This is a genomic window from Ruegeria sp. AG7 (assembly GCF_056541545.1).
Genome location: NZ_JBQFYP010000009.1, coordinates 1 through 55,603, shown reverse-complemented (window position 1 = coordinate 55,603; position 55,603 = coordinate 1). Strand labels below are relative to the sequence as shown.

Here is a 55,603-nt window from a genome sequence, read left to right as displayed (position 1 = left end):
TCAAAAATGCGCCGCCCGACGGGCGGCGTTCAAACCGTCAACGGCCAAATCCGCTTGAGGCCGGGGGCCTTGCCCGCTAATCACGATCCGCAAAGGAGCACGCCCCATGTCGATGAACAGCTTTGGCCATCTTTTCCGCGTCACCACCTGGGGTGAAAGCCATGGGCCCGCCTTGGGCGCCACTGTCGACGGTTGCCCGCCGGGCGTTGCGATTGACGAGGCGATGATCCAGCACTGGCTGGACAAGCGCAAACCGGGGCAAAACAAGTTCACAACGCAGCGGCGCGAACCGGATCAGGTCAAGATCCTTTCTGGCGTGTTCGAAGGCCAAACTACAGGCACGCCCGTGCAACTGATGATCGAAAACACCGATCAGCGCTCGAAAGACTACGGCGACATCATGGACAAGTTCCGTCCGGGCCATGCCGATATCACCTACTGGCAGAAATACGGCATCCGCGATTATCGCGGGGGTGGGCGCAGTTCAGCCCGGGAAACCGCGTCGCGCGTGGCCGCGGGTGGACTGGCGCGCGAGGCCATCCGGCAGATTGCGCCGAATGTGCAGATCACCGGCTACATGACCCAGATCGGTCCGCACAAGATCGACCGCGCCAAATTCGACTGGGCGCAGATTGAACAGAACCCGTTCTGGGCGCCTGATGAACAGGCGGCCGGGGATTGGGCGACCTATCTGGATGACCTGCGCAAATCCGGCAACTCGGTCGGGGCCGTGGTCGAGGTTGTGGCACGCGGTGTCCCCGCAGGGCTTGGGGCGCCGATATACGCCAAGTTAGACACTGATCTTGCGGCTGCGATGATGTCGATCAACGCTGTCAAAGGCGTCGAGATCGGCGAAGGCATGGCTGCCGCCGAACTGACTGGCGAAGCCAACGCCGACGAAATCTTCATGGGTCAGAATGGTCCGCAATACAGCTCAAACCACGCAGGTGGGATTCTGGGCGGCATCTCGACCGGGCAGGACATTGTCGTGCGCTTTGCGGTAAAACCGACCTCTTCGATCCTGACCACCCGCAAAACCATTACAAAATCCGGTGAAGAGACCGAGATCATCACCAAGGGCCGTCATGACCCCTGTGTTGGCATCCGCGCTGTCCCTGTCGGTGAGGCGATGATGGCTTGTGTCATCCTGGACCACCTACTGCTGCACCGTGGTCAGATCGGAGAAAACCGTGGACGGATCGGCTGATCTGCGCGCGCGTTTGCGTGCCATTGTCGCGCAACGCATGGAAACTGATCCGGCCCATGACCTGGCCCATCTGGATCGTGTTTGGACCAATGCTCAGGCCATTGCAGACGCTCAGGTGGACATCCCCGTCCTGTTGGCAGCCTGTTATCTTCATGATCTGGTCAACCTACCCAAGAATGACCCGAACCGACTGTTTGCCTCACGCCAGTCTGCTGCTGAATCAGGGCCTATTCTGGCAAAACTGGGCTTTTCCGACGATCAGGTTCAGGCCGCGCAACATGCGATAGCGGCCCATAGCTTCTCGGCCAACATCCCACCCGAAACGCTCGAGGCGCGGATTCTGAGGGATGCGGATCGCCTTGACGCCTTGGGGGCCATCGGGATTGCGCGCACATTTTCTGTATCAGGTGCTTTGGGGCGTGTTCTCTATGATCCGGCTGATCCATTCGCAGAGGCGCGCCCGCTGGACGATCTGCGGTATTCGATTGATCACTGGAAGGTCAAACTGCTGACCCTGCCGGACGACATGCTGACGGATGCAGGCAAGCAGATTGCGCAGGCAAGGGCGGGCCGGATGTTTCAGTTCCTTGAGGATTTTGCAGCGGAAATCGGCGCATCGGTACCGAACTCGTGGACCATCACCTGATCCACCCCGTTGATCTTTTTTCTGCAAAGGCGCAGGGTCGCGCCGATGACAAAACCCTTAACATCGCATCGACCTTTGCTGGCTGTGGCGCTGAAGCTTGGCGCGCTGTTCCTGTTCACGTCGATGTCGGCCCTGGTCAAAGCCTTATCTGACGAATTCCCGCCGGGCCAATTGGTGTTCTTCCGGTCCCTGTTTGCTATTCCGGTCATCATTCTGTGGCTGATCGCGCGCCGAGAGCTGGCGCAAGGCTTTGTCGTCAAGAAACCCATGGGTCATTTCTGGCGCGGTGTTCTGGGGACCAGCGCCATGGGGTTGACATTCACTGGCCTTAGCCTGTTGCCTCTGCCCGAAGTTACCGCAATCGGTTATGCCACCCCGATTTTCACCCTGATTTTGGCCGCAGTGATGCTGGGCGAGCGCATCCGCATGATTCGCATCGGTGCCGTGGCACTTGGGCTGCTGGGCGTGATGATCATGATCTGGCCCAGGCTTGGCAGCATTCAGATGGAAACGGCTGCAACTATCGGAGCTCTGTGCGTACTGGGCGCGACTTTTGCCCGGGCCTTTGTGCAGATCCACATCCGCCAACTGGTCAAGGTCGATCACCCTGCTGCAATCGTGTTCTATTTCTCGCTGACCGCGACGTTGCTTTCGGCCCTGACGGCGATCTGGGGATGGACAATGCCAACTCTGACTCAGGCTCTAATACTGATCACCATGGGGTTAATTGGCGGAGTTGCGCAGATTTTGGTCACGTCCTCGTATCGCTTTGGACAGGCATCGATGCTGGCACCTTATGACTATGCAACAATGCTCTTTGCGATTTTGATCGGTTATTTCGTGTTTGATGAATTGCCAACCGTTGCGATCCTGATCGGGGCCGCATTGGTGATCGCAGGCAATGTTGTTGTGATCTGGCGCGAACACCAGCTGGGGCTTGAGCGTGGCAAGGCGCGTTCTGTCACAGACCCCAAAGCGTGACTTTACCTTTTGCATTCTTTCCCTAGGTTGGGCCGGACAATCAATGAGGTTCCCCAATGAGCGACGCACAAGATCACAAGGAAAAGATGCAAAAGGTGCAGGCCCAGCACCGCAAGAAAGTGTCCGAGGCCGTTGATCCCGAACGCGGCCTTGTTCTGATCAATACCGGGAAGGGCAAAGGCAAGTCATCTGCGGCCTTTGGCGTTGTCATCCGCGCGCTTGGTTGGGGTCAGAAGGTTGCCGTGGTTCAGTTCATCAAGGGCAAGTGGAAAACCGGCGAGCGTCGTTTCTTCGAAGAACGTGATCTGGTCACCTGGCACACGATGGGCGAGGGGTTTACCTGGGATACACAGGACCGCGAGCGTGACATTGCAGCCGCCAATGCCGCCTTCGACAAGGCTTGCGCCCTTATGGCAAGTGGCGAATACGATCTGGTGGTTCTGGACGAGATCAACATCGCACTTCGCTATGGATATCTCTCGGTCGAGCAGGTGATAGACGGGCTGAACGCGCGTTCGGACAAGACGAGTGTGTTCCTGACAGGCCGCGACGCACCGCTGGCGCTGCGTGATTATGCAGATCTGGTCACCGAGATGACCGAAGAAAAGCATCCGTTCCAGGCGGGAATCAAGGCCCAGCGCGGGGTGGATTTCTGAACCTTGCAACAGCGCAGCCCGTATTGCTGCGCAGTTATCCTCTGCCGCTTAGCACAGTTTCAAAGATATATCGCAACGACTTGCGTTGACGGACGGTGTCTTGTGCCCGGGCTTCTTCTGCGGTTGCGGTGTCCCGGTTCTGGCGATCAGCATAGGCACAATAGTCGCCTTCGCAACAGTTGCACCCGCACGCAACTAGCGCATCATGTCGGGCCATGATTTCGTCAAGCGTGTCTGTCATCTGTGACCTCACCCCGCACTGGGATAAATCTGATGAATTCAGTCAGCTTTTTCAAGTAAATTCACCCGACCGGTCGATACACTTCTCTGCTCTGAGCCGCCGATTTCTAAAACAGGCAGCTCAGCTTTTTCGGCAGTATTTGGACAAAGTTGCCAGTGCAGAGGCATAGCGCTCAGGCAGCAACTTCCTGCTCGGGCGCGCTGAGCGAGATGACGAGAACCACAGCCGCACCGTTCAGCCAGTAGAACGCCGCATCCAATCCTGAAAACCCCAGTACACTAGGTGCAAACAGAAAGGTGATGCCGACAATAAGGTCCACGGCCAGGTGAAATTTGTAGGGTAGAACGCGCCAAATTCCCAAATGATGGTCGGTCAGAACCGTCAGGACAAAGGCGGCGACGCCAGTGACAACCGAAAGCCACAGCGCCAGCGGGTTGGACTGACCCAATCCCAGCAGGAATGGCAGTGTCATCAGGGCAATGGCAACCGGGTAGTCCAGATACGCGTGGACAGAGCGGGTAACGAAACGCAGGGACATAAGATTTTCCTCTTTTCAATCAGTGATGAAAGAAAGATAGAAAGCCTGACCCGAACGCTGAATTCTTGATCGTTTCAAAAATCTTGCAGATCGTACAGAATACTCGGCGTTTTAGTGCATGGACCTGTATGCGGCTGGTGACAAGCCGACCTGCTTCTTGAAAACGCGGGAAAACGCGGCCTCAGAGGCATATCCAACTTCGGCTGCTGCATCTGCGACGTTCCACCGTGCCTCTGTAAGGCCATGGCACGCAATCTGCATGCGCCAGTCGGTGAGGTATTGCATCGGCGTCGTGCCCATCTTCTGGGCAAACAACTGAGAAAAGGCCGTGCGCGACATGCCGGATTCACGCGCCAGTGTCGCAACACTCCAGTCTTGCGCTGGCGCTTGGTGGAACGCCGTCAATGCGCGTGAGATGCGTGTATCCGCAAAGCCCGCAAGGGCGGTGTCCTGAGGGCTTTGCCGTTCCAGGTAGGTTCGGATCGCCTGCGCAAACAGAACTTCGGACAGCTTCAGGGCAATCAGATCGCCGCCAATACGGGCCCCGGACACTTCGGATCCGATCATGCGCAGGGTCGATTCCATCCACGATCCGGCCTCTTCGCCATAATTCTCGATCAGGATGTAGGGCGGCAGGCGGTCGATCAGCATATGCCCGGTGCCTTTTCGTCCTGCTGGGCCGGTGAATGAAAAATGACCGCAGATCAGTTGTGTGTCCCGGTCCTCGTCTGCACCGCCATAGACAAGAACGCCATCGCCCTTGTAGCCGGCAATCTCAAGAACCTGTTCCAGAGGAAGCGCATCCAGTGGCCTGACCTCGGCACACAACAACGCATGTGGCGCCCCATGAGGGATCAGGATCAGGTCCCCCTGCCGCAACCGCAACGTTTCCCCGGTGGATGAGACATGGACCTTGAGCTCACCCCGTTGAACAAAATGAAACCGCGCGACGTTTTCGAATTCCGGCACCTGAATACCAAATGGTGGTGTGAACGACGTGCGGAAGTAGAACGTGCCACGCAGGGACAGGCGGGTGAGAATATCGCTGAGTAGATCCAACATGTGTTGAAAATACGGGAACTGATCCGATCGTCCAGATCACTGAACGCTTTGCACGACAATTTGCACGATCTGCAACAAAAACCCCGCCGAAGCGGGGTTTTGCAAGTTATTACGAGCGGACCAGCTTTTCGTAATCTTCTGCGATTTCGCGGGTCAGGTCGCCGACTTCGAAAGTGTAATCGCCGATTTGCCCGACCGGAGTGACCTCGGCCGCGGTTCCGGTCAGCCAGCACTGTTCGAAATCAGCCATTTCTTCGGGCTTGATGCGCCGCTCATGCACAGTGATGCCTTTATCCTTCAGCATCTGAATGACGGTTTGGCGGGTGATACCGTTCAAGAAGCAATCCGCCAGCGGGGTGTGAACTTCTCCATCCTTGACGAAGAACACGTTGGCACCTGTTGCTTCGGCCACGTAACCACGCCAGTCCATGAACAGCGCGTCCGAGCATCCCTTGGCTTCGGCCTTGTGCTTGGAAATGGTGCAGATCATGTAAAGGCCCGCAGCCTTGGCGTGAACCGGGATGGTTTCCGGGCTGGGGCGTTTCCATTCGGCGATGTCCAGTTTTGCGCCCTGCATCTTGGCGTCGCCATAGTAGGCACCCCAAGGCCAGACCGCGACGGCCATCCGTACCGGGTTGCGGGCCGACGCCACGCCCATGTCTTCGCCAGACCCGCGCCAGACCAATGCGCGGACATAGGCATCCTGAAGGCCACTGGCTTTCAGGGTCTCTTCCTTGGCTGCTTCAATCTGATCGACAGAATAAGGCATCGGCATGTCCAGTGCCTCGGCGCTGGCGATAAGACGTTCGGAATGTTCGCGGCTTTTGAAGATCTTGCCGCTATAAGCGCGTTCCCCCTCGAACACGGATGAGGCATAGTGCATCGCGTGGGTCAGAATATGCACATTGGCATCGCGCCAGGGCACCAGCTTGCCATCCATCCAGATGACACCGTCACGATCATCATACCCTGCCATGCGAAACCTCCTGAACCGGGTTAAATTTCCGATTGTTGCGCTACTTAGGTCCGATGCGGACACAATGTTGCGCAAAAACTGCGATTCGATACCTCTCTGCCCTTGGAATGTCAATAACGCTGACATAAAGTCGAACCCGAGTAACGAATGAGGCATGATATGTCCGAAATCCGCCCGGCCCCGCGATATGGGGGCGAAAGCCTGTTGTTTTTGACGGATGAACAATTGCGGCAGGGGATCGAGGCAATGTTCTTCGCCTATCGCGGCTTTACCGCGGATCCCGATCGTATCCTGTCCGAAATGGCCTATGGCCGCGCCCATCACCGCGCGATCCATTTTATCAATCGCGCCCCGGGCACCACGGTGAACAACTTGCTGGCGATCCTCGGGGTTACAAAACAGTCTCTGAACAGGGTCCTTCGGACGTTGATCGAGGATGGTCTGGTGGAAAGCCGGGTCGGAACCGTGGACAAACGCGAACGGCATCTATTTCTGACGGAAAAGGGCGAAACGTTGGAGGCCACGTTGTCAGATGCGCAACGAACAAGAATGCGCGCGGCCTTCAAGGATGCCGGTCCCGAGGCCGTGGCCGGGTTTCGCAAAGTGCTTGAAGCAATGATGGATGCTGATATGCGTCATGCCTATACGAAATTGCGGGATACGACATCATGAGCGAAATAGATGCACATTTGCTGATTGTTGATGATGACGAACGCATTCGCGATCTACTCAAGAAGTTCCTGATGCGAAACGGGTTTCTGGTGACGGCGGCACGGGATGCGGCCCATGCGCGGCGGGTTCTGTCGGGGTTGGATTTCGACATGATCGTCATGGATGTGATGATGCCGGGCGAAGATGGCGTCAGTCTGACCAGGTCGCTGCGTGACACTCATACGACGCCGATCCTGTTACTAACCGCCAAGGGCGAGACCGAGCATCGGATTGCAGGGCTTGAAGCCGGGGCGGATGATTATCTCGCCAAACCTTTCGAGCCGAAAGAGCTGCTACTGCGGATCAATGCGATTCTGCGCCGGATGCCGGAAACCCCGGCCGAGGAAACAGCGGCGAAGATCCTGCATCTCGGCCCCATCCGGTATGACATTGAACGCGGTGAAATGTGGCAGGGCGAAAGGCCAGTCCGCCTGACCGCGACCGAAAGCCAGCTGATGAAAATCTTTTCGGCCCAACCTGGTGAGCCAATCAGCCGCGCAAAACTGGTGGAAGATCTGGGCCGGGATAAAGGACAGGCACAGGAACGTGCGGTGGACGTGCAGATCACCCGCCTGCGCCGGAAGATCGAACAGGACCCGAAACAGCCCCGGTATCTGCAGACAGTCCGGGGCGCGGGCTATATGCTGGCGCCCGATTGAATGAGCCGCTGTGCGGCGATTTAAGCCTTCGGCGAGGATATTTTAGCCAGATGAAGATGGGATCCCGATGAAAACCGCCCTTTTGACACATGCCGATTGCCTTGGACATGTCACACCGCAAGGTCATCCGGAACAGGTGGCGCGGCTGGAGCATATCCTGCACGCGCTTGAAGGACTTGACCTGAAGCGCGTGACCGCTCCACTGGCGGCAGACGATGATTTGCTGCGTGTTCATCCCGAAAGCCATATCCGAGACATCAGATCGTCACGCCCTACTGACGGGTTTGCGCAAATCGACGGGGACACCTTCATGTCACCGGGTTCCGTGGATGCGGCCTATCGTGCGGCTGGTGCGGCGGTACGGGCCGTTGATCTGGTTTTGGGCGGTGAGGCGCCGAACGCCTTTTGTGCCATTCGCCCACCGGGGCACCACGCCGAAGCCGAGAAAGCTATGGGGTTCTGCCTGTTTGGCAATGCGGCGCTGGCTGCGAAACATGCGCTGGATTACCACGGGCTGAAGCGGGTCGCAGTGGTCGATTTCGACGTTCATCATGGCAACGGCACGCAGGACCTGCTGTGGGATGAAGATCGGGCCCTGGTAATCACGAGCCAGCAGATGCCGTTATGGCCAGGATCGGGCCGCCCGGACGAGACAGGCGCTTACGATAACGTTCTGAACATCCCGCTTGCCCCGGGCACCGGCGGGGCTGAGATGCGATCCGCCTATGAAACGCAGGCCTTTCCACGCTTGCGGGCGTTCCGGCCGGAACTGATCATCATCTCGGCCGGGTTCGATGCGCATCAGGACGACCCTCTGGCCAACCTGAACTGGTCGACCGGCGATTTTGCTTGGATCACGGCAGAGCTGTGCGGGATAGCCGATGAGGTGTGTCAGGGCCGTATCGTCTCGACTCTGGAGGGCGGGTATGATCTGAACGCACTGGCCGAGGCGGCACGCGCCCATGTGGAAGAACTGATGAAGGCAGCACGATGACCGATACCCCAGTTGAACAGATGACATTCGAGCAGGCCATGAAAGAGCTTGAGGCCGTGGTTGGCCAGCTTGAGCGCGGCGACGTGGCGCTGGATCAGTCGATTGCGCTGTATGAACGCGGGGCCGCTTTGAAAAAGCGTTGCGAGGACGAGTTGAAGCGGGCCGAGGAAAAAGTGGCCGCGATCACTCTGGACGCGAATGGCCAACCGACCGGGACAACACCTGTCGAAGGTCAGTAAATGTTTCAGGAAAGACTGGCGCAGGACGCGGCGTGTCTTCAGGATCATTTTGACCTGACAATGGGCGCGCTGGCCGATCTGGATGTGACACGGGCAATGGCCTATGCCACCCGTGGCGGTAAACGGCTGCGCGGCTTTCTGGTTCTGGAAAGTGCGCGCCTGCACCAAATCAACGAGTCCCGCGCGATCTGGCCCGCGACCGCAATCGAGGCCCTTCACGCCTATTCTCTAGTTCACGACGATCTGCCTTGTATGGATGACGACGATCTTCGGCGCGGACGCCCCACGGTTCATGTGAAATGGGACGAAGGCACGGCCGTACTTGCCGGGGACGCGCTGCAGACACTGGCCTTTGAGCTGTGCACCCGGCCCGAGGTTGGAGATGCAGACGTTCGCGCTGATCTGGCACTGACACTGGCCAGGGCAAGCGGTGCGCAAGGTATGGTTTTGGGGCAGGCGCTTGATATCGCAGCAGAAACCGCTTCTGAGCCTCTGACATTGAATGCGATAACACGGCTTCAGGGCGGCAAAACGGGCGCTTTGATCGAATGGTCCGCCTGTGCGGGTGCGCGTCTGGCAAAAGCGGATCCAGAGCCCTTGCGCCAATATGCCCGGGCCCTTGGTCTTGCTTTTCAGATTGCAGACGACATCCTTGATGTTGAAGGTGATGCGTCAAAGGCAGGCAAACGTCTTCAGAAAGATGCGGATGCGGGAAAGGCCACTTTCGTATCTCTTCTGGGTTTGGATGCTGCCAGAACCCGTGCCAGTGAACTTGTTGATCAGGCCTGTGCCGCACTGGACGGGTATGGCCCGACGGCAGAAACCTTGAAGGAAGCCGCTCGCTTCGTTATTGCCCGGGACAGCTAAGCCAGGAACGCGCCAAATGTCTGACCGCCCCAAAACGCCCCTGCTGGACCTTGTGAACCGCCCCGCTGATCTCAAGCGGTTCTCGGACGCGCAACTGCATCAGGTTGCGCAGGAATTGCGGGCCGAGACGATTTCGGCGGTTTCTGTCACCGGGGGGCATCTGGGCGCGGGTCTGGGCGTTGTGGAACTGACGACCGCGCTGCACGCAGTTTTTGACACGCCGCGCGACAAGATTATCTGGGATGTTGGCCATCAGTGCTATCCGCATAAAATCCTGACCGAACGGCGCGACCGCATTCGCACGTTGCGTATGAAAGACGGCCTGAGCGGTTTCACCAAGCGCAGCGAAAGCCCCTATGACCCGTTTGGCGCCGCGCATTCCAGTACGTCCATCAGCGCCGCTTTGGGTTTTGCCGTTGCGCGTGATCTGGGCGGTGTGACTCCGGAAGGGTTGGGCGACGCGATTGCCGTGATCGGTGATGGATCGATGTCCGCAGGCATGGCCTTTGAGGCGATGAATAACGCAGGTCACCTGAAGAAACGCCTGATCGTCATTCTGAATGACAATGAGATGAGCATCGCCCCCCCGGTAGGTGCCTTGTCCAGCTATCTGTCCCGAATCTACGCCGAGGCGCCATTCCACGATCTGAAGGCGGCCGCCAAGGGCGCTGTTTCACTGTTGCCCGAACCGTTCCGCGAAGGGGCCAAGCGCGCCAAGGAAATGCTCAAGGGTATGGCCGTGGGCGGAACCCTGTTCGAAGAGCTCGGGTTTTCCTATCTCGGGCCCATTGATGGGCATGACCTGGATCAGCTGCTGCCGGTTCTGCGCACCGTCAAGGCGCGGGCAACCGGGCCGATCCTGATCCACGTCTTGACCAAGAAGGGCAAAGGGTACGCACCAGCCGAACAGGCCCGCGACAAAGGCCACGCGACTGCCAAATTCGATGTGGTCACGGGTGAGCAGAAAAAGGCTCCGTCAAACGCGCCTTCTTACACGTCTGTCTTTGGCAAGGCTCTGGTGGATGCGGCCACGCACGATGACAAGATCGTCGCAGTGACTGCCGCGATGCCAGATGGCACCGGGTTGGGCCTGTTTGCCGAACGGTACCCGTCGCGCTGTTTCGATGTGGCGATTGCCGAGCAGCACGGCGTGACCTTCTCAGCGGCGTTGGCGGCAGGAGGGATGAAGCCATTCTGCGCCATGTATTCGACCTTTTTGCAGCGGGGTTACGACCAGGTTGTGCATGACGTCGCAATTCAGCGCTTGCCCGTTCGGTTTGCCATTGATCGCGCAGGTTTGGTGGGCGCTGACGGTGCCACCCATGCCGGGTCGTTCGATATTGCCTATTTGGCCAATCTACCGGGCATGGTCGTCATGGCCGCTGCGGATGAGGCGGAATTGATGCACATGGTGGCAACCGCTGTTGCGCATGATGAAGGGCCGATTGCCTTCCGCTATCCGCGCGGCGAAGGTGTCGGAGTGGACCTGCCCGAACGTGGTGAGGTACTGGAGATCGGCAAAGGCCGCATGATCCGAAAAGGCGCGCGCGTCGCACTTTTGTCTTTTGGCACGCGGCTGGCTGAAGTTCAGAAAGCAGCCGAGTCTCTGACCGCCAAAGGCATCAACCCAACCATCGCCGACGCCCGCTTTGCCAAGCCGCTGGATCGGGACCTTATCCTAGATCTGGCTGCGGATCATGAGGCGTTGATCACCATCGAAGAAGGCGCTGTTGGCGGATTTGGTAGCCATGTAGCACAGCTTCTGGCGGATGAGGGTGTTTTTGACCGGGGCTTGAAATACCGCTCGATGGTCTTGCCCGACATCTTCATTGATCAGGCCAGCCCTGCGGATATGTATGCCGTTGCGGGTATGAATGCAGAGCAGATCGAAGCCAGGGTGCTGGATGTTCTGGGCGTAACCTCGATCAGTGAAAAGCGCGCGTAATACCGGCGCTGCCTTACCCTTCTTTGGCTTTGCCGCTTACCAAAAGCAGGAGGGGATAGGCGACCCAGAACCAAGCGGGTGTACATAGCGCCACGAGGACCCTTTATTGCGGTTTATCTTGTCATGACAGAATCGCCGCTGTTTCAAAGATGATTTGAAGCGATAAGACACTGATTCAGACATCACCAGCTCATTAGGCGGCTGCTTCCATATTTTCTTTGGGAAGAAATGGTGCCCAGGAGAGGCATTGAACATGTACATCACAATGCACCAAGATTCCTCTAGTAGAATTTTTTTAGAAATATAAACAATGAAGTTAACCGGTTCAACGATCACTATGCCTCAAAGTGCGTCTTGAAACCGCAGGAGAAAAAGGGGATAAAACAGGGGATACAGATTGCTGTGAGGGGATATGGCCGGATCACTCTACAAGTTGAGCGCGGCGAAGGTCCGCAGTGCCGGATCAGGCAAGCACAGTGACGGTGGGGGGCTGTACCTTTATCGACTTACCACAGGGGACCAATGGGTGTTTCGCTTCACCTACTCGGGAAAGCGCAAAGAGATGGGTTTGGGCGGTTATCCCGGCGTGACTTTAGCACAGGCTCGTGAAATGGCTGACGCCTACCGGGGGATCGTCAAGCGTGGCGGCAACCCTATTGAAGTTCGCAATGCAGAAAAAGCGCAAGCCGTTGCTTACCAGATTGCAACCGACCTCACACTCCGCGAAGAGAGACTGTTGAAGAACATCGCGCCTTTAGCCTTCGAAGCCCGCAAAGCGCAGTTGAAAGACGATGGGAAAGCTGGGCGTTGGTACAGCCCAATCAAAACGCACATCCTGCCCGCCTTGGGTGGAAAGCCAGTTGAGGATGTCAACGGCACCGCTATCGCCGACGCCCTCCGCCCGATATGGCACACCAAGACGGATGTCGCCCGGAAAGCTCTGACGCGCCTGAAGGCCTGTCTGAGCTACGCCAGCGCCAAGAAATACGAGGTTGACCGCCACGCCATCGAAGACGCCCGTGAACTTCTAGGCAAACAAGTGCATAAGGCGACGAATATACCATCGATGAACTGGCGGGACGTTCCAGCGTTCTATCAGAGTCTCGACGGCGGTGGCACGGTTCAACTTGCCTTACAGCTTTTGATCCTGACGGGGTTGCGATCTCGACCGATAAGATTCGCAAAGACGAACCAGATTAAGGGTAATGTCTGGATTGTTCCCGCAGAATTGGTCAAAGGTCCGCGCGGCAAGACTGATGACTTTCGGGTGCCATTGTCCAATGAGGCACTTCGGATCGTTGATAAAGCACGTGAAGCCGCCCGTGATGGATATTTATTCCCCGGCGTCCGCAAAGGCGTAATCAGCGACGCCAGCATGTCCCGCCATATGGAGCGGTTAGAATTGGAGGCGCGCCCACACGGCTTCCGTGCCAGCTTCAGGACCTGGGCCGACGAAGCGACCAAAACAGACTATGAAATTAAGGAAACTGCGATCGGGCACAAGGTTGGGTCAGCCGTCTCACGCGCCTACCAAAGGTCCGATTATTTTGACCAAAGACTTTTATTGGCGGAACGCTGGGCAGCGCATGTGACTGGCAAAAGTGCCCGCGTCATTTCGATTTTAGAGGCGTGAAATGAGGGCAGATAGGTGCAGTGCAACTATCGGCTACTCTCAAAAATATACTTACATTATAAGAGTGTAGCTTCGCGCAAACAACATATTGAGCTGCACACAACAAAGCTATAACGTGCTTGCGTCAGTATCCCTCGGGAGAACGCAAAAACACAGCAAGGGCGCTCTGTCTTTGGCGAGAAAAGCGCCCTCGCTGCTGAAACCGAAACCAACTAGCAGAAGGCCCGGAATAGTATGTGCGTTGGAAGAAACAAGGTATCGCCGGTAAAAGCGGTCACCTGCTTTTTTCTCCCTCTCGCTATATCAACAGAATTGTTGCAAAATGCAACACCCATTGCATCGGTGCAAATGGATGTGATCCATCGCGTTTTGCGACATTGGTTGAAACTCTTTTCCGGTCGTCTGCCCAATTTGAGGTCATTACATGGCAGACCAAATCACCAACCCTAAGAACCTGATCCGACTCAAGGACGCTATTGAACGGTATTCGTTGAGCCGGTCCACCTTCGATCGTGCGGCCAATGCAGGCGCGATTACAAAGCACACCCTGGGTCGCGCTGCGTTTGTGGACACGCATCAAATTGATGCCTGGATCTTGGGCGAAAGCCAGAGCAACTAAAACGAAACCCGCGCCAATGGGGATGACATTGGACACGGGTGATTTCGTTGAGAGGTGTAGTAAAACTACACTCGAAATCTAATGTGTTCGGCCCCTCAGCGCAAGGTGAGGTCAGAGCGAATGACTATCGAAATACAATCCAATTCACGTATTTGTGGAGAAACCCTGACATTCCGCCTCGGGGGTGTCTGGCGCGCCGGCAGGGGTTCAGCACCCTGCCCCGTTTGCCAGCCTGAAGGCCGCCGCGATCAACAAGCTCTTTCGATCTCGGAATCGGGAGGCAAGTTACTGTTGTACTGCTTCAAGAACGGTTGCCGCTTCAAAGATGTTGCGACCGCAGCCGATGTACCGCCTAGCAACACTTGTGTCGATCACACAGCGCGGACTGAGGCTGAGGAAAAACGCAAAGCGTACGAGTTCAACAAACTTCAACAGGCCCGAGGAATTTGGGAAGCGGCTCGTCCGATAAAAGGCACTAAGGCTGAAGCGTACCTGCGTGATCGGGGTATTACATGTACCTTGCCGCCGTCGCTACGGTTTGCGCCAGATTTGTTTCATAGCCCGACGACGTCTTGGTGTATGGCTATGATCGCCAACGTCACTACAGGGGCCATTCACCGTACATTCTTCCACAAGAAAGGCGTGCGTGTTAGCAAGAACCCGAAACTGATGCTAGGGCCGTGCAGTGGCGGCGCTGTAGTCTTGTCAGAAGCCGCAAAGCAGCTTGTGGTGTGCGAAGGAATAGAAACAGGCCTGTCGCTCTTGTCTGGGCTTCTCAATGGTCCAGCAGCCGTCTGGGCCGCACTCAGCACGTCCGGAATGAAGGCACTGGCACTGCCACCACATCCAGGAAATATTACAATCGCGACTGATGGGGATCCAGCAGGCATAGAGGCCGGGCAGTCTCTTGCTTCTCGGGCATCGTCACTTGGTTGGCAGGTATCGCTGCTACCCGCACCGGAAGGTTGTGATTGGAACGACGTTCTGCGCGGAGAGAAAGGCGGCCAGGCATGAACGAGCTAAACCCCAATATCGTGCCGTTTGATGCAGCCGCCGATTGGCCTGATCCCGATCTAACCATTGCGAAACCAGTGCGACCACCAGCGCCCGTCATGTCCGAGGCCGACCTTGACGAGATATTCGGCATATGGGCGGCTTGGATCAGATCGGCCGCCGATGCCAAGAATGCACCGATCGACTATGTGTCACTCACGTTGCTGTCGAGCGCAAGCGCGGCCATCGGCAATTCGCGTTGGGCAAGCCCTTGGGATGGCTGGAAAGAGCCCCCTGTTCTTTGGGCTATGCTGGTTGGTGATCCGTCGGCAGGTAAAAGCCCTGCACTGGATAGCGTGCTTGATCCCGTAAAGGACATTGAACGTTCACTGTCTGAGGACTATCGCCGTGCACGAGGGGATTGGGAGGTCAAAAACGAGCTGGCCTCGCTCGCCCTGGCGCAATGGAAATCCGACGCTAAAACGGCCTTGATCGAAGGTGTGGAACCACCTGCGAAACCGCCAGAAGCTGATGCGGGGAATCCTCCTGTTCGGGAGCGCATCAGCATTACCGATATCACAACTGAGAAGGTCGCTGACCTCTTGTCGTCAACCGGGCGTGGCCTGCTGCTGGCACGTGATGAGTTGTCAGGTTGGCTGTCTAGCATGGACAGATACAACGGCGGTGGCGATCGACCATTTTGGTTGGAAGCATACGGCGGGCGTAGCTATGCAATCGACCGAAAAAATAACCCTGAACCTATTATTGTTGATCACCTAAGTGTTGCGATTGTCGGCGGTACCCAGCCGGATCGCCTGTCCGATCTTTTGATAAAAACAAGTGATGACGGACTGCTCGCGAGGTTCATGGTGGTTTTTCCTGACCCCGTACCGCTTTCTCGTCCTTCGCAGGGGCTGAATGACCAGCAAATGATTGATGCCATCAATCGTCTACGTGGGTTGCCACATGTAGTTTATGAGAAAGGCGGGAAACGTCCAAGCCTCGTTCACTTTAACGAAGCTGCCGCCAACATTCTGCATCAATTCAGGAAGCAGTGTCGAGAATGGGAAGTCGATGCAGCTGGCCTTTTTAAAAGCCATATTGGGAAGATGCCTGGGCTCGTGGTGCGTATTGCAAATGTCCTGGCCCATCTGGATTGGGCGGCAACAGACAACCCCCAATCCCCTGAACAGATTGAAGCGCACCACGTGGGCCGCGCCTGTGACTTTGTCGGGGACTATCTAAGAAAGCATGCTTTCAGGGCATACGGTACTTCCAAGTTGTCGCCTGAAGTCGAGGGGGCAAAGGTTATTGCCGATATCATTCAGACCGAAGGTATTCGTCTCTTTAAGGTCAGGGACATCCACCATCGTGGTCGTTTCGGACTAAGTTCCGCCAATCACGTCAGAGCGGCATTGAAAGTCCTGATCGACGCGGATTGGGTCCGCGAAGTCAAGACCGAAACTGGCGGGCGACCCTCGATCAGCTACGAAGTTAATCCAAAACTGGAGGTTTGAGGCATGGGCCGTTGGTCAGATCTGGCGCGTAAGTTTGAAGTCGGTCGTATGTCTCTTCCCGACAACCGGCAGAAACCGGCAGAAAGGAACGAAGACCACGTTTCAACGGCTATTACGTCATTCGAGCACAACCGGCAAGAACAGGCAAAAAGCCCCACAGACGACACTGTTGCGGACTTTTTGCCGGTTTCGACCAGCAAGAAGGGCACGCGTGAAAACCCAACAGATAATAGGGAAACTACCTTTTTACCGGTTTCTGCCGGTTGTCGGGAAAGGAAATCAATTGGTGACCGCCCGATAACCTGGACCGGTAAGGTGGTCGGCCTAGAAGACTGGCGACGCCTCTCGGAATGGGAACGCCACGGCCCAAACGGTAGGGTGTGGAACGGTCTGGCTCGGCAGTGGAAACCATAACACGAGCGCCAAAAAAACAAAGTGGCGGTCAAACTAGGTTAATTTCTCGGATTCGAAACTACACCTCTACGTCCATCGTAACAGCGTTTCCGCCTGACTTAGGACCGTGTTGATCGCAACAGGAGCAAGATCAGGTGGATATCCGTATTTTTTTTAAGATGCGTCGAACCAGCACCCGCAACTTGGCCCGGGCGCTTTCTTTGAGGTGCCAGTCAACGGTGACGTTCTTTTGAAGCTGTTCAACCAGCACATAAGCGATCTTTCGCAGCTCTTCGTTACCCAACCTTTACAAACCTTAGCAAACCTTAACATGTCAGATGTCTTTGAAGACACTTTAGTGTGACCGCAAGACAAACCGATTCAGTGGGTCATATGCGACCCATACTTGAATAGTGCACCCGGACATCGTGGGCCTTTACGAATGACATGGATGATGCCGTTAGGAGCGCGATGGTCATCGACACGCTCAACCCCGCGTAACTTCGGAAACATGTGTCTAATGCGGTTGAGATACTCTTGGTCGAGCCAAAGCAAATGCAACATGGCCAATCCTTCTGCCACATTGAATCACGATGTGGCATAGAATGGAATTGACAACGGCAAAGATCACTCAGCGCGGCAAAGCTGTCGTCCGACAGAAACACTCAGATGACCGCTCCGAGCCCAAAGCAGAAACGCCAAGCGATTACGCAGAAAAACCTGCTTGCACCAAAAATCAGTGGTCAACAATTCTACTCCGTTTCCGAGGATCGCGCCCAGAGATTGATTTCCTCTTCCGAACTGACCTCGTCAATCTTGGCGAGTTCCGCTTCGGTAAATTCCAAATTCCGGACCGCACCTACGCAATCCACGATCTGCTCAGGTCGCGAAGCGCCAATTAGGGCTGTCGTAATCCGGTCACCTCTCAGCACCCAAGCAAGCGCCATCTGAGCTAATGATTGACCGCGTGACGCCGCTATGTCGTTTAGAGCCCTGACACTCGTCAGTGAACGTTCGTTGATCATGCCGTCCAATAGAGACTTGCCTTGGGTTGCACGGCTGTCTTCGGGAATGCCGTTCAGATACTTCGATGTCAAAATACCCTGGGCAAGTGGCGTGAACGCAATCGATCCCACGTTCAATTCGTCAAGCGTATCCAACAGCCCGTCCCGCTCAACCCAACGGTTGAGTAGGTTATACGACGGCTGATGGATCAGGCACGGTGTGCCAAGGTCTTTCAAGATGGCCAGCGCTTCGCGCGTTCGTTGCGAGTTGTAGCTTGAAATTCCGACGTAAAGTGCGCGCCCAGAGCGCACTATATAGTCTAGGGCTCCCATCGTTTCTTCCAGAGGGGTATCTGGATCATAGCGGTGGGAATAAAAGATATCTGCGTATTCTAGCCCCATCCGCTTGAGCGACTGATCACAAGAGGCCACAAGGTACTTTCGTGATCCCCACTCCCCATAGGGGCCCGGCCACATATCATACCCTGCCTTGGTAGATATGATGAGTTCGTCCCGATAGCCTGCGAAATCAGTTTTCAAAATTTCACCGAATGCTTCTTCCGCCGATCCCGGCGGCGGGCCATAGTTATTTGCTAAATCAAAGTGCGTTATACCCAAGTCAAAAGCAGTGCGGCAGAGATCGCGCTTTGTCTGGTGCGGGGTATCCCCACCAAAGTTGTGCCATAGCCCAAGGCTTATCGCGGGTAGCTTTATGCCAGACTGCCCACAACGGCGATAGACCATTTGCTCGTAGCGGTCCGGATTGGGAAGAAATGGGCGCGGCCGAGGCTTCGGGGGGCGTTGTAATTTTCTCATCTGTCCATAATCCGAGATCATCACCCCGTGTCAATTCAACGAGATAGTAATCGGCAATCAGCGAAGCCTGCCGTATAGATGGAACATGCCTCAAGTATTGTCAGCGCAGATTGTCAAACTGCAAACTAGTCCTCGAATAATGCGCGAACCTTCGACATGTCATACGCATGTTCCGTCAGGTTTTCAGGATCCCATTCGCTTCGCTCAGCTTCAAAAAAGTCCCCGCCGTATACGTGGATTGCTCCGGTCAACTTGGGGATAGGGTTTGTAACCGAGTGAATGAGGTCCTTACCAAGCGGAGTAAATTCACCCGTCGACAATGCTCGAGCCCCTGCCGCTTCAATGCGTCCTTCAGGGTCATCTGCCACGCGCCGCCAAAAAATGTTGTCTTCTCTACCACCATAAATGCCGATTACGGCCCACATTTCGTGATTGTGGGGCATTATTGTCATTCCCGGCTTCCAGACGACGTTGACGATTGTCAGATCACTCGACTTGTAAATGGGAAAGATACCGCTTTCGGTCGGCTCTCCCAAGGCTTGCGTCACGCCCGCAGGATCGCGCATCGCCCGGTCCACCACCTCAGCCACCGATTTGTGAGACGTGTCCTGATCCACCGCGGTCCGGCAGTCTGCTACAAACTGTTCCATGTTCCACATATCTTCAGCCCCCAATTGTCTACAATAAATGCAACAGCGTACCACAGGCCGCAAAATAGTCGAAATTGGGCCTCGGAAGGCAGCTGCATGTATCGGGTATCAAAGACTTCCAATGACTGCTTGGCCTGCTTAGCGTTCGTTCGCCAAATCGGGGCGGATGTCTACTTTGCGGAACCATCCGTCGATTGCATCGCTTACATTAGGCTGTCTGTTTGCTTAATCGAAAATGCGTTCGCCCTGCTCGTCGATCACCTGTTTCGCCTTTGCGATGCTGAAGCTTTCGCCCTGATCCCGGGTCTCAAAAACATCCGCCCGGATCACTGTATGGGTCTTGCGATCACCGTCGATGGTCTTTTCGATACGGGCTAAAAGGCGGTATTTGCCACCTTGGGGCATCAGGTCCGGAAAGATTTCGAACCCTCTGTAAGAGACCGGCTCCAGCTCCGACTTTTCACCACCACCGAAGAGTTTAGAGAAGAGGGACATTGGGCGGCTCCTTTCAGCGTTGCTATGACGGGAGACTAGCGTCGCTTAGGACAGGCGTGAAGCATGTCGTGCTATCAGAACATTTGTCTTCGATCCGTTGGTACGCTCCTGCGTTGCCTAATGCGTCCAGATTCGCGGTAAAAGTCCATTCCCCCGCACCACTCTCCCTTGTACGGACTGTCCAAAACCACCATTCTGACACGCCGCCGCCAACTACCGAACTGAGCCCTGAGCGGACATTGATACGTTGAAGCAACTAGCTGTCGCCGATAGAGTTTCATAGAGAGGTTTGCTGTTATGTACACCCTGATTGACACTGTGGTTGTGGGCGGAGGTCAAGCTGGGCTTTCCGTTAGCTGGCACTTGAAGCAGGCTGGTCATGATCACGTTGTTTTGGACCGCGGGCAGATTGGCGATACATGGCGTAACCGCTGGGATTCGTTCTGCCTGGTCTCTCCTAACAAACTCTGCCGACTTCCAGGTTTCCATTACGATGGGGATGATCCCGATGGTTTCATGCTCCGCGATGAGATCGTCAAGTACATCGAAGACTATGCGAGAAGTTTTGGTCCGCCATATCGAGCGGGTGTCGAGGTGGCTAGAATTGAGGCAAGTGCAGGACTGGGTCGCTTCAAACTAACCACATCAGATGGCGAAATCAGAGCGCAGAACTTGATCGTCACCGTTGGCACGCATCAACACCCGAATATACCAAGTTGGCACTACGATCTGCCCGAAAGAGTTACTGGCATACATACGTGTGACTATCGCAACTCAGCGAGCCTACCGGATGGTGCGGTGTTCATCATTGGAAGTGGTCAGTCAGGGTGTCAGGTCGCTGAGGACCTGCATTTATCCGGGCGCGACGTGCATCTTGCAGTGGGCAGTGCTGGCCGCATCCCACGTCGCTATAGGGGGCGCGACATTTTTGAATGGGACTTGGCGACTGGGTACATGAACATTGCGGTAAAAGACCATCCCAAAGGGACAGCTATCCGGTTCAAAGCCCATCCACATCTATCTGGGCGAGACGGTGGTCGTATAATTGATCTGCGCCAGATGGCGCTCGACGGGGTCAAGCTACACAGCAAGGTAGAGGGTGTTCAAGACGGGTGCCTGATTTTGGCAGGCGGACTTGAAGAGACGCTCAAGGCAGTGGACGATGTGTGTCGCGCGGAAATGGAGAGCATCGACACGTTCGTTGCAGAGAATGGACTCGATGATCCCAAGGAAATTGTTGTCCCGATCAACTGGCAGCCCAAACCTGAACTACCGTTCTTCGACTTGGCTGCAGCAAATGTTTCAACCGTAATATACGCAACAGGGTTTCACCGCGATTTTGGATGGATCGACTTGCCGGTCTTCGATGAGAGTGGCTATCCGCAATATGAGCGAGGTATTACAGATGTAGATGGCCTGTACTTCTGCGGACTGCATTGGATGCATACACAAGGGTCAGGCCTGTTTTATGGCGTGGGCGAGGACGCGGAGTACGTTGTTGATCACTTGATTTCCACTTCGGGCAAATAAGCTACGCGACAGCCTCGAGCCTAGCCTGGATCGAAGGTTTCCAACTGTAACTAGATCAGTTTTCGGACGTGTGTCTCGATACGACCTGCGACTGAGATTTTAACCAGTTGACGAACACCTTAGCCTCGGGACGCTGAAATTCTGCTTGTGTCTGGATGTAATAGACGCCGAAGAGTGGCTCAGAGAACAACTCAATCATCCGATCAGATGACAGATCGTCCTCGAAAAAAGCTCTGGCAGAATACGTGATGCCGTCACCCCGGCGAACCGCAGTCATGATCAGGTTCCCAGGCATGTGATTTATGGTCAATGGCTCGGGAGGTACGACCCCATGATAGGTGAACCAGTCAGCCGCCTCGTTGGTGCCTAGTTCCTGCAACCAGGGCAGCTTCGTTAAAGAGGCCGGGTCACGCAGATCTTGGCCTTCCACCAGTGAAGGTGCTCCGATCACGACCATGTCGGAAACAAGGACAGTATCCTCTTCTTTTCTCGGCATGCGTCTGTCGTGATACCGAATGGCGACATCGATTCCGCCTGGTCTTATCTGAACCAGTTCCGAAGTTGGGTTCAGCATCAAAGTGATCTCTGGATGTTCACGTTGAAACTCCGCCATTCTCGGCAACAGCCACTCCACCGCGAATGCTGGTGCCATTGTCACTTGAACGGGACGCTGCGCTGTGTGTTCTGCCAGTCGTTCGACACCCCTTCCAATGATTTCAAAGCCGATACCCAGTTCACGTGCAAGAATGATACCTGGCTCTGTCAACTCAATGCCGCGCCCACGTCTGGTAACGAGAGCTACACCCAAATGCCTTTCCAACGATTTAACCTGCTGGCTGACAGCCGCTTGGGTCACGTTCAAGCGTTCAGCCGCCACGGTGTAACTCCCAGCTTCCGCAACCGCTGAGAAGGCGCGCAAAGCGTTCATCGGGGGAAGGTGCAACCAATCCATACTGTAGTTTTTCTAATGTTCGGTTAGACTATTTGAGTCGAATGATATCGGTTTTCCTGACAATATTCATATCGAAATTTGTTTATATGCTCCAAAAAAGTTGGGTATGGGCTTCATCGCGGATGTCAGCCTAGCCGCATGCCAGGAGATCTTGATACGATGGATAAATTTCAAGGTGGATGTTACTGTGGTGCTGTTCGATACCAGATCGCGACACCACCTGTCTGGTCGGGACATTGCCATTGTCGTTCATGCCAAATGGCCCTTGGTGGCGCCTTTGTAACTTGGGCTAAGGTAGCCGCCGAAGACTTCGCCGTTATCAAAGGCGAAATCCATCACATTGAGAAAACTTCGGGTATTCGCCGCGGGTTTTGTCGGGACTGTGGAACGACGTTGACCTATGCCGCCTTAAATGAAGGTGAGGGCCAAGACTGGAGCGCTGACGCTTGGTTTTCTGCTGTGACGTTGGACGACCCATCGATTGCGCAACCCAAGGCCCACGTCTTCGTCTCACATCAGCAGCCATGGATAAAACTCGACGACGGGCTGCCGACGTTTCCTGAGTTCTAACCAACTTTCCGAGCGAACGGAGGAGAAAGCGATGAACACTGTTTATTCATATGCCTGCAAGGACTGCGAGGGCATGGAGGCCTGCCCAGGCAAAGTGGTTGCAGCGACTAAGGACGAAGTATGGAAACTCATGGAACTGCACGCGGTAGTCGCCCATGGAGAAGATCCTAGTTCGTGGGACGCCGATACTCGAGAATATCTGGGAACATTGATTAAGCCAGCTTGATAAGATCAGGGGGGCTTCGACGCCCAACGAGAAATCGGCCTTGAACTTCGATTTGGAATGCTTGGTGACGAATGGCGACTTTGTTGAGAAGGACCGGCATGGGCTGCCAACCAGCTAATCATACAAGCTGTGAGGATAGGCAGCTCTGAGCCCAAGTGGACGATTGAAGTTGACGTAAACTGTTTTTCGACCTGCATTGATCAAAGTTTACTAATGGAAGGGAAAGCCTGGCTGTTATTCTCGAAGAGACGACCTCATACATTGGTCATATCTCGTTTTCTTGCATACTCTTTCTAATCCCGGTTACGTAATTCTTCATTAAAGACTCGATATACGACTCCGAGGTTTCATATCGGGATAACTTGTCTGAGGCGTCAAGGGCGGCGATTCCATAGAGGCAAGCCCAAAGAACACGAGCGTCATGAATGGCTTCATCAACATGGCTCTCTGGGTACAATGGGCGAATTGCCGCGACACCAATATCAATAAGATCGAAAATGGCACGATCGTATTTTTCGGGAGTTACCTTTCCCGGTGGCAACTTGTGTTCAAACACTGCGCTCCAAAGGTTGGAGTTTTTCTGAGTAAATTCCAAATAGGACTTCGCTAACTCCGTCAATGCCTTCTCGGGCGAGCCATCCAAGATCACGCCCGACAAATACGTGTGAAGGCTCCGCAATGTGTTGACGTGCAATTCCAGAATTAGATCATCGCGATTTTCAAAAATCAGATAAAGCGTCCCTGATGTGTACCCAATTTCCCTAGCGATACGCCTAATTGTCAGCTTTTCGAGACCTTCGCTCGCAACTAGTTTCGTTGCCGATTTTAAAATCATTTCCCTAAGCTCTGCACGGGTATGGTCTGATCTCCTTGCCACTTAAACCTCTGAAACTGTATAATTAATATCCTCTATATATTATATATTGATCATTGATTATTTTCAACATATGATAAATAATCAGTGATCAATAAATGTTAAGTGAGTTCAAAGATGTTTGGGGCACTTCGCGTTTTCAAAGTTTTCTTGCTTAGACAAATTGACGGAACGTCGCTCTGCGCAGGGGCGCTCTTCCTAACATTGAGCGCGTGCACCTTGTTCGTTGAAACATCACCAATGGTTTCACGCTCAATGCCCCAAATATCTCCCTACACCCCCGTCAAAAAATCTTTAAACGTTGAGGTGAAAACAAAAACATCCGATGCATTAGTCAAACCGCTCCGAGACGGATTGGAAGCGTTGGGTAACCGTTTGAACGCCATTGATCAGGCTCAAAAGACACTTGATGTTAGCCTGTTCATTCTGCGAGAAGACGATGCCGGTCATCTATTTGTAAGCAAAGTCCTGAATGCGGCTGATCGAGGAGTAAATGTCCGATTGCTCTTCGATGACTTGTTCAATCGACGAACCGCAAATCAGTTCTTTGCGCTAGACAATCACCCCAACATTGAAGTCCGCGTTTTCAATCCATACTCGCGCCTTAGCCCGACGCTATTTTCCTTTATAGTTGACTACGAAAAAAGCCGACGGCGAATGCATAGCCGATTTCAAATCTCTGATAACCTCTACGCAATTATTGGAGGTAGAAATATCGCTGATGAGTACTTCGCAGATAACGGCACTTCCAAGTTCCTTGATTTCGAAATTGGGGTTCGCGGCGAGAAAGTGAAGGCCATTTCTGAAGCATTCGAGCTCTACTGGACCGATAAATGGAGCGAAGACATCTCTAGCCTTCAGTTGCTGCCTCCAATGGTCGGCCTCGATGATCTTCGCGTTACCGCACGCCGAAGGGCAGAAGAAGCGTGGCAAGGAACATATCGGGACCTGCAAAAACCATCTGAAAGACGACCGCTGAAGAACGATGGAATTAGCGCCAAGGTTTCTTTTGTATCGGACGTTCCGGGAAAAATACGTAGGCATAAATTTGAGCGTCGATACCTCGTTTCGCAATCGCACTACGACGAGATCGCTCGAGCGACAGAAAAAGTATTGATTGTCACACCCTACTTCATTCCAACGGACAAGGGCGCCAGTCTTCTGGAGCGGTTGAGCGACAAGGGCATTCGGGTCGAAGTCGTGACCAATTCCTTAGCTTCGACCAACCATGTGTCCGTGCATGGTGGATACTCCCAGTATCGTGCGAGGTTGTTAAAGGCCGGGGTAAAAGTCTTCGAGTTAAAACCATTCAATAGCACAAACTTTGGCAAGGCTGGCCCGATACTTACTCTTCACGGAAAGTACACAGTCATTGACGGTAAAACCACTGTTGTAACGACCATGAACTTTGATCCAATTTCCATTACCGGAAACTTGGAATCCAGCGTTACGGTTCATAGCGCTAGCTTCGCGCGTTTAGTTTTAAGCGACACAAAAAACCTAATTTTAAATGGTTGCTACCGGCTAGCCCTGAACTCCAATGGCAACTTGGTTTGGTATGAAGAAACAGGTTTAGGAACAGTTGCGTTTGACGATGAGCCAGGAGCATCAATCGGTCGAAATTTCATCTCGGATTTCGTCGCCGCATTAAAAATCGAAGGCCTGCTCTGAATTCAACTTGATTATCTGCATCGATCGTCAATCAGCGGCGGACCAACAAGTAAACATAAAACACTATTCCATTATAGGAATGGATGACGTGAAACCTTCCAGTGTGGATTTTTACTTTAATATTAAATGTTTGCGGTTCGAGAGATGCTTCCTATCCGATCTTTTACTTTAGCAATTACCAGCAAAGGGAGATGAGAAATGCTGAGCAAGACTATTCAAATAACTCTTATCTGTATTGTTGTAACCGCATGCGAGACAAAGGCGCAAAAAGCTGAAACCGCATTCATGCGCGAACAGCTGATTGCATCAGGCCAAAGCACGAAACCGGCCGATGAGCTCCGAGAAAAGCACATAGGTAAAAATCTAGCTATAACTTCAGCAGCAGTACTGACCTCTCCAATCTGGGTCCCACTCGCAATTGTGTCGTGGCCGGCATTGGGGCTTTGAGCTGTTCACGCCGTTATGGTTCAGTTAACGCTGAGTCAGCTTTAGACCGTATGCTGAACAAGCGATACATGTTCAAATTGGCAGCAAAGTCCGCGACTCGGACATAGCTTCAATTTTCGCCACCGTCTGCTCTTGATGTAAGCAGCCGTTCGCGGCCGGAACTTCGAAAATTCTGCTGTAAACGTCGGCTACCCGCATCGAACCAGTCATCTGAAAGAAACGGTCGTATGACCGAGTCGAGCCCTTCTTGACCAACGCGGCGTCGGCCACGAATGGCAGAGACATTCAGAAAGGCCTCTGCAAAGCATGGAGCGTTTCGCGACAGCGGTCTTTCAAGCGGAGTGCGGCTAGCGGCAGGTCTCGGCCTATACTTGACCGGTGCGACCCGGCTAACTTCGACCTACCCGACCGCTCTGCAATAAGATGAATTGCTGTCCGAACATAAAGTGAACGAGTAGAGCTCTTGGCGTGACATAGATACTTGACAAGTAAGATGTCAGCGCAAAGGGGTAAATAGACATCGGAGCAAGCAACTTCGGACCAGATCGGTCATTCAGGAACACCTGCCTTGCGAAGGCCTCTAACCAAAAAATCCATTGCTGTCGGCACGAATGGCAACTGGTTTTCCACCGAGCTGCTGATGGAAAAATTTGGTGCAATCTCGAGCAGATCAGCTACTGCTTGTGTTGCGTCGGATAGTCTCCCGAGCTCCGCGTATGTTGGAGCCAGATATATGCGGCAGGATCGACGTTTTGGTGCCCGGACAGCACAGGCTTCAAGCTCGGGCAAGGCTTCAGCAAAGTTCCTGTCAAAGTAATATGCCCTGCCAAGGTACATGTTGTATCGGGATGGGTAGAGTGGATTCAGGCGCATGGCCTTTTTCATCAATTGGACAGCATCTTTCGGGCGATTGGCAAATGTCAGCGCATCCGCAAGACTTGCATAAAGCTGTGAATGGTTCGGGTTGAGTTCAATTGACCTCTGGATAGCGGCAATTGCATCGCTGTGCCGACCTCTGCGCAACAAGACGCGTCCAAGCAACTCGTGGCCTGTCGACAACAATGGATCCAATTCTATCGCCTTGGTGGCCGCAGCTTCGGCACGGTCGAGTGCCGCCGGCCCTTCGTTCTGCGTAATGTAGGCGTCATTGTAGGTGTTTCCGAGGATCGAATAAGCGGGCGCGTAGTTGGCATCGATGGCGATGGCCTTTTCGGCCAGTTCACGAGCTTTCAGCCACATCTCTCTGCCTCCGGCATCATACGCGGCGCGTGCGCGCAACACATAATCATACGCCGACAGGTCTGCGGGGCGTTTCTGCACCGCTTTCGCAAGATCCGAAATCTTTATGTTCACCAACAGGGTGCCGGCTATTTCCCGGCTCAGCTCGTCCTGAACATCGAACAGGTTGGCGGCTGCCCTGTCGTAACGTTTGGCCCAGGCGTGAGCGCCGGCTGAAGCGTCGATCAACTGTGCAGAGATCCGGATTTTCTCATTGATACGCCGCACGGATCCTTCGAGAACATAGCGAACGCCGAGTTCTTCTGCGACCTGCCCAATGGGGACCACGCGCTCCTTGTAACTGAACGAAGAATTTCCGTCGATGACAAAGAGGTCCTTGGACTGTGCGAGATTGGTAATCAGATCTTCGACGAAACCGTCCGCAAAATACTCCTGCTCAGGGTCGTTGGAAAGATTCTTGAACGGCAATATCGCGATTGATGGTTTGTCCGGAAGCGTGTACGCCATTCGGCTCGGATCGACAGGTTCGACGCCAGACCTCTGCGACCACCACAATCCCGCGCCGACCAGCAGCAAACAGATGAACCCGGCAGCAATGACACTTTGCTTTCTAAGGTTGGTCTTGCCAAACAGCTTTCTCTCGAGAACTTGGCCTGCACGTTCAGGATCGGTCAGAACTCGATATGTCCGTATTGAACGGTGGATGTTCTTGACCTGAACGTCGCCCAGCGATTCATATCCGACATCCAGGTTGGATTTAAGCTGGTCATAGGCGCTGCCCGAGATGCAGATGCCTCCCGGTTCAGCCATTTGTTCCAGACGCGCGGCGATGTTCACTCCGTCGCCGAAGATGTCGTCACCTTCTATGATGATGTCGCCAAGATTAATTCCTATCCGGTACTGGATGCGTCGGTCGTGGGAAATACCGGCTTCTCTGTCGGACATTTCCCTTTGGATATTGACTGCGCATTGCACGGCTTGCACAACACTTGGGAACTCGACAAGAACCCCGTCGCCCATCTCCTTGACGATGCGTCCGTGAAACTCGTCGAAGCCAGGATCAATGAGTTCGGCACGATGAATCTTCTGGCGTCGAAGTGTCCCGACTTCATCAGCCTCCATCAGCCGACTGTATCCAACCATGTCGGCGGCAAAAATAGCGCTCAAACGTCGCTCCATGCCGGTCCCTCCTGCGAAGATGATAACAGGTAGGAATTTTGAACTCCACACTCGCAAAAGTCGCCTATCAACATAAAGCTTTCGACAAGGAAACGTTGCGAGTTTGACGTAAGGCGCGGGTCGCAGACTTTGTCTTATTACGCTATTTGCCTGTTCGCAGACCGTGCGACGGAGGTCGCCTTATGCGGAAAAAAAGCCAGCAACCCCAATTCCGTAATGGGCTGCCAACCGCCATAGCCTGGGAACTAGCAAACGGCAGCAAAGTCCGCTACCCGGACATAAACGCATATTTGTTTACCGTCCGCTTCTGCGCAAAGCTGCCAGTCATGGCCTAGGTTTTGAAAATTTCGCAGTGAACGTCGGCTCTGGGGCTCTGAACTGTCATCCGACAAAATAGCTTGGATGACCAGGTTGAGCCCGAAGCAGACTCCAGTTCACGACACCAGACCAACTCACGTTCAATAATTTGTCCGCGAGCCGAGATGGTCTGCAAGCTGATCAAAAACCAACCTGATCCTTCGCGCTGTTTGTAACTCAGAGTGTGTGGCCAACCAGATAGGAAATTTGAATGGCTCGCGTTCGGGCAGAACACGCTCCACACCGGGTGTAAGGGCCGCCACATCGTCTGACATAACACTAATGCCGAAGCCTTGGCGCACAAGCTCCCATGACACTATCCCGCTCTGCGATCCAACGCGGAAATTCTTGCGGGTTACTTCGATGCCAGCCGGATTGAGAAATCCAATCATCGTGTCAATGTCGCCAAAACCGACGAAATCCAACTTGGCAAGTTCGTCTTCATTTCTTGGTCGTCCAACGCGTTCGAGGTACGAAGGGGCAGCGTAAAAGTGTGCCGTCGCTTCTGCCACCAGCTTTGCAATCAGGTCGGGCTGTGTTGGGCGTACATGCCGAATGGCGATATCTGCCTCGCGCCGCTGTATGTCCCGTATGTCATTTGCTGCGACCACGTCGATCTCAAGCCGCGGTGCCGCGAGCCTGATTTGCTTAAGAATGGGCGGGAGCTGATAAGCTGACATCACGTCGGAGGCAGTGATCCTGACTTGCCCTTCAATGGCTTGCGACTGGCTTGTCGCGGTCAGAGAAATCCTGTTCGCAACATTTGCCATTTCACTGACATGTACCAACAGCTCAGCACCAGCGGTTGTCAGATTAAGCGACTTGCCAACCCTTTCAAACAAGCTGACGCCGAGCGCCTGTTCCAGCGCGGCGACTTGCCGACCGACGGTTGGCTGGGTCTGCCCAAGCACGCGCGCCGCCGCGGAAAACGAGCCTTCTTCTGCCGTTGCAAGAAAGGACCGAGCCTGGTTCCAATCGAAATTGATAGCGTTCCAATTCATGCATTAATGCATAACAGTTCTGCAATATCTGGCAATTCCATAAAATCGTGTTTTAATTTACTGACTGCTGTGAAAAGTTCGAAAGAGAGATTAAAGATGGCTGCATTGTCCAAAGATGCCGAGTTCTGGAGCAAGATTTCGCGCAAATATGCGGCTGATCCTATCCGAAATATGGAAGGGTATCTGAACACGCTCGAACGTACAAAGTCCTACCTGAAAGCCGAAGACAGCGTGCTGGAAATCGGGTGCGGGACAGGGTCAACCGCGTTGCTACTGGCACCACATGTGGCTCAAGTCACTGCCTCCGATCTCGCACCGGGGATGATCGAAATCGCCAACGAGAAACTCGCTGAAGAAGAGTTGGAGAATGTAACGTTCAAAGTGGCCGAGGTTCTGCAGCACGATCCTAACGACGGTTCTTACGACGCTGTCCTCGCACATAATCTACTGCACCTTGTGCCCGATATGGGCCATGCACTCGAACACATTGCGACCCTTACAAAACCCGGTGGGGTATTCATTTCCAAGACCGTTTGCGCTCCAGAGAGTGGAGGGTTCAAATATGGCATAATCAGCCGAATAGCGATCCCGATTATGCAGGTCCTCGGGAAAGCTCCGTTCGTAAATTTTGTATCCGTAGCTGAACTCCAGCACGCCATTGAACTTGCGGGCTTCGATATCGTCGAGACAGCGGATCAAGCCGGGTTATTGCCGAGCCGGTACATTGTCGCGAGAAAGCTGTGAAACAGTATTCGCGCCATAATTACTTTGCATGCAAGGGACAGCTCGGGCCATCAAATGAGGATAATGATGAAAGATGGGATTTCATTTGCACGCCTTTCGGAAATCGATCCGAATGACATTGCGGTTCATATGTCCGACCCCCGGGTAGCAGAGCACATGCCGCTTTTGACGTTCAAATGGAATGTTGACGTCGCAAGAGAGTTTATCGCCAAGAAGGAAGGCTACTGGGCACGTGACGGTCTTGGACATTGGGCGTTTTTGTCAGGCGGTCGGTATGTTGGTTGGGGGGGCTTTCAAAAAGAAGATGATGAGTGGGATTTTGGGTTGGTCTTGCGGCCCGACGCCTTTGGCCTTGGGAAACGGATTTGCAAAATGGCAATCGACTTTGCGATTGCTGACAAACGTATCCCCTTTGTCACGTTTCTGCTGCCACCAAGTAGAAAAAATCTTGGTGCGTTCCGGAAACTCGGTGCCAAACACATCGGAGAGATCGAATACGAAGATGCTCAGTTTCTCAAGTTTCGCCTGGATACGGAGTGAACTCCGTTCTTCCTGATTTTTCCCGGTGGTGCGCCATACACCCGTTTGAAGGCTTTGTTGAACGCAGGCTCTGACAAGTATCCGATGTCAGCGGCAATCTGCGAGATAGGTTGATCGGTGGACACCAACCTTTCGCTGGCCAGGTGCATACGCCACGTTGCAAGATACTGGATTGCCGGAACGCCTACCAACTCAGTAAACCGTGCCGCGAAAGCGGATCTGGACATACCAGCAACCTCCGCGAGAGCCTCGACTGTCCAAGCCGAAGCAGGCGTACGGTGAATTGCGACTATCGTGCGCCCGATCTGCGGGTCTCGCGCAGCTTTTAACCAGCCTCGATCTGCATCGGGTGCGCTGTTCAGCCAACGACGAATGGCCTCAATGACAACCACATCGGCCAGTCGCGTGATCACGGTTTCGCCGCCCGGTCTCAATTCCCGCGCCTCTTTTGCGATGAATTGCAAAGTTGCCTGTAACCAGCTTCCGGCGTCCTCCTCCCACGGGTCGATTTTGAGTAAATCCGGAAGCAAGCGCATCAACATATCACTGGCGGCGTGATCTATTCGGACCAAGCCGTACATGATGCCCGTCTCCGCGCCGCCGCCGCCGTATTCCAGTGTTTCATAAAGCTCGGTTAACTTGCGAATGGGCAACTCCTCCAGCGTCAAGAGCGGCGTGTCTTCTGAGCTAAAGAAACCGACCGGTGCTCCGTTGGTCATCAAGACCAGATCGCCTTTTTCGACCTCGAACGGGTCATCGTCGCCGACCTTCATCAAGCACCGCCCGTGTGTGATGACCGCAAAGCTCAGTACGCCGGGAAATCCCGGTATCGATACGCCCCATGGTGCAGTCATGCGAGACTGGCAATAGAATGTACCTGTCAATTTCAGCAAATGGAGGATTTCCCCCAGCGGATCGCCGATCGGCTGTGCCAGTGCATCTGGGTCAGGGACATGCGGTTCAACCTTGTTCATGTGGGGACCTTGGCTGAAATTTAGCTTTTCGTCTATATAATTTGGACGATCGAATAAGAATATTGGATTTTGAAGAATAGAACATCTCTATTGATTGCCTAATTTCGGGCTATCAAGTGAACTCATGGAGATGACCTATGATACAGCAAACCATTCTTGTACTTGGCGCAACAGGCAAAACCGGATCGCGGATCGCGACACGTCTAGAAGAAAAAGGGCAGACAGTCTGGCGCGCATCGCGGAGCAGTGAAACGCCATTTGACTGGGAACAACCGCAGACCTGGCCGGCAATCCTGGAAGGCGTCTCGTCTGCCTATATTTCTTACTTTCCTGACATCGCTTTTCCAGGCGCGGTTGAGCAAGTCGAAGCCTTCACAGCATTGGCTCGTGAAAAGGGATTACGGCGTTTTGTGCTGCTAACCGGGCGTGGCGAGTTTCATGCGGAACGAGCGGAAGCAGTGGTACGCAATTCCGGAGTTCCGTTCACTATCGTTCGTGCAGCATGGTTTGCACAAAACTTCTCTGAAGGGGCATTGCTTGGTCCGGTCATGGCAGGTGTCTTGCCGATGCCCGCCGGCGATGTACGCGAACCAATCATCGACGTAGACGACATTGCCGATGTTGCCGTAGCTGCTTTGACAGAAGAAGGACACGCCGGCGAGCTGTACGAGGTCACGGGACCACGTCTCATGACGTTTGCCGACATGGCTGCTGAGCTTTCGCGCGCCATGGGCAGGACTGTGCAATACCTGCCAATTTCATTCGAAGACTTCCACGCGGAAATCGCGCACGCGAATGGCGAGATGATTGCTGATGTGATCACGGACATCGCGCGTGAAACGCTGGACGGACGCAATGCGAACCTCGCGGACGGTGTCCAGCGTGCGCTTGGACGCGCGCCACGCGACTTCGCCGACTTTGCAAACAAAGCTGCAATGTCTGGCGCGTGGACCAGAGCCGCTTGAACCGGGCCAAAGGACATCGGAGACAATCATGAAACTTGAACTTAGATGCAGACTTATCTTGGGCATGTCCGGATTAACGGCATTTGCAATAGGTCTGGCCATCACATTGGACCCACAGTCTTTCTACGCCAACTACGGCATCGTACTCTCACCGCAGCCAAACCTGATGAGCGAGTTGCGTGCACCTGCTGCCAATCTCGCGGTACTTGGCCTGATCATTTTGTGCGGAGCATTTTACCAAAAGTTGATCCAGGCCTCAGCCTTGCTTGGGGCTACGGTTTTCTCAGCTTTCGCCGTGGGCAGGACAATCAGTTTCGTCCTCGATGGTTGGCCATCCGAAAACATTCTTGCCGCATTTGCGATAGAGGTTTTGCTTGCGGTGTTGTGTTTGTGGGTTGTCGGTGGAAATGCGAAATCTGCAGCGCCTGCCTGAGACGGTTTTGTCCACGTAGAAGTCGTTCACACCTAGTGCAGCGAACGGCTGCCCTGAGCCCATTTTGACCGATGCTGCGCGATGTCCTAATGACAGCAATGCGCAGAAAGCAGACTTTGCAAAGTCCGGTTGACCACATTGTCCACCAAAGGCGACAGTTCTGCTTCGCGACTGGGCTATACATAGCCCTCAAAGCGTATTGTTTGCGGGACTTCAGTTGCACCGTTTTCCTGAGCGAGTAGGGCGCGTGCTGACGAAAAGGTAGCAAGCGCAAAAAGAACAAGAAGGGCCTTTATCATCGTAGCGCCTCGGATCCGGGTTTTGAACTTGGGCCGGGGTTCACAAATGATCGCCCCGGCCAGCGTCAGGGCAAACGAGGTAGTTCTTGCCCTGAAACATCGTACTTTCGCCTAATTTAGAAGATCACCGACGATGCCGACGGCATCGACCACGGTAGACAGGTCATTCGTAACTTCGAGGACTTCGTCATCGACCAGAATGTAGCGGTTTCCTTTGCCCGGCTCCCCAAGCTTCCATTTGGAAAGGTCCCCAATATCCTCGAACTCCAGGTCAGATGGGAGCTTGGCACCGCGCGTGTAGCGCTTGATCTGTCCAGGTGGTACAGCTTTTGGGCCTTTGCCGGGTTTGTCTTCTATCTGAATGCTGACATCACCGTTCTTGCCCCCCTTGTTCGGCTTTTTACCCTTGTTGTCTTTGGCATAGGCATCGCTGCCTCCAAGGATGAAAAACACAACTGCTAAGGCTGCAAGAATTCCGTATGCAATCTTCATAGATTGTTCCTTTGCTTCCCAACTTCATTCGACCGGCGTTGAAAATTCCGGCACGCGCTTGATCTCTCTTAGTTGCCCTTTGGCACACCCCTTAGTGACTGCCTTCACCCCGCATTAGAAAACGATCCGGGTTCTTAGACCGAACAGGGTAATCCGGTCCTGATCGGGATTTAGAAGCGGGTCGGAAATGAATTGTACCGATGGCGTGATCTGCAGTCCGGGTGAGATTGAAAAGCGGTAGAAAGCTTCAAGCGTGAACTGATCGCCATCTATGCCTCTTGCTTCGGCCCAGTTTAGGCCCAGACCGGCCAAATCGGTGTTGCGACCATAGTAACCGAGACCGGCAGAAATCGACCGTTCATAAAGCGCTGCGGTTCCCTTCGAGGCCCCTGCACGGAAGAACGGCATCCATTTATTGTCAACAAACCATGCGGCGGAAAACGCTGCGCCGTAATCTTCTGCTCGACTGCCATCGTCAGCCGCATCCGCATGCCAGAGGGTCAGATGGATATTGTCGAAGTAGATGCGATCAAAGCCGGACGTGTACCCAAGTTCGAGCGACTTGAAGAGATTGCCGTCGCTAAACACATCAAAGTTTGGATCGGACGGGTCGGCGTTTGCGTCTGATACGCTGGCAACGGCGTAGAGGTTCTTGCTCAGCTTTACCCCACCGGCAATACCAAGGCCTTGGTTGGGCGTGTTGATTGTCGGGTTGGTATTGAAAGACAGGTTTTGAAAACCACTGTAGGGGCTTACCAACCCGTAGATATCCACAAAGTCCGTTACATCAATCTGGCCGACTTGCAGCGCCCACGACCCATTCTCAGCCCTTTGGGTCCAGAACAAATTGGTCAGAAGCAAACCGTTGTCATTGAAGGCTGTTCCCGTGATTGAAAGGGCTCCGCCATCCAGCCCGAGAAATTGCGGAGCAACGTCAGTATAACTGTGCCTGTCTTCGATCTTGAATGTCAGAGACCCCCGTTCAGTTGCCTGCCAACTGCCGTAGAACCGCGCAATTCCGCTGGCTGCTTCGCCGGTTCCCAGATCAGCATCCGTGGTTTGGCCCAATGCCAGGTAGTCAATGTTGAACCGAAAACCACCCTCAGCCAGTCGGTCTTTCCACTGAAACCAACCCGGTGCGATGTTGCGTGGAAAATCGGAACGATATTGCGGATCGGTGAGCCCGTCTCCGGGCGCAAGATCGGCTTCGACTGAAGATGGCCCGGATAGTCCCTGAGCCGACGCTGCGCCAGCAAATGCAATGCTCAATGCGGCAACCAGAAGTCTTATCATTTTGACGCCTGTGCCCCACCGGTCTTGCGATTTCCTGCCGCGCGGATGCGATCAGCAGCACGCTGCTTCCATTCCAACCTGTCTGCCTCGGTTTCCAGAGTTTCGACACGTTCCGCCTCTAGCTGGAAAGTCGCATTCATAGGCATGAGGCCATCCACAACCATCATATTATGAACGGAAGGATCGATAGTCAGCGTGCCTGTCAGCCGAACGGGTTCGTGGAAATAGCTAGGCGCCCAGTCCCCGTTCAACCGCACACGGATCATCTGGTTAGGCGGAGGTGGAGGCATGTGGCTGCACATCCCTCTTTCTGGCACCAAATACGCCACAGGCCGGCCGTCCGGATCGCTTGGAGCAGGAATGGCAAAGCCCGCGAGTGTGATTGTTCTGCCGTCGAATTGCGGGTTTCCGCTCGTTCCAGCCTTTCTTCGACGTTCAGTCACAACCTCGCGCTGATCGAGTAACCAGTCGACGTCAATTCCGTCTGACACCAAGGCGTCTTCGGTCTCTGCTAAAAGCAATTGCCATTTCTGCCGTTCTTCGGCGCTGCCAACCTCCTGCTGCAACCTGCCGCGTATACGCACAACGAAAAGAACATCGTCGAACTGTTCGGGGCTGAGTTCACGATAGGGGTCATCAAAGACCTGCGCAGACGGATCTGGCAGATCTGCCCAGTCCAACGCGGTTCCAGGCGTCGCCGCAGCATCATAACCGCACAAAACCAACCCTGCGAATACTGCGGAGCAAAACCAATTTCGCATGAATGCTCTCCGGCTGCTTTATCTGGTCAATCCAGTGTGTTTTTGTAGATCACACCGTCCTTCATGATCAGGCGGATTGTTTCTGGGCTTTCAGGCCTCGGGTCGGCCCCAAACCATTGATCACCCGTACCAACCACCGAGAAATCTTCGAGCGGATTGCCGTCGATCAGCAGGATATCCGCATAGGCGCCTTCCTCGATCACACCGAGCTTGCCAGATGTGTACGGGTTCGAGAAATCGCCTGACAATGCTACGACCTCACCGCCGATTGACGTAAGTGTCACCATCGACTGGTACGGTCCGAAGAACTCGTTATTGAGATGTTTTTCATAAGCAATCTGGATGTTGCATGCTTCCACTGATCCCACGCAATCGGTCTGAAAGCCGCGTTTTACCGGGCATTCCTTCATATTCGGAATGTAGTTCGCGAAAGTCGCGGACGCCGATATCGCTTTCGCGAGGCTCTTGGGCTCGTTCTTGACCGATGGGATATCCAACAAACCCGGATCAAAAGCCGTGAGGTTAGTCGTTATGTAAGCCCCTTTCTCGTTCATAATCTCGGCAATCTCGCAATCGAAGGAGAAGCCGTGTTCAATGGACATTACACCGGCCTCAAGGGCGTTCATGATTGCTTCCTTGCGGTAAGAATGCGCCATGACATAGGTGCCGTATTCGTTGGCAACCTGAACGGCAGCTTCGATTTCTTCCTTGGAGCCGGCGAGCAACTGCCATGGGTCAAACGCCGAGATCACCCCACCCGACTGCATGAATTTCAGCTGTGTCGCCCCCATGCGCATGTTATTACGACCATACAGGTAGACATCATCGACACCGCTGACTTGTTGCGCCATGTTCAGATTACCGAAGTTGGTCTGTCCGCCCGGCGGCGAGGTGAAGGATGCGAAGTCAGCGTGGCCGCCGCGTGTCCCGAGGAACGCGCCTGACGCATAGTGACGTGGACCGACGATCTGTCCGGCGTCGATGGCCCTCCGCAGACCGCCGTTGGCGCCGCCAGCATCTCTTACAGTCGTAAATCCTTGCATCAGGTACATCTCGGCCATCCTGGTTCCATGGATGCCAAAATCCTCCCAGGTCGAGTTCGTTTCCATGGAAGCGATAGACGGTCCCATGAGCATGAGGTGTGCGTGAAGCTCGATGAAGCCCGGTGTGAGTGTCCTACCGCCGCCATCGATCACCTCCGCATTGGGGGCATCGATCGCATCAGTTGAGACGACCTTGATAAGGTTGCCCTCAACCAGAACACTGGCATTCTCAATGCGTTGCTCATTCACACCGTCGAAGATATGCACGTTGGTAAACAGCGTTTGTGGTTCTTCTTGATCCTGAGCCTGCGCGGTCGTCGAAAAAGAAAAAACTGCCGCGACAATTGCCGTCGAGCAAAGAGACATTCGTAAGCCGGACATAAGTACCCCCTTCATATTCATGTTTTGCCAACTATAGTCTGGAATTCACCGACGCGGTTGCCCCTTTTTAATTAGGATGTACGAATATGATGATTAAAATGGCCACTTCTTAAAACTAATCCAAACAAGGGTTATGAGCTTGCCTTTCAACTCCGCCTCCCGAGAGCATAGCGAGGGCTTTGTTCGCCTCTCTTTAGCTGCTCCGTTTCTGCAATATCTCACCGAACGTAAGATCAATCCGCAACCAGCATTGGATCAGGTCGGCTTGAAAGCCGAACTGTTGACTAACCCATCCGTGTTCGTTCACTCCGAGCTGGTTTACGGCTTGGTAAATGCTTTCTCAGAAGTGTCAGGGGATCGATACCTTGGACTAAATGTAGGGGAGTCGTTTGACCTGCAAGGATGGCCTCCGTTCGCTCAAGCCTTGCAATCGACAACGAGTCTGTTCGAGTTTTTTACCCGCTTTGTTGGGCTCGTACCTCAGGAGTCCAATTCTGTGCGGCACAGCCTTATCATTGAAGCGGACAAAGCGACTTATCGTATCGATAGACAACAGGAACCAACTGTCCCACCCGTTCAGGTAACAGGTTTTGGTGCTGCAATCTATGTACGCCTGTTGCAGACCGTCGTCGGCGAATCCTGGGACCCTTCGCGCGTGCGGTGGGAAAGCAGATACATCAATGGTTTGCCTCTCAACTACAAAGGGATCGAGGTTGGCCTTGGAACCGATCCCGGAATGCAAATCAGTTTTCCTGTGGAATGGTTGTTTTTGCATCAAGTCTCTGAGGGCTCTGCCAAACCCATAGCCTCGCCTCGCCAAGATCAAGAGGTATCCGTGGTGGCAGCTTTGCGCTCTGTCTTGCGCGGCAAACTGGATGAATCCGATTTGGGGCCGGAGATGGTGGCCGGGTTTCTGGGAATACAGCCGGAACGGTTCCTGAAAGCGCTTCAAAAACAAGGCACAACGTTACCGCGCGAAATCAAACGGCTGCGTATCGATGTCGCCAAGGAGCACCTCAAAGAAGACCAGATGACAATTGCGGAGATTGGTCTGATGCTAGGCTATTCTGACAAGTCCCATTTCACTCGCTTTTTCCGAAGTCAAACCGGAATGACACCGACCAAGTTCCGAAGCAAGTAAATGTGGTCGAGCCAAATGAACGCTTCGAAGATTAGGTCCTCGTGGGATCAGTTCGGAGAAGTTGTAGTGCGACGTTGAACAGGTTAGTCGACGACATGAATGGTTGGTTGCCACCGCCGATACAACCTCTGCAACTGGCCGTTTCGTTGTGTATTTCGGAGTTAGCAAAGCTTGGTTGCGAAGGTCCGCTTCGGGCTGCCACCGGTCATTAATGTGAAAAGTAACGAAAGGCGACAACAAGCCCAATGCGGGCTTTGCCAACCTTTCAAATCAGCATCATCCCCGACCATTTCAGTTCGAGTTTCAATCCCTAGCGGGCAAGGCAACCTCGCCTTCCCAGTCAGAAATACGGTGCGGTAGCGCCAGGAGTTTTGACGCCACACGTGTTTTGGTCGTTCCACTTCCAGTCATCCCCGAATATTTGCCGGTGGAGGAAACAATCCGCCAGTTGTTGACGCCGAAGGCAACAACCTCCCATCTCATGGTGAACGTGTCCTCTTCTTCACCATAAACACAGACGCCACCGCCGCTGACACCGCTGGGTCCGCCGAAACCCGAGCCCACGCACCGGACAAAACCAGGATCGATTGGTCCCTCGTCAACGGTATAAGTCCCATAGTTGTCCTCTTTCCAGAACACGTCCTCGCCCGCGGAAATTTGCTCTTGGTTGACGACATAGAAGTTCGTTGCCGACACTTTCTCTGCAGCAGTCAGACAATGAGGCGCAAAGAGAACTGCGGGGATAAGCATTGAACGCAACATGTTGTTTCCTTCGACAGTGGGGCAAAACCAGCATGATAGAGACTACGAAATTTATTGCTAGGAAAGGAACGCATAGCCGGACCTGAAAAGTCAGCTTCGTCCCGCATCTCAGAGATTGCAAAGCTTAGTGATGAAGGTCCGCTTTGGGCTGCGAGCGGTCAATCATGCTCATCGCAGAAAATGGCAGCGCTGAGCCGAAAGCCGAAAGATTCCTACTTTTGTCGAGCTAGTACCTCGGCGGCCCGACGAACTGCGAGTACCGCTGTGGCGTAATCTCCCAAAGAAATCCCTCTGAAAGCGAATGCAGCCGGTTTCTCGCTAAAAGTGGTATCGACTGCTCCCGAGACAATTTCCGTCAAATCTCCAGTTACTTGATGATATGGCAGCATTGGTTTGTCGCTTTCAGATTCCTGTTTTCGGTCGTCAACAATAACAGTTTTGAAGGCGGTCATACCCTCTGGAAGCCACGGAATACAGGCATCTGTAATGGCGGCGAAGGCAGTCGGCTTTAGCCATCGGGCATCCAGAAAAGGTTCGGTGGAATAGTCCAAAGTTATTGATGTCACTACCAGATCGGCATCACGCAAGGCGTCCTTGGCATTGGCGGCTGTTTGGGCCTCGAGGCCCATGTCCCGAGCCCGGCGACAAAGCTTGTCGACATTCGCTTTGCCACGTCCGAACACACGAATGCTCTTCAAGGGGAAAACCTCGGAAAACGCAACCAAATGGGAGTGAGCTTGCACGCCGGCCCCAACAAAAGCCATTGTCTCAGCAGTAGGATCAGCAAGTCGACGCGCCGCAACAACTGACATCGCCGCTGTTCTGACAGCCGTTACCCAATTTGCCCCTAAAACGGCTCGGAGAACTCCGGTTTGCCCGTCCATAACCATGATTGCACCGTTAATCGAAGGGAGCCCCTTGTCCGGATTATTTGGACACACCGTTACCTGTTTGGTCACGATGAACCCATCATTTCCCACCGCCAAGGTCGACATTGCGTACCGCCCGTCTCCGGGTAATATGGCTGTCTTAGGGGACGTATGAAGCTGCTTTCCCGCCTTGGCTATCAGCGCAGATTCAATCGCGTCGGCAACTTCCGAAGGTTTGATACCTAAACCTTCCAAGTCCTCGTCAGAAAGATAAGTTATTTTGCTTTCAGAAGTCATCTTAGCGCCGCTCCGCTTTACATTCAGGCTTCCCGATTAGGCTATCAAATGGCGTGTTAGCAAAATCTTTAGGTGTCCAGATTGGGACTTCACTCGAGTACATTATTCGTTGCATTGGGATTTCTGTTTTGACGCTTTCGGTCTCAAGTTGTCTCAAGCCAGTTGAGTTTGAAAATTGTATGCTCTCCTTCGAGACCTTTAAGCGGGACAGTCATTTGCTCAGCAAACTGAAAATCCTGTGATCCGCCCACCATGATCCGTGTGGCATCCGAGACGCGGATATCACTTGGCGCAGCGAGAGCGGCTATTCGTGCGGCCTTGTTGACAACGGTCCCGAAGTGATCAGCATCAGAAGTAATCACTTCGCCGGTATGCAAGCCGATGCGAACCCGCAACTTTGGCTCGTTTGTTTCCGCCGCGTTCGCCTGCTGGATATTCTGGGCTGCCAGCAATGCTGCCCTTGCGGAAGCAAAAGACGACATCACCCCGTCTCCCAGTGATTTCACCGTACGTCCACCACTCCCGACGATCTGCGTTTCGACAAGTCGCAGATGTCTTCCGAGGGCGTCGCTCCAAAGAGTATCTCCTATAGCCTCAGCGATTTTTGTGCTGTCTGCGATATCGGTGAACATGATGGTCGCTATACCACTTTGCCCGAGTTCGTGGGGTGCAGAGAGGGCGGCATCGAGCAGTTCCTCAAAGCCTCTGGCCTCGTACCCAAACCCCTCTACGTTATTGACCGGTATGGAATTGTGAACATGCACAATCTTCCAGGATCCTTTGTCGAGTTTCAGAATAACTGTGGAGCGCAGATGCGCGGACTGTCCTGTCTCAATACCCTCAATAGTTGCTTCCCATTCGACCCAACCGAGCGAACCGCATTCAAATCCTCTCAGTTCCTCTACGTGCCACTTGAACCGTGGAACCTCCCCGATGTATTGCTCCATACCGCGACGTAGCGCATCGCCTTTCCAAGCCTCGCCCTGTGCTGAGCCAAAGTATGACAGGGCAGCGTCATCAGAAAAAAGATGTGCCACCGTCTCACCATCGCCTCGACCGTAGGCGTTGATCCATCGTGCCACTATAGCGGCCAGTTCTGGTGAGGGGCTTATAGTATCTCTCATGTCAGAACGTCGCGTCGACGGCCAGATAACTGCTTCGAAAAATATGACCTTCGCACGTCCAGTTCCTTTTGAAGCGTGTCATGGCATAACCTTTCCCGAGATCTCCATTTCTGAGGTCCTGTCAGTGTAGGCCAAGCCGGGGCGGCCATAAAGACATAGTCAGCTTTGTCCGCATCTGAGACATCGGACGAAACCGCGGCGAACGGCCGTTGTTGGTAAGCGCAAACCCTGGCCGCGGTCGCTGGCCATGAATGACCGCTCATCGAGGTTACGGGTCATCCGGAAAAAATCCCAGATGGCCGAGACGACCCCAGAGCGGCTATCTTAATTTATTCAGCGAGCAACGTCCTAAGCAGTAAGCTCTCCGCCAGACTGAAGCCATCGCGCATCGTCTTCCGGAAGCAACTCTGCAAGACGTTTGTGAAAGGCACGAAGGTCTTCGTCTGAAAGCTTGCCCTCCCACTTGCGACTGCTTGCGCTATCGAAGAAGGCTGACGGGTCTTTGAAGGTTGTGGACCGTTGTGTTTTTTCTTTGGCACTCGCGCGCGCATTAGCTTGCATGTTCTCGAATTGCATACTTTCCGCAATTGCGGCCAACATTTCATCGTCAATTTTGAGGCCGAGTACGGAAGCTAGCTTTCTGGTATGAGAGAGTAAATCGCGCCGCATATCGGCGTAGTGGAAAATGTGTATGTTGGGATGTTGGATGTTTGACTTGAAGGACTTGAAGTGATGAACGATGGCCTCAAGGGTGATCCCATCGGCCATCTCCTCTCGAACGGTCTCACCAACAAAAAGTGCGAATGAAGCTGTCGGCTTATCCGGGAACCTGTCTTGGATCAGGTCTTCCTTCAGGTTTGCCACATGTCGGCGCATCGAAAAATGTGCGTCGATTGGGTGTCTGTACACCGCGATGTAGGTGCAATCTGGATCGAAAGGAATGCCGTCAAAAGGCGTATGGGTCTTGATGCATCTTCTGTGGTTTTGAGCTTCGAACATTCGAACTATAGGGAGTTGATCTCGAAACGCAGGGTCGAGCCAAACCGACAGATCATCCATGACCTTGTCCATACCAGGCTTTTCAAACAAGAGCGACAGCACAAGGGCCTGTGTCCATGTTGTTCCGCACTTAGGCGGTGTTGCAACAATCACATCTCCTTGGCGCAGCGCGAACATGTCCCAAATCCGATTGTCGGTAAGACGTGTTCTGTACTCGAATGCCTTTCTTGAAGACGCCCGTATTGTCATTCTGATTTCCGCCAATGGACCCTTACTGAAACGATAGCAAGCATACGGCACCGAACCTAGAATTTTGATGGCACCCGAGTATGAAGGCTTTTCAAAGTGCCAAGCCAAAACATTGCATTCGCGGCTAGAAGCTCGTTTTGCCCTCAAGGCAGTCATACGCGGCACCTTGCTCCAGTGTCTGTGCTGCGGTGCAAAGTCGAAATTACAAAGTTCGGTTTTCGAGGTCCGCTTCTGCCTAATTTACCCAAAAGCAAAAAGCTTGCGTGTCGTTATTCGGTCACTGATGTTCATTGAATAATGATCGCGATTTATGCGCGAAACCCCTAATATCCCTTTGACACTCCTTCACAATGGATACGCGGGAGGATTTTGTTTGGAGCGGTACTTGGCTGCCATACTCGTGGCTGATGTTGTTGGCTATAGCGCGCTTGTCAGTGCTAACGAGGAAGCCGCATTGCACACATATAGGGGCCACTTTAGGGCGCTGGAGCCGCATGTCGGCCTGAATGGCGGACGCCTATTCAAAAGAACTGGTGACGGTTTTCTTGCAGAGTTTTCCTCGGTTGTAGATGCGCTGGCATGTGCGGAAACGATGCAACGTCAGATGGCTGAGCGGAACGGGGCGCGCGGGCAAAGTCCGGAAATGCAATTCCGGATGGGAATTCATGCGGGCGATGTTTTTGATGACGACGGTGATGTTCTTGGTGACGGCGTCAACATCGCGGCCCGGCTGGAAGGTCTTGCTCCTCCCGGAGGGATCATCGTTTCAGGTCGGGTTTACGAAGACCTTGTGGGTAAGGTGGATGTATCGTTCACCGAATTGGGGCCGCAATATCTGAAGAATATCACACGCCCTGTAACTGCTTACTTGGTACAAACAGCATTTGCTACTGAATCCCCGTTAACTCAATCCCGTCCTGACAGGCCTTCAGTGGCGGTGTTGGCTTTTGACAATCTGTCGCCTGACGCTGAACAGGATTACTTTGCGGAAGGTATTACCGAAGACATCATCACCAGCTTATCCAGAGTGCCCTGGATATTCGTGGTCGCCCGAAACTCTTCTTTTTCTTACAAAGGGCTTTCGGTTGATGTGCGTCGTATCGGCCGAGAGCTTGGTGTCCGCTACATATTGGAAGGGTCCGTTCGCGGCGCTGGTGACCGGTTGCGTGTCACGGGTCAGCTGATTGATGCGGAAACCGGGTCTCATGTTTGGGCGGATCGATACGATGGCAAGCTCGATGATGTTTTCGAGCTTCAGGACCAGATTACCGAGGCTGTCGTTGCTTCGATTGCGCCAGGTATCAGACAAGCTGAAATAGACCGTGCTGCTCACAAGCGCCCGGACACCCTTGGAGCCTATGATCACTTCCTACGTGCGCAGTCCTTGATCTACAGGTTCAATTTCACTGAAGCAGACGACCATTTGTCAAAAGCTCTTTCACTCTCAAGTGAGTACCCATTGGCAAGCGCTCTTCGAGGCTGGATCCGCACTTTGCTATGGAACCCGGATACGCGTCCAAACGAGGCCCGATTTGATTACGCAATTCAGCTGGCACATGAGGCTCTGGCGGCATCACATCTTGACCTAGAGGCGCAAGCATATGCCGGTTACGTACTCGCGTTTCTGTCGGAGGATACAGAGTACGGTTTGTCACTTGTGGATCAAGTCGTCGAGAGAAGCCCAAATTGCGTTTCAGCCTGGGGATCCAGTTGCGTACTGCATGGCCTGATGGGCCAAGCACAGACGGCACAGGCACATGCCAGGGAGGCGCTCCGACTTAACCCGAATGACCCACTAAACTACCGTGTCCAGATGGGTATCAGCCTGTCGCAAATCGCGGAAGGGAACTGGCGCGATCTAAGAGAAACCGCCCAAAAAATGCGTGCATTTCATAATACTGTGACTGTCTTTCGCCTGAACGAACTTGTGGCGGAAATGGCTCTCGGCAATGAGAGCCGAGCTAGAGAACTCGCACGTATTCACATGTCGCGGGAACCCGATTTTAGCGTTTCAATGTTCCGGCATATGCGCGCTCGTATCTCTATCGCAAAACCAGAAATCTATGACGCCTACTATAAAATGCTGGCAGCCGCAGGCATTCCTGATTGACGACACCAGTTGTAGACCAGCGGCAAGTCATAGCAAGCATGCAACATGTGGAAACATATTTTTGCCGCTGGAAGAATGCCCAATTTGGTCTGCGAACAGTCGTTGAAGTGAATAGCGGCGAGCGGCAATCGAACCTTCGCGGCGCTCGGCGTGAACGATTGCTCTGCGGACAAAGCTGCCATTGCCACGTTAGATCAGATTAATAGGTTTGCAGTTTCATGCTCTAATCAGAAAAGATGCCCATACGTGCGAATTGCATGCTGTCTGTTTTGCAGTTCAAGTTTGGCGTAGATTTTACTTGTGTGGTTTCGAACGGTTTTTTCACTCATTTGAAGACTTCTAGCAATTTCTTTACCACTCATTGCTTGGCAGATTAGTCTCAGCACGTCCTGCTCGCGCTTTGTCAAATCGTTAAAGTCCGTCGTTTGACCGGAAGATGTAAATTCAAGCAAGCTCTTGGAAAAAGCGCGCCAGGCAGGTTCATCGCGTTGAATAATGTGATTTTTTCCTTCTAAAGCAGACATTGTCGCTTCGGGAATTTTCTGAGCGAGACGTTGCCCTTCTTCAAACGGAATAACCTGATCGTTCCTTGAATGGATCACCAGTGTTGGAACTGAAACCTCTGGCAATAGACTTTCAACATTAACGTCAGCGCGCGCCATAAGCAGGTCGGCCCCTGTCTCAGGCAAAACGGTCTTTTGGCAAAGCTCTGTAAACCAAGAGCGTTGTTCGGGCGGCGCACCAGGAAGAAATCTTGATGTAAATACATCTTGAAACGCAGGGTTGTCATTCTCCCAACCCAGGCGAAATACATCGATAACAGTCTTGTAGTTTTTGGCGGCAACCGATCCGCGGTGGTTGCTGCCCCTTGCATAGCCTCCAACGAGTACCATCCCGGCGACTCTACCGGGATACCTCAGCGAATACGCGATAGAAGTCGCAGCGCCCTGAGAAATACCCAGAAGATAAATTGGTTCGTCTATTTCAGCGGCGTCGATAACAGCTTCGAGATCATCAACCCAGTAATCAATACCCAGATTCTCAACTCGTTTGTCAGATAATCCGCAGCCTCGCTCATCATATCGAACAAGGGTGAATTGACTTTCTAGCAATTCGATCCAGTGAGACCAAATTGGACTGTCTAGATCATAACTGAGATGCGTGAGCCAGTTAGCCGCCTTTACCATTGGTAGGCCGTTTCCGGATTTGCTCCACGCCAGCGACGTACCATCGCTTGAAGAAGTGTATCTAACGGTTCGCATGTCTTTTTTTAGTCAATTTGGGGCAAATGTCCCATCAATTTCCCGTCGGTATGAGTCTAGCCGGGACATGTGTCCGATAGGTTGAAGGCCAGATGAGTGACACCATTGTGAAACTCAGATTGGAGGTCATCACATGAATAAGCAATTTGACGCATCATTACACGCTTGGCCGTGCTGGTCCCAAATATCGCCTGCTCCCTGCGTAGGGCTACATTGTTCCGGCGCTGACGGAAGCCAGTGGCGCAATCTGTTTGCCCGGATGAGCGAAGAAACCAAAACAATAGCACCCGACCTAATAGGAACCCTGTCTAGGGGTCATAAAATCCCGGACGGGCCGTTCACATTGGAAAACGAAGCTGCTTCGATTATCACTGAGATAGAGAAGCTTGGCAGGCCCGCTCACTTGATTGGACACTCGTATGGAGGAGCGCTGGCTTTGCATATCGCCAGAGCTCGACCCGACCTTGTTCGATCACTTTGTCTCTATGAACCAACTTTGTTCAGCCTACTGAAAGCCGGAGAGTTGACTGACGGTTTATTGTATTCCGAGATTGTTAGCCTCACAAACGCAATACGAACGGGCATAGAAGAGGGATGCGAAGAGTTTAGCGCACAGGTTTTCACTGATTTTTGGGGAGGACTTGGCTCTTGGCAAGCCCTGAGTCGTGAACGCAGGTGCGCTATGATTGATTGGGTTCACAAAGCCCCAAGCGATTTCGATGCGCTTCTGAAAGAACCTGACCCAGAATACATTCTTTCTGAGGGAGTTCCCTCTACGATCATTCGCGGATCGCAGACGCATGTGCACACAAAGCGCATCGCAGAACTTCTGGCATCCCAAGGCAAGCTTGTTGAACTAAAGGTTCTGAAAGGTGCTGGCCATTTGGGTCCTTTTACCTTCAAGGAAAGTTTCGAGATGGAGGTGCTGTCGCATATTAGAACTGTTGACCGCCGCGACATGGCTTCAATGGACATCAAGCCGATCAGTAGATCATGAGCCGGGGACACTGGAAATCTAGAAAAAACGACCGACCGATCTGGACTCCGAGCGGTCGGTCGCTGTGCAGCCTCGCTAACGTCTTATGGGTGCCCGCATTGGGCTCGATGTTGTCATTTTCTCAAACGCTAGGAATGTTCTCTTTGCGGATAAAGCAGAAATCGCTCGATCACTAAAACACTACAGGCGGCTTAGCCAACGGTCCCCAAGTTTCAGGGTCTGGTAGACCGACACTTGACCATGCTTCTTGCAAAACTCTGGAGTCTGAAGATCTTGTCCGCGGCAAATCATCCAAAATATCAAACCAAGGCATTTTGCTTTCTATTCCAGAGTGGACTGAAGGAGCAAAGTTTTCTGGTTGGTCGAGGCTCGAAGTATGCAGGACCAGATAGGCCGTTTCTCGTGGCTTCACGAGCTTATAAGTTAGGCTTGCCCCGCATCTGGCACAAAAGCCACGATTTGCTATCGGCGTAGTTGCGAAGTATCGAGGTTCCTCGGTGAGAAATCGAACAGCAGAAGCGGGAAAGGCCGCCCATGCATTAACTGCTGAACCAGAAAATTTTCTGCAACAACTACAATGGCAATACCCTGTGCTTATGGCGGGTGCGTTTATTTCATACCGGACCAACCCACAGATGCAGCCACCTGTCACTAAGGTTTTGGCCAATTCATCTTCATCAAAATCCAGAAAACCCCCTTCCTCTCCGGGTTCTGAAACGGTCATGTAGACATGTATTGGAGTATCAGTGCTCTTGAGTCTTTTGTGACCACAATCCGCCAGCGGAAGATCTATCTTGCCCGCTATTTGCGCCATTACTTCTCCTGAAACCGCGATTCCACCTGGTTCTGCTATTGCCTCAAGCCGCGCGGCAGTGTTTACGCCGTCTCCGAGAATATCGTCGCCGTGTACAACGACATCACCGAGAGAAACGCCGACGCGTAAGATGAGAGGTTCGTCACTGTTCGACTGACGTGCTTCGCGTGCGCAGGCTCTTTGAATGTTGATTGCACAATTGACCGCCTCAAAGACACTTGAGAACTCAGCCAAAAACCCATCGCCAGTAGACTTAAAAACACGACCCCGGTTTGCTTCCACCTGCATGCCGATGATTTCACGTTCTAGTCGAACCAACTTAGCTAATGTTCCGCTTTCATCACGTGATACCAATCCTGCGAAACCGACTATATCGGTGGCCAGAATGGCCGCTAATTTGCGTTCCATCTCCGTTGCTCCGAGCTAAAAATCTCCAAATGGTGCCTGCTTACTTTAGCATAAAATCGGTCGCAGCGAGCCACGGTAGCTGAGGTGTTATTTCCAGTTTTGAAAGATCCTTCAGTGCTGCGACCAGCCAATCATACTTGCTGCGGAGAACGGCAACACGAGTCCAATTTGTTCGATGCCGCACAGCGCACAAATGTCCGGTGTTGGCTATCTACTCCATGGTCAGGCGACAAGTCCCAGCTCTTTGTCGGTGGCTGTCGCTGCATATTTTTCCCTTGGGGGCATGGGTCTCGATTGCCAAGGCGGTTCGAAGGTGAAACTTGAAACGCTGCGACCGTCAGGTAGGGCGCCGTTTCCAGCCCCGAGCGCGTAGTCGTAGTAGAGTTTGACGATCTCTTCTTCAGTCACCTGCGATGTTTCTGGATGCGCCATGCATGCATCACGCCACGCTCGTACCCGGTCATAGTCTTTGCCAACGGGTAGTTTGAACCCTTCGTAGTAGTCAAGGAACCAAAACCGCTTGAACATCGGGGTAAAAACAGCCTCTGCCAAACCGAAGTCATCGAACAGGAACGGGCCAGTCGGACTATGATGAGCCAAGAAATCATCAAGGTCTCGATAGAGCGCGAGGAGTTTATTCAAGTGCTCATCTCGGCGCGCCTGATCCTGATTCATGACAAAGAGATAGCCTGCCATTGTGAACGGTCCTTCGCGGGCGATCAGCATCGACTCAATGGCGTGCTCGGCAGGATCACTGCGGCGCAATGGAGCACCTGGTAGAGCCTCATCAAGATAGCGCAGGATCACGAGGCTTTCTTTTAATATGCGGCCGTCGCTGGTTTCCAGCACGGGCAAGGCTGTCGTACCTCGGGTCTTGGCCAGCAATTCGGGATCGCGCGGCTTGGTGATGTCTACGACACGAAATTCCACGGCATCCGTCAGTCCGCGCAACGCCAGTAGGATTTCCAGTCGCTGCGAGAAGGGACAGACGGGGATATGATAGACGATGTGTTTCCCAGTCATGGTATCAATCCAAAGGTGGGCCAGTGAAGGCCATGTTGTGCCGCTTGGCGCTCTCTTCGATAGCAGGCATGTCCTCGGGAATACGGCACTGACCGGCTGCCATGTCAGCAAAGAAGCCTTCGAATCCGCCGGGCGTCAGGATCACGAGATGGCGGCAAGGTTCGTCGTCTGTCACCTTGAAGGTATGTTCCTTGCCTCGTGGGATGAATACGCTTTCGCCGGCCCCTGCGGTGAACTCCTCGCCTTCTAGCCAGAACCTGCATGTTCCGGTGAGGATTACGAAGGTTTCGTCTTCGTTTTGATGCACATGGCGTGGAGGGCCGCTACCAGCAGGAGACCAACTGTCCACTATAGACATAGTGCCGCCTGTCTGTTCTGGGCCGAGGATGGTTTTGTATTTTACGCCGAGCCATTCGATGGCTCCGTCGATTTGGGCCTGATCCTTCATCGTTTCTCTCCATTGGCATTGGATTGAAACGAAAGCGCTTCCGTTGACAGAATCCTATCCGAAGGCCAACCTATCAGGCAAACCGCAATATCTAATATAGGATATCGGCTAGGTGAATTTCGCTACACTGGACCTCAACCTTTTGCGCGTGCTGGACGCCCTCTTTAGCGAAGGCTCAACCGTCAAGGCGGCCGACAAGCTCGCCATGTCGCAATCCGCAGTCTCCGGTGCATTGTCACGTCTTCGTCATGCTTTGGACGACCCCCTTTTTGTCCGGCAGGGAAACCGTTTGGTCGCTACCGATTATGCATCCAAGATTGAATCCGGTTTGCGCGAAGAACTTGAACGTCTGGAAGCTTTGCTAGCCCCACCGGCTACCTTTGACCCGCAAACCGCTGAAGGCACTTTCCGGATCGCCGCCAGCGATTTTTTCGCGGAACTCCTGATGCCGCCTTTGGGTGATTTCCTGCAAAAGTCAGCGCCCAATCTACGAGCGCAGCTGGTTGATCTGGTTCCGAATGACTATGTGGCCAGTCTTGAGCGACGCAACGCTGACATTGCGCTGATCCCGGATTTGCTCCTGCCGGACTGGGTCAATCGGGAGCCGCTTTTCCATTCGCCGTTCCACGTGATAGCTCGCAAGGGAAATCCAAAGCTTGAGGGGCTTCAGGAAAGGACACAAATGCACATGGATACGTTCTGTGCGCTCCACCATGTCTTGTTCTCCCCCGAAGGGAACTTGGTCGCGATGGGCGATGCTGCCCTAAACCGCGTCGGAAAACAGCGACAGGTTGCTATGACAGTGCCCGTCTTCAGTGGCGTTTGCCGCGCGGTTAGCGAAAGCGACCTCATCGCGCTTGTACCCGCTCAGCTCGCAAGGAAAGTGGCCAAGACATTCGAACTGAAGGTGTTCGAACCTCCGATGCATATTGAACCAGCGTTGATCATCGGCATCTGGCACAAGCGTTCCGACAACGCCCCGATGGCGGCTTGGATGCGTAGCCAAGTCTTCGAATTGATGAAGGCGTTGGACTTAGACAGTTAGTCAAACTGTCCTAAGCAGCGCCTTTCGGTCAGAAACAAGTTGATGTTTCGAATAACTGAATCGAACAGCCAATGCAGACATTCGAGCAGCCGCAGCGAACACACGTTTTGCCCGCTTATCGAAAATTGCAAAGACTGGTTGAAAAGGTCCGTTTTGGGCCGCTGTTTGACAAACGAACAAACCGCAGAGGATGCATTGAGCGAACAGCGTCGGCGTTGTTTCTGCGTGTCGGTTTGTAGGCCGCAGATCTAAAATCGCTGGACAGAGTCAGAGCTGCTGGTGACTGTAGAAACCACGTTCAGCGGTGGAGATATTTTGTGGAACATATTGCACAAATGAACATGGGGTACTTGCTACGCATCGCAGGGTCGGCTTTTCCTGATGTTTCGAATTAAAATTAGTCGGTAAAACCACAGTGGGAAACGTGACACGATCTATTTTTTTAGCTCGATGCTTACACTTACCTGCAATCCCGGAATAAGTATGACCTCAGGATTCGGGATTTCCGCCCAGACCTGCAACCCGCCATCGGAATTCAACTCTGTTCCAACGAAGGCCACTTTTCCGGTCTGCTCATAGCGTTCTCCTGTCGGCAACGTCACGTGAACAGCGAAACGATCCAGATACTCTTCGATGCGCTCCGGGGCGACATGGTGTAACTCCAGCAAAGAGTCATATGGGTGCGCAAACGAAACCAGCGCTGGGTCAACCTGAACAATTTCCGCAAGCGGCTTTCCAGTCTCGGTTTTGAGATAGGCACCGCGGGTCAGGCGCGGCGAGTCGATGTACCCCGTAATAGGTGCATTAATCGTTGTACTGGCCAACTCTAGCTTTCGAAGATCCAGCCCAATCCGCGCCTCGTCAACGGCGACCTTTGCAAGCGCGAGCCGCGTCGACGCATCCTCTAGCTGCACTTGCGTCGCGGTTCCCCTGTCTTCGAGCTTGCTGACACGCTCGACATTTGCCTCGGCTTGGGCCAACTCAATCTGCCGCCTGTCCAAGAGAGCCTGGGCGGCATTTACCTGATGTTCATACACCACACTGCTCAACGAGAAGAGCAATTGGCCAGCCTCGACGCGGTCTCCCTTTGTGAAATGGATATCGGTCAGAAAGCCATTTACAGAATTGGCGACCTGAGATCGCATGCTGGCTTCAATACGCCCCTCAAATCGCAGGTCGGCCAACTTGTCACCAAGTTTGTCCACGCTTTGAGCGAGAGCCAACGCGGGGAAAATCACAAACAAGGCGAGCAAAATACGGGCGTTCAAAATTCTAAGTCTCCTGACAAAGGTGGGTATCCGGTGACCAGTCTATGACCTAACATAAATCGGAAGCTAGCCAAAAGCTTTGGGGCAAAACTCGTTATTCCGTTGAGGGGGAAGCGCAATGAACACAAAGGTTACTAAAGCATACCAACTTGTGGCTTGCGCTGTATTGGGCGCGTCGGCAATTGGATGCCCGTCCCATGCCCGGCCAATATGTGCGAACCAGACCCTGCCTGAGCTCCCCGATGTTTCAATTGCTTCGGTCGCAGAAGTGTCCGCTCCTGCGCCACATTGCAAAGTTTCCGGTGTGATTGGTGGCAAGATCAATTTCGAACTCCTGCTACCGGAAAATTGGAACGGCAAATTTGTCATGGGCGGTGGAGGCGGATTCGTCGGTTCCGTGATGAATACCTCCCTTATCGATGGCTCACTTCAATTGGGTTACGCCACTGTCGGCACTGACACAGGACATCAGGGGCATCCAGCCGACGCCAGTTGGGCCCTCAACGACCTCGAGGCGCTGGTCAATTTCGGACATCTGGCAGTTCATCGAACAGCAGTCACAGCCAAGGCCCTGACCAAGGCTTTTTATGAAAAACCAATTGCTCGCAGCTACTTTACCGGGTGCTCCCGGGGCGGTGGACAGGCAATAATGTCCGCTATGCGTTACCCAGAAGATTTTGACGCGGTTGCGGCTGGCGCCTATGCGGTTGACTGGACGGGAATTGCCGTGCAGGCAACTCAGATCAACCAGGCGATGTACCCAGACCCAAACAATATCGAAGAGGCTGTCATTGGGCCAGAAGCTCAGGCGTTGGTCGAGAGTTCATATCTGGCGGTCTGCGATGGGCTGGATGGGCTCGAGGATGGCATCCTCAATGACCCCCGGAAGTGCGGGTTTGACGTGGCCAGCCTGCAATGCGAAGGCGACATTTCCGAAGACTGTCTGAGCGCCAGAGAAGTTGCTGCGTTCAAGGCGGTCTATGACGGCCCCAAGAACTCCGATGGCGACAGAATGTATTACGGTTTCCCATTTGGCGGCGAAACAGCCGAGGGAGGTTGGAGCCGCTGGTTGACAGGTGGCATGAAGTATCAGGACGATGATGGGAGCTTCCAGCAGGGCGTCGGATCAGGTGGATTTGAAGAACCTGTATCGCCGAGCGCTTTTTTCAGCTTTGGCAACGGCATTATGCAGAATTTCGTCTATCACGATCCCAATTGGACCTATGTGAACTTCGATTTCGGCACCTATGCACAGGATTCTGCCGCGGCTGCGGAGACTCTGAATGCGACAAACCCGGATTTGTCCGCCTACCGCGCTCGTGGTGGCAAGATGCTGCTGTATTCCGGTTGGTCCGACAACGCGCAATCGGGCCTTGCAATGGTCGGTTATTACGAAGACGTTCTGGCTCATGATCCAAGTGCAGCCGACGAAATTCGCCTGTTCATGATGCCCGGCGTAGAGCACTGCTTTGGCGGTCCCGGGCCCTCCTGGGTCAATTTTCTGGTTGAGATCGACAAGTGGGCGGAAACCGGAGAAGCGCCTGATCACATTACGGCCCTTTGGCTGGATGACAGCGCTCAGCCAGCCGGTGGCCGACCCGTTTGCGCCTATCCAAGTGTTGCCCAATATGACGGTCGTGGCGACCCCCGGGACCCTGCGAGTTTCAACTGTGACGCAGGCAACTGAGTTGATACAGGTAAACACCGAAAGTCGGCTTAGTCCCGTATCTCGGCAGTTGCACAGTCTTGTTTTGAATGTCCGGTTTGGGCTGCTAGCTGAGCGTCACCTGAAGTTTGTTGCCCCTGACTCAGTCTATATAGTTACGCGAAAATGGACATTGGAATAGTCGATACCTACGATCATGGTATGGTCACGTCGTCCTCCATGACGTTGCCCGATTATTACGCTAGGAAAAGGTCGCCTCGATGACTGACATGTCCGTCGTCAGAGTTTTCCGGCAAGCGGATGCGTTTTGGTAACGGAGGCTCTGGTTCGATTTCTGTTTCAGTTTAGGCGGCAGCGGATTGGTGCTGCAACCGGCGTTTTCTGATTGTCTGTTTCTTGATCTCCTCTCTCATCTTCAGGATCTTCGGGCCTCGTCCGTAGTAGACGTCGGTGGGCGTCAGATTGCTCAGGCTCTCGTGGTAGCGGTGGTTGTTGTAGTGATCGACGAAGGCGCTGATCTGGCGCTCCAGGTCGCCGGGCAGGAAGTAGTTTTCCAAGAGAACCCGGTTCTTCATCGTCTGGTGCCAGCGCTCAATCTTACCCTGGGTCTGCGGATGGTGCGGCGCACCACGAACATGATCCATGCCTTTATCCTCAAGATAATCAGCCAGATCGGCGGCAACATAGGATGAGCCATTATCACTGAGAAGTCTTGGCTTGTGCACGACGGTCGCACTGTTGCAGCCCGAAGCGTCCAACGCCAGCTCCAGCGTGTCAGTGACATCCTTGGCCTTCATCGTCGTGCAAAGCTTCCAGGCGATGATGTATCGGCTGTAATCGTCAAGGATTGTGCTGAGATAGAACCAGCCCCAGCCGATGACCTTGAGATAGGTAAAGTCGGTCTGCCAGAGCTCGTTCGGTCTGGTTGTCTTGTCTCGGAACTCATCGGCTGCGCGGATCACCACATGGGCTGGCGCGGTGATCAGATCCTCGGCCTTGAGGATGCGATAAGCCGATGACTCGGAGACAAAATATCGCTTCTCGTCAGTATATTTGACCGCCAGTTCCCTAGGCGTCAGGTCTTCGTGGTCGAGCGCGAACGCGACAAAATCCTCGCGGGTGTCGTGCGGTATGCGGTTCCAAACTGACCGCGGGCGCGGCGAACGGTCAGCCAGCGCATCAAGGCCACCGTCGCTCCAGCGCGCATACCAATCGTAGTAGGTACTGCTGGGGATGCCGAGCATCGCCAGCGTTTGCTTCACCGACAAATGCGAGGCTTCCACAGTGCGGATGATCTCAAGCTTCTCG

At 53.6% G+C, this 55,603-nt stretch carries 56 protein-coding genes and 1 pseudogene; 29 read left to right on the top strand and 28 right to left on the bottom strand.

Going from position 1 to position 55,603, the window contains the following annotated elements:
- Window positions 1-106: 106 nt before the first annotated feature.
- The 4 genes from aroC to cobO are packed head-to-tail and all read left to right on the top strand — an operon-like array spanning window position 107 to window position 3,490.
- Window positions 107-1,207, top strand: coding sequence for a chorismate synthase (gene aroC, locus ACR0BF_RS13340; RefSeq protein WP_480482762.1), 1,101 nt, complete (start codon window positions 107-109; stop codon window positions 1,205-1,207).
- A complete protein-coding gene (locus ACR0BF_RS13335) occupies window positions 1,191-1,853 on the top strand; it encodes an HD domain-containing protein (protein ID WP_480625076.1) in 663 nt (220 codons plus the stop codon). Before aroC ends, ACR0BF_RS13335 begins: the two co-directional genes overlap by 17 nt.
- A 45-nt stretch (window positions 1,854-1,898) precedes the next feature.
- Complete coding sequence (locus ACR0BF_RS13330; protein ID WP_480625075.1) at window positions 1,899-2,834, top strand: DMT family transporter; 936 nt, start codon at window positions 1,899-1,901, stop codon at window positions 2,832-2,834.
- Window positions 2,835-2,890: 56 nt separating this feature from the next.
- Window positions 2,891-3,490 carry a cob(I)yrinic acid a,c-diamide adenosyltransferase gene (gene cobO / locus ACR0BF_RS13325; RefSeq protein ID WP_480606073.1) on the top strand — a complete coding sequence of 200 codons (600 nt, stop codon included), beginning with the start codon at window positions 2,891-2,893 and terminating at the stop codon, window positions 3,488-3,490.
- A 34-nt stretch (window positions 3,491-3,524) separates the two neighbouring features.
- On the opposite strand, the gene ACR0BF_RS13320 is transcribed toward cobO, so the two are convergent.
- The 4 genes from ACR0BF_RS13320 to ACR0BF_RS13305 all read right to left on the bottom strand — a co-directional run bounded on the left by ACR0BF_RS13320 (window position 3,525) and on the right by ACR0BF_RS13305 (window position 6,307).
- The gene (locus ACR0BF_RS13320; RefSeq protein ID WP_480625074.1) at window positions 3,525-3,731 is read right to left on the bottom strand and encodes a hypothetical protein; all 207 of its coding nucleotides are present in this window, start codon (window positions 3,729-3,731) and stop codon (window positions 3,525-3,527) included.
- A gap of 172 nt (window positions 3,732-3,903) precedes the next feature.
- On the bottom strand, window positions 3,904-4,269 hold the full coding sequence (locus tag ACR0BF_RS13315) for an SPW repeat domain-containing protein (protein ID WP_050604526.1): 366 nt from the start codon (window positions 4,267-4,269) through the stop codon (window positions 3,904-3,906).
- Between the two features lie 111 nt (window positions 4,270-4,380).
- Complete coding sequence (locus ACR0BF_RS13310; RefSeq protein WP_209598922.1) at window positions 4,381-5,331, bottom strand: AraC family transcriptional regulator; 951 nt, start codon at window positions 5,329-5,331, stop codon at window positions 4,381-4,383.
- Between the two features lie 109 nt (window positions 5,332-5,440).
- Window positions 5,441-6,307 carry a branched-chain amino acid aminotransferase gene (locus ACR0BF_RS13305; protein WP_480474578.1) on the bottom strand — a complete coding sequence of 289 codons (867 nt, stop codon included), beginning with the start codon at window positions 6,305-6,307 and terminating at the stop codon, window positions 5,441-5,443.
- Between the two features lie 159 nt (window positions 6,308-6,466).
- On the opposite strand from ACR0BF_RS13305, the gene ACR0BF_RS13300 reads away from it, so the two are divergent.
- The 11 genes from ACR0BF_RS13300 (at window position 6,467) to ACR0BF_RS13250 (ending at window position 16,898) form a co-directional block, all read left to right on the top strand.
- A complete protein-coding gene (locus ACR0BF_RS13300) occupies window positions 6,467-6,979 on the top strand; it encodes a MarR family winged helix-turn-helix transcriptional regulator (protein ID WP_480474579.1) in 513 nt (170 codons plus the stop codon).
- Window positions 6,976-7,677, top strand: a complete 702-nt coding sequence (locus ACR0BF_RS13295; protein WP_480474581.1) for a response regulator — start codon at window positions 6,976-6,978, stop codon at window positions 7,675-7,677. Before ACR0BF_RS13300 ends, ACR0BF_RS13295 begins: the two co-directional genes overlap by 4 nt.
- 67 nt (window positions 7,678-7,744) lie before the next feature.
- Window positions 7,745-8,671, top strand: a complete 927-nt coding sequence (locus ACR0BF_RS13290) for a histone deacetylase family protein (protein ID WP_480474583.1) — start codon at window positions 7,745-7,747, stop codon at window positions 8,669-8,671.
- Window positions 8,668-8,910 (top strand): exodeoxyribonuclease VII small subunit, encoded by a 243-nt coding sequence (locus tag ACR0BF_RS13285; RefSeq protein WP_120634800.1) that lies wholly within the window; start codon window positions 8,668-8,670, stop codon window positions 8,908-8,910. The genes ACR0BF_RS13290 and ACR0BF_RS13285 overlap by 4 nt, the downstream gene beginning before the upstream one ends.
- Window positions 8,911-9,777 carry a polyprenyl synthetase family protein gene (locus ACR0BF_RS13280; RefSeq protein ID WP_480519697.1) on the top strand — a complete coding sequence of 289 codons (867 nt, stop codon included), beginning with the start codon at window positions 8,911-8,913 and terminating at the stop codon, window positions 9,775-9,777.
- A 16-nt stretch (window positions 9,778-9,793) separates the two neighbouring features.
- Window positions 9,794-11,722 (top strand): 1-deoxy-D-xylulose-5-phosphate synthase, encoded by a 1,929-nt coding sequence (gene dxs, locus ACR0BF_RS13275; protein WP_480474587.1) that lies wholly within the window; start codon window positions 9,794-9,796, stop codon window positions 11,720-11,722.
- Between the two features lie 412 nt (window positions 11,723-12,134).
- A complete protein-coding gene (locus ACR0BF_RS13270) occupies window positions 12,135-13,355 on the top strand; it encodes a tyrosine-type recombinase/integrase (protein ID WP_480625073.1) in 1,221 nt (406 codons plus the stop codon).
- Between the two features lie 424 nt (window positions 13,356-13,779).
- Window positions 13,780-13,974: a helix-turn-helix transcriptional regulator gene (locus ACR0BF_RS13265; RefSeq protein ID WP_271950316.1), complete on the top strand. Its 195-nt coding sequence runs from the start codon at window positions 13,780-13,782 to the stop codon at window positions 13,972-13,974.
- Window positions 13,975-14,094: 120 nt separating this feature from the next.
- Window positions 14,095-14,988, top strand: a complete 894-nt coding sequence (locus ACR0BF_RS13260) for a DUF7146 domain-containing protein (protein WP_480625072.1) — start codon at window positions 14,095-14,097, stop codon at window positions 14,986-14,988.
- Window positions 14,985-16,484 carry a YfjI family protein gene (locus ACR0BF_RS13255; protein ID WP_480625071.1) on the top strand — a complete coding sequence of 500 codons (1,500 nt, stop codon included), beginning with the start codon at window positions 14,985-14,987 and terminating at the stop codon, window positions 16,482-16,484. The genes ACR0BF_RS13260 and ACR0BF_RS13255 overlap by 4 nt, the downstream gene beginning before the upstream one ends.
- Window positions 16,485-16,487: 3 nt before the next feature.
- Window positions 16,488-16,898, top strand: a complete 411-nt coding sequence (locus ACR0BF_RS13250) for a hypothetical protein (RefSeq protein ID WP_480625070.1) — start codon at window positions 16,488-16,490, stop codon at window positions 16,896-16,898.
- A 130-nt stretch (window positions 16,899-17,028) separates the two neighbouring features.
- Here ACR0BF_RS13250 and ACR0BF_RS13245 read toward each other — a convergent pair whose 3' ends face one another.
- From ACR0BF_RS13245 to ACR0BF_RS13230, 4 genes are all read right to left on the bottom strand, one after another.
- A complete protein-coding gene (locus ACR0BF_RS13245; protein WP_480625118.1) occupies window positions 17,029-17,148 on the bottom strand; it encodes a type I restriction enzyme endonuclease domain-containing protein in 120 nt (39 codons plus the stop codon).
- A 481-nt stretch (window positions 17,149-17,629) separates the two neighbouring features.
- Window positions 17,630-18,697: an L-glyceraldehyde 3-phosphate reductase gene (mgrA, locus tag ACR0BF_RS13240; RefSeq protein ID WP_480521433.1), complete on the bottom strand. Its 1,068-nt coding sequence runs from the start codon at window positions 18,695-18,697 to the stop codon at window positions 17,630-17,632.
- A 125-nt stretch (window positions 18,698-18,822) separates the two neighbouring features.
- Window positions 18,823-19,347 (bottom strand): cysteine dioxygenase family protein, encoded by a 525-nt coding sequence (locus tag ACR0BF_RS13235; RefSeq protein WP_480521414.1) that lies wholly within the window; start codon window positions 19,345-19,347, stop codon window positions 18,823-18,825.
- 225 nt (window positions 19,348-19,572) lie between these two features.
- Window positions 19,573-19,842, bottom strand: a complete 270-nt coding sequence (locus ACR0BF_RS13230; protein ID WP_170645251.1) for an HlyU family transcriptional regulator — start codon at window positions 19,840-19,842, stop codon at window positions 19,573-19,575.
- Between the two features lie 297 nt (window positions 19,843-20,139).
- Between ACR0BF_RS13230 and ACR0BF_RS13225 the strand changes: the two genes are divergently transcribed.
- Entirely contained in the window at window positions 20,140-21,372 is a 1,233-nt protein-coding gene (locus ACR0BF_RS13225) for a flavin-containing monooxygenase (RefSeq protein WP_170602010.1), read from the top strand.
- Window positions 21,373-21,427: 55 nt separating this feature from the next.
- Here the strand turns inward: ACR0BF_RS13225 and ACR0BF_RS13220 are convergent, their stop codons facing one another.
- Complete coding sequence (locus tag ACR0BF_RS13220; protein ID WP_480555918.1) at window positions 21,428-22,300, bottom strand: LysR family transcriptional regulator; 873 nt, start codon at window positions 22,298-22,300, stop codon at window positions 21,428-21,430.
- Between the two features lie 183 nt (window positions 22,301-22,483).
- Between ACR0BF_RS13220 and ACR0BF_RS13215 the strand changes: the two genes are divergently transcribed.
- Together ACR0BF_RS13215 and ACR0BF_RS13210 are read left to right on the top strand one after the other, a co-directional pair.
- Window positions 22,484-22,894, top strand: a complete 411-nt coding sequence (locus ACR0BF_RS13215; protein ID WP_480521418.1) for a GFA family protein — start codon at window positions 22,484-22,486, stop codon at window positions 22,892-22,894.
- 31 nt (window positions 22,895-22,925) lie between these two features.
- Window positions 22,926-23,120: a DUF1059 domain-containing protein gene (locus ACR0BF_RS13210; protein ID WP_170389176.1), complete on the top strand. Its 195-nt coding sequence runs from the start codon at window positions 22,926-22,928 to the stop codon at window positions 23,118-23,120.
- A 265-nt stretch (window positions 23,121-23,385) separates the two neighbouring features.
- Here ACR0BF_RS13210 and ACR0BF_RS13205 read toward each other — a convergent pair whose 3' ends face one another.
- The gene (locus ACR0BF_RS13205) at window positions 23,386-23,997 is read right to left on the bottom strand and encodes a TetR/AcrR family transcriptional regulator (protein WP_480521421.1); all 612 of its coding nucleotides are present in this window, start codon (window positions 23,995-23,997) and stop codon (window positions 23,386-23,388) included.
- A gap of 114 nt (window positions 23,998-24,111) precedes the next feature.
- Here ACR0BF_RS13205 and ACR0BF_RS13200 point away from each other — a divergent pair, with 114 nt between their 5' ends.
- Window positions 24,112-25,665, top strand: coding sequence for a phospholipase D-like domain-containing protein (locus ACR0BF_RS13200; protein WP_480521423.1), 1,554 nt, complete (start codon window positions 24,112-24,114; stop codon window positions 25,663-25,665).
- A gap of 198 nt (window positions 25,666-25,863) precedes the next feature.
- The gene (locus ACR0BF_RS13195; RefSeq protein WP_170668966.1) at window positions 25,864-26,112 is read left to right on the top strand and encodes a hypothetical protein; all 249 of its coding nucleotides are present in this window, start codon (window positions 25,864-25,866) and stop codon (window positions 26,110-26,112) included.
- A gap of 549 nt (window positions 26,113-26,661) precedes the next feature.
- On the opposite strand, the gene ACR0BF_RS13190 is transcribed toward ACR0BF_RS13195, so the two are convergent.
- The 3 genes and pseudogenes from ACR0BF_RS13190 to ACR0BF_RS13180 all read right to left on the bottom strand — a co-directional run.
- Entirely contained in the window at window positions 26,662-28,530 is a 1,869-nt protein-coding gene (locus ACR0BF_RS13190; RefSeq protein ID WP_480625069.1) for an adenylate/guanylate cyclase domain-containing protein, read from the bottom strand.
- A gap of 458 nt (window positions 28,531-28,988) precedes the next feature.
- A complete protein-coding gene (locus ACR0BF_RS13185) occupies window positions 28,989-29,657 on the bottom strand; it encodes a LysR substrate-binding domain-containing protein (RefSeq protein ID WP_480625117.1) in 669 nt (222 codons plus the stop codon).
- An 87-nt stretch (window positions 29,658-29,744) separates the two neighbouring features.
- Window positions 29,745-29,888, bottom strand: a pseudogene (locus tag ACR0BF_RS13180) (LysR family transcriptional regulator); the annotation flags it as partial.
- A gap of 6 nt (window positions 29,889-29,894) precedes the next feature.
- Here ACR0BF_RS13180 and ACR0BF_RS13175 point away from each other — a divergent pair.
- Window positions 29,895-30,632 (top strand): class I SAM-dependent methyltransferase, encoded by a 738-nt coding sequence (locus ACR0BF_RS13175; protein WP_480625068.1) that lies wholly within the window; start codon window positions 29,895-29,897, stop codon window positions 30,630-30,632.
- 66 nt (window positions 30,633-30,698) lie between these two features.
- The gene (locus tag ACR0BF_RS13170; protein WP_480430604.1) at window positions 30,699-31,172 is read left to right on the top strand and encodes a GNAT family N-acetyltransferase; all 474 of its coding nucleotides are present in this window, start codon (window positions 30,699-30,701) and stop codon (window positions 31,170-31,172) included.
- Here the strand turns inward: ACR0BF_RS13170 and ACR0BF_RS13165 are convergent.
- Entirely contained in the window at window positions 31,139-32,146 is a 1,008-nt protein-coding gene (locus tag ACR0BF_RS13165; RefSeq protein WP_480430607.1) for an AraC family transcriptional regulator, read from the bottom strand. The genes ACR0BF_RS13170 and ACR0BF_RS13165 overlap by 34 nt on opposite strands.
- A 137-nt stretch (window positions 32,147-32,283) precedes the next feature.
- Here ACR0BF_RS13165 and ACR0BF_RS13160 point away from each other — a divergent pair, with 137 nt between their 5' ends.
- Both ACR0BF_RS13160 and ACR0BF_RS13155 read left to right on the top strand, forming a co-directional pair.
- Window positions 32,284-33,111, top strand: a complete 828-nt coding sequence (locus ACR0BF_RS13160; RefSeq protein ID WP_480430610.1) for an NmrA family NAD(P)-binding protein — start codon at window positions 32,284-32,286, stop codon at window positions 33,109-33,111.
- Between the two features lie 28 nt (window positions 33,112-33,139).
- Complete coding sequence (locus tag ACR0BF_RS13155; RefSeq protein ID WP_480625067.1) at window positions 33,140-33,544, top strand: DUF4345 domain-containing protein; 405 nt, start codon at window positions 33,140-33,142, stop codon at window positions 33,542-33,544.
- Window positions 33,545-33,954: 410 nt separating this feature from the next.
- Here the strand turns inward: ACR0BF_RS13155 and ACR0BF_RS13150 are convergent, their stop codons facing one another.
- The 4 genes from ACR0BF_RS13150 to ACR0BF_RS13135 all read right to left on the bottom strand — a co-directional run bounded on the left by ACR0BF_RS13150 (window position 33,955) and on the right by ACR0BF_RS13135 (window position 37,834).
- Window positions 33,955-34,335: a hypothetical protein gene (locus ACR0BF_RS13150; RefSeq protein WP_480546995.1), complete on the bottom strand. Its 381-nt coding sequence runs from the start codon at window positions 34,333-34,335 to the stop codon at window positions 33,955-33,957.
- A gap of 114 nt (window positions 34,336-34,449) precedes the next feature.
- Window positions 34,450-35,628 carry a carbohydrate porin gene (locus tag ACR0BF_RS13145; protein ID WP_480625066.1) on the bottom strand — a complete coding sequence of 393 codons (1,179 nt, stop codon included), beginning with the start codon at window positions 35,626-35,628 and terminating at the stop codon, window positions 34,450-34,452.
- Window positions 35,625-36,389 carry a DUF3299 domain-containing protein gene (locus ACR0BF_RS13140; protein WP_170337125.1) on the bottom strand — a complete coding sequence of 255 codons (765 nt, stop codon included), beginning with the start codon at window positions 36,387-36,389 and terminating at the stop codon, window positions 35,625-35,627. Before ACR0BF_RS13140 ends, ACR0BF_RS13145 begins: the two co-directional genes overlap by 4 nt.
- Window positions 36,390-36,415: 26 nt before the next feature.
- Window positions 36,416-37,834, bottom strand: coding sequence for an amidohydrolase family protein (locus tag ACR0BF_RS13135; protein ID WP_480488539.1), 1,419 nt, complete (start codon window positions 37,832-37,834; stop codon window positions 36,416-36,418).
- A 112-nt stretch (window positions 37,835-37,946) separates the two neighbouring features.
- Here ACR0BF_RS13135 and ACR0BF_RS13130 point away from each other — a divergent pair, with 112 nt between their 5' ends.
- Complete coding sequence (locus ACR0BF_RS13130) at window positions 37,947-38,954, top strand: AraC family transcriptional regulator (RefSeq protein ID WP_480625065.1); 1,008 nt, start codon at window positions 37,947-37,949, stop codon at window positions 38,952-38,954.
- Between the two features lie 303 nt (window positions 38,955-39,257).
- On the opposite strand, the gene ACR0BF_RS13125 is transcribed toward ACR0BF_RS13130, so the two are convergent.
- The 4 genes from ACR0BF_RS13125 to ACR0BF_RS13110 all read right to left on the bottom strand — a co-directional run bounded on the left by ACR0BF_RS13125 (window position 39,258) and on the right by ACR0BF_RS13110 (window position 43,182).
- Entirely contained in the window at window positions 39,258-39,716 is a 459-nt protein-coding gene (locus ACR0BF_RS13125) for a hypothetical protein (protein ID WP_480474019.1), read from the bottom strand.
- Window positions 39,717-39,928: 212 nt separating this feature from the next.
- Entirely contained in the window at window positions 39,929-40,882 is a 954-nt protein-coding gene (locus ACR0BF_RS13120; RefSeq protein ID WP_170620846.1) for an ornithine cyclodeaminase family protein, read from the bottom strand.
- 143 nt (window positions 40,883-41,025) lie between these two features.
- Window positions 41,026-42,006 (bottom strand): nuclear transport factor 2 family protein, encoded by a 981-nt coding sequence (locus ACR0BF_RS13115; RefSeq protein WP_480625064.1) that lies wholly within the window; start codon window positions 42,004-42,006, stop codon window positions 41,026-41,028.
- 348 nt (window positions 42,007-42,354) lie between these two features.
- Complete coding sequence (locus tag ACR0BF_RS13110; RefSeq protein ID WP_214646784.1) at window positions 42,355-43,182, bottom strand: sulfotransferase domain-containing protein; 828 nt, start codon at window positions 43,180-43,182, stop codon at window positions 42,355-42,357.
- A gap of 457 nt (window positions 43,183-43,639) precedes the next feature.
- On the opposite strand from ACR0BF_RS13110, the gene ACR0BF_RS13105 reads away from it, so the two are divergent.
- Entirely contained in the window at window positions 43,640-45,364 is a 1,725-nt protein-coding gene (locus ACR0BF_RS13105; RefSeq protein ID WP_170620850.1) for an adenylate/guanylate cyclase domain-containing protein, read from the top strand.
- Between the two features lie 227 nt (window positions 45,365-45,591).
- Here the strand turns inward: ACR0BF_RS13105 and ACR0BF_RS13100 are convergent, their stop codons facing one another.
- Window positions 45,592-46,626 (bottom strand): alpha/beta fold hydrolase, encoded by a 1,035-nt coding sequence (locus ACR0BF_RS13100; protein WP_480625063.1) that lies wholly within the window; start codon window positions 46,624-46,626, stop codon window positions 45,592-45,594.
- A gap of 133 nt (window positions 46,627-46,759) precedes the next feature.
- On the opposite strand from ACR0BF_RS13100, the gene ACR0BF_RS13095 reads away from it, so the two are divergent.
- Window positions 46,760-47,623 carry an alpha/beta fold hydrolase gene (locus tag ACR0BF_RS13095; protein WP_170620852.1) on the top strand — a complete coding sequence of 288 codons (864 nt, stop codon included), beginning with the start codon at window positions 46,760-46,762 and terminating at the stop codon, window positions 47,621-47,623.
- Window positions 47,624-47,795: 172 nt separating this feature from the next.
- Here ACR0BF_RS13095 and ACR0BF_RS13090 read toward each other — a convergent pair whose 3' ends face one another.
- The 3 genes from ACR0BF_RS13090 to ACR0BF_RS13080 all read right to left on the bottom strand — a co-directional run bounded on the left by ACR0BF_RS13090 (window position 47,796) and on the right by ACR0BF_RS13080 (window position 50,316).
- Complete coding sequence (locus ACR0BF_RS13090) at window positions 47,796-48,845, bottom strand: GFA family protein (RefSeq protein WP_170620853.1); 1,050 nt, start codon at window positions 48,843-48,845, stop codon at window positions 47,796-47,798.
- Window positions 48,846-49,067: 222 nt separating this feature from the next.
- A complete protein-coding gene (locus ACR0BF_RS13085; protein WP_170645174.1) occupies window positions 49,068-49,868 on the bottom strand; it encodes a glutathione S-transferase family protein in 801 nt (266 codons plus the stop codon).
- A gap of 4 nt (window positions 49,869-49,872) precedes the next feature.
- Window positions 49,873-50,316: a cupin domain-containing protein gene (locus ACR0BF_RS13080; protein ID WP_170645175.1), complete on the bottom strand. Its 444-nt coding sequence runs from the start codon at window positions 50,314-50,316 to the stop codon at window positions 49,873-49,875.
- Between the two features lie 142 nt (window positions 50,317-50,458).
- Between ACR0BF_RS13080 and ACR0BF_RS13075 the strand changes: the two genes are divergently transcribed.
- Entirely contained in the window at window positions 50,459-51,361 is a 903-nt protein-coding gene (locus tag ACR0BF_RS13075) for a LysR family transcriptional regulator (RefSeq protein ID WP_480625062.1), read from the top strand.
- Window positions 51,362-51,795: 434 nt separating this feature from the next.
- Here ACR0BF_RS13075 and ACR0BF_RS13070 read toward each other — a convergent pair whose 3' ends face one another.
- On the bottom strand, window positions 51,796-52,629 hold the full coding sequence (locus ACR0BF_RS13070) for an efflux RND transporter periplasmic adaptor subunit (protein WP_480607853.1): 834 nt from the start codon (window positions 52,627-52,629) through the stop codon (window positions 51,796-51,798).
- A 118-nt stretch (window positions 52,630-52,747) separates the two neighbouring features.
- Between ACR0BF_RS13070 and ACR0BF_RS13065 the strand changes: the two genes are divergently transcribed.
- Entirely contained in the window at window positions 52,748-54,316 is a 1,569-nt protein-coding gene (locus tag ACR0BF_RS13065) for a tannase/feruloyl esterase family alpha/beta hydrolase (protein ID WP_480607850.1), read from the top strand.
- 323 nt (window positions 54,317-54,639) lie between these two features.
- Here the strand turns inward: ACR0BF_RS13065 and ACR0BF_RS13060 are convergent.
- On the bottom strand, window positions 54,640-55,603 hold a 964-nt coding region (locus tag ACR0BF_RS13060; RefSeq protein WP_480625061.1), incomplete at its 5' end, for an IS3 family transposase.

Excerpts from the sequence above, each read along its gene's own strand:
- aroC (WP_480482762.1), top strand. The coding sequence starts at position 107 with ATGTCGATGAACAGCTTTGGCCATCTTTTCCGCGTCACCACCTGGGGT.
- ACR0BF_RS13330 (WP_480625075.1), top strand. The coding sequence starts at position 1,899 with ATGACAAAACCCTTAACATCGCATCGACCTTTGCTGGCTGTGGCGCTG.
- cobO (WP_480606073.1), top strand. The coding sequence starts at position 2,891 with ATGAGCGACGCACAAGATCACAAGGAAAAGATGCAAAAGGTGCAGGCC.
- ACR0BF_RS13320 (WP_480625074.1), bottom strand. The coding sequence starts at position 3,731 with ATGACAGACACGCTTGACGAAATCATGGCCCGACATGATGCGCTAGTT.
- ACR0BF_RS13315 (WP_050604526.1), bottom strand. The coding sequence starts at position 4,269 with ATGTCCCTGCGTTTCGTTACCCGCTCTGTCCACGCGTATCTGGACTAC.
- ACR0BF_RS13310 (WP_209598922.1), bottom strand. The coding sequence starts at position 5,331 with ATGTTGGATCTACTCAGCGATATTCTCACCCGCCTGTCCCTGCGTGGC.
- ACR0BF_RS13305 (WP_480474578.1), bottom strand. The coding sequence starts at position 6,307 with ATGGCAGGGTATGATGATCGTGACGGTGTCATCTGGATGGATGGCAAG.
- ACR0BF_RS13300 (WP_480474579.1), top strand. The coding sequence starts at position 6,467 with ATGTCCGAAATCCGCCCGGCCCCGCGATATGGGGGCGAAAGCCTGTTG.
- ACR0BF_RS13295 (WP_480474581.1), top strand. The coding sequence starts at position 6,976 with ATGAGCGAAATAGATGCACATTTGCTGATTGTTGATGATGACGAACGC.
- ACR0BF_RS13290 (WP_480474583.1), top strand. The coding sequence starts at position 7,745 with ATGAAAACCGCCCTTTTGACACATGCCGATTGCCTTGGACATGTCACA.
- ACR0BF_RS13285 (WP_120634800.1), top strand. The coding sequence starts at position 8,668 with ATGACCGATACCCCAGTTGAACAGATGACATTCGAGCAGGCCATGAAA.
- ACR0BF_RS13280 (WP_480519697.1), top strand. The coding sequence starts at position 8,911 with ATGTTTCAGGAAAGACTGGCGCAGGACGCGGCGTGTCTTCAGGATCAT.
- dxs (WP_480474587.1), top strand. The coding sequence starts at position 9,794 with ATGTCTGACCGCCCCAAAACGCCCCTGCTGGACCTTGTGAACCGCCCC.
- ACR0BF_RS13270 (WP_480625073.1), top strand. The coding sequence starts at position 12,135 with ATGGCCGGATCACTCTACAAGTTGAGCGCGGCGAAGGTCCGCAGTGCC.
- ACR0BF_RS13265 (WP_271950316.1), top strand. The coding sequence starts at position 13,780 with ATGGCAGACCAAATCACCAACCCTAAGAACCTGATCCGACTCAAGGAC.
- ACR0BF_RS13260 (WP_480625072.1), top strand. The coding sequence starts at position 14,095 with ATGACTATCGAAATACAATCCAATTCACGTATTTGTGGAGAAACCCTG.
- ACR0BF_RS13255 (WP_480625071.1), top strand. The coding sequence starts at position 14,985 with ATGAACGAGCTAAACCCCAATATCGTGCCGTTTGATGCAGCCGCCGAT.
- ACR0BF_RS13250 (WP_480625070.1), top strand. The coding sequence starts at position 16,488 with ATGGGCCGTTGGTCAGATCTGGCGCGTAAGTTTGAAGTCGGTCGTATG.
- mgrA (WP_480521433.1), bottom strand. The coding sequence starts at position 18,697 with ATGAGAAAATTACAACGCCCCCCGAAGCCTCGGCCGCGCCCATTTCTT.
- ACR0BF_RS13235 (WP_480521414.1), bottom strand. The coding sequence starts at position 19,347 with ATGGAACAGTTTGTAGCAGACTGCCGGACCGCGGTGGATCAGGACACG.
- ACR0BF_RS13230 (WP_170645251.1), bottom strand. The coding sequence starts at position 19,842 with ATGTCCCTCTTCTCTAAACTCTTCGGTGGTGGTGAAAAGTCGGAGCTG.
- ACR0BF_RS13225 (WP_170602010.1), top strand. The coding sequence starts at position 20,140 with ATGTACACCCTGATTGACACTGTGGTTGTGGGCGGAGGTCAAGCTGGG.
- ACR0BF_RS13220 (WP_480555918.1), bottom strand. The coding sequence starts at position 22,300 with ATGAACGCTTTGCGCGCCTTCTCAGCGGTTGCGGAAGCTGGGAGTTAC.
- ACR0BF_RS13215 (WP_480521418.1), top strand. The coding sequence starts at position 22,484 with ATGGATAAATTTCAAGGTGGATGTTACTGTGGTGCTGTTCGATACCAG.
- ACR0BF_RS13210 (WP_170389176.1), top strand. The coding sequence starts at position 22,926 with ATGAACACTGTTTATTCATATGCCTGCAAGGACTGCGAGGGCATGGAG.
- ACR0BF_RS13200 (WP_480521423.1), top strand. The coding sequence starts at position 24,112 with ATGTTTGGGGCACTTCGCGTTTTCAAAGTTTTCTTGCTTAGACAAATT.
- ACR0BF_RS13195 (WP_170668966.1), top strand. The coding sequence starts at position 25,864 with ATGCTGAGCAAGACTATTCAAATAACTCTTATCTGTATTGTTGTAACC.
- ACR0BF_RS13190 (WP_480625069.1), bottom strand. The coding sequence starts at position 28,530 with ATGGAGCGACGTTTGAGCGCTATTTTTGCCGCCGACATGGTTGGATAC.
- ACR0BF_RS13185 (WP_480625117.1), bottom strand. The coding sequence starts at position 29,657 with ATGGCAAATGTTGCGAACAGGATTTCTCTGACCGCGACAAGCCAGTCG.
- ACR0BF_RS13175 (WP_480625068.1), top strand. The coding sequence starts at position 29,895 with ATGCATAACAGTTCTGCAATATCTGGCAATTCCATAAAATCGTGTTTT.
- ACR0BF_RS13170 (WP_480430604.1), top strand. The coding sequence starts at position 30,699 with ATGAAAGATGGGATTTCATTTGCACGCCTTTCGGAAATCGATCCGAAT.
- ACR0BF_RS13165 (WP_480430607.1), bottom strand. The coding sequence starts at position 32,146 with ATGAACAAGGTTGAACCGCATGTCCCTGACCCAGATGCACTGGCACAG.
- ACR0BF_RS13160 (WP_480430610.1), top strand. The coding sequence starts at position 32,284 with ATGATACAGCAAACCATTCTTGTACTTGGCGCAACAGGCAAAACCGGA.
- ACR0BF_RS13155 (WP_480625067.1), top strand. The coding sequence starts at position 33,140 with ATGAAACTTGAACTTAGATGCAGACTTATCTTGGGCATGTCCGGATTA.
- ACR0BF_RS13150 (WP_480546995.1), bottom strand. The coding sequence starts at position 34,335 with ATGAAGATTGCATACGGAATTCTTGCAGCCTTAGCAGTTGTGTTTTTC.
- ACR0BF_RS13145 (WP_480625066.1), bottom strand. The coding sequence starts at position 35,628 with ATGATAAGACTTCTGGTTGCCGCATTGAGCATTGCATTTGCTGGCGCA.
- ACR0BF_RS13140 (WP_170337125.1), bottom strand. The coding sequence starts at position 36,389 with ATGCGAAATTGGTTTTGCTCCGCAGTATTCGCAGGGTTGGTTTTGTGC.
- ACR0BF_RS13135 (WP_480488539.1), bottom strand. The coding sequence starts at position 37,834 with ATGAATATGAAGGGGGTACTTATGTCCGGCTTACGAATGTCTCTTTGC.
- ACR0BF_RS13130 (WP_480625065.1), top strand. The coding sequence starts at position 37,947 with ATGAGCTTGCCTTTCAACTCCGCCTCCCGAGAGCATAGCGAGGGCTTT.
- ACR0BF_RS13125 (WP_480474019.1), bottom strand. The coding sequence starts at position 39,716 with ATGTTGCGTTCAATGCTTATCCCCGCAGTTCTCTTTGCGCCTCATTGT.
- ACR0BF_RS13120 (WP_170620846.1), bottom strand. The coding sequence starts at position 40,882 with ATGACTTCTGAAAGCAAAATAACTTATCTTTCTGACGAGGACTTGGAA.
- ACR0BF_RS13115 (WP_480625064.1), bottom strand. The coding sequence starts at position 42,006 with ATGAGAGATACTATAAGCCCCTCACCAGAACTGGCCGCTATAGTGGCA.
- ACR0BF_RS13110 (WP_214646784.1), bottom strand. The coding sequence starts at position 43,182 with ATGTTCGCGCTGCGCCAAGGAGATGTGATTGTTGCAACACCGCCTAAG.
- ACR0BF_RS13100 (WP_480625063.1), bottom strand. The coding sequence starts at position 46,626 with ATGCGAACCGTTAGATACACTTCTTCAAGCGATGGTACGTCGCTGGCG.
- ACR0BF_RS13095 (WP_170620852.1), top strand. The coding sequence starts at position 46,760 with ATGAATAAGCAATTTGACGCATCATTACACGCTTGGCCGTGCTGGTCC.
- ACR0BF_RS13090 (WP_170620853.1), bottom strand. The coding sequence starts at position 48,845 with ATGGAACGCAAATTAGCGGCCATTCTGGCCACCGATATAGTCGGTTTC.
- ACR0BF_RS13085 (WP_170645174.1), bottom strand. The coding sequence starts at position 49,868 with ATGACTGGGAAACACATCGTCTATCATATCCCCGTCTGTCCCTTCTCG.
- ACR0BF_RS13080 (WP_170645175.1), bottom strand. The coding sequence starts at position 50,316 with ATGAAGGATCAGGCCCAAATCGACGGAGCCATCGAATGGCTCGGCGTA.
- ACR0BF_RS13065 (WP_480607850.1), top strand. The coding sequence starts at position 52,748 with ATGAACACAAAGGTTACTAAAGCATACCAACTTGTGGCTTGCGCTGTA.